This window comes from Streptomyces sp. NPDC126503, assembly GCF_040302405.1.
GTDB lineage: Bacteria > Actinomycetota > Actinomycetes > Streptomycetales > Streptomycetaceae > Streptomyces > Streptomyces gulbargensis.
The window spans coordinates 200957-257928 of the sequence record NZ_JBEORS010000005.1; the positions used below are offsets into that span (position 1 = coordinate 200957).

The 56972-nt window shown below is 73.2% G+C and carries 49 protein-coding genes and 1 riboswitch (2 of these 50 running past the window's edge); of the genes, 13 read left to right on the plus strand and 36 right to left on the minus strand.

Going from position 1 to position 56972, the window contains the following annotated elements; genetic code table 11:
* From ABTY40_RS09425 to ABTY40_RS09445, 5 genes are all read right to left on the minus strand, one after another.
* Positions 1-551 carry the beginning of an RICIN domain-containing protein gene (locus ABTY40_RS09425; RefSeq protein WP_352058973.1) on the minus strand. 2074 nt of this gene lie to the left of the window's left edge, so the window shows 551 of its 2625 coding nt (coding positions 1-551); the start codon lies at positions 549-551; its stop codon lies off the left edge, out of view.
* A gap of 39 nt (positions 552-590) precedes the next feature.
* Positions 591-2954 carry a non-reducing end alpha-L-arabinofuranosidase family hydrolase gene (locus tag ABTY40_RS09430; RefSeq protein ID WP_352058974.1) on the minus strand — a complete coding sequence of 788 codons (2364 nt, stop codon included), beginning with the start codon at positions 2952-2954 and terminating at the stop codon, positions 591-593.
* Between the two features lie 397 nt (positions 2955-3351).
* Entirely contained in the window at positions 3352-4923 is a 1572-nt protein-coding gene (locus tag ABTY40_RS09435; protein WP_352058975.1) for a sigma-70 family RNA polymerase sigma factor, read from the minus strand.
* Positions 4924-5161: 238 nt separating this feature from the next.
* Positions 5162-5554 (minus strand): type II toxin-antitoxin system death-on-curing family toxin, encoded by a 393-nt coding sequence (locus ABTY40_RS09440; RefSeq protein WP_352058976.1) that lies wholly within the window; start codon positions 5552-5554, stop codon positions 5162-5164.
* Positions 5551-5745, minus strand: a complete 195-nt coding sequence (locus ABTY40_RS09445; RefSeq protein WP_030862426.1) for a ribbon-helix-helix protein, CopG family — start codon at positions 5743-5745, stop codon at positions 5551-5553. The genes ABTY40_RS09440 and ABTY40_RS09445 overlap by 4 nt, the downstream gene beginning before the upstream one ends.
* A 396-nt stretch (positions 5746-6141) precedes the next feature.
* Between ABTY40_RS09445 and ABTY40_RS09450 the strand changes: the two genes are divergently transcribed.
* Positions 6142-6393 carry a hypothetical protein gene (locus ABTY40_RS09450; RefSeq protein ID WP_352058977.1) on the plus strand — a complete coding sequence of 84 codons (252 nt, stop codon included), beginning with the start codon at positions 6142-6144 and terminating at the stop codon, positions 6391-6393.
* A gap of 14 nt (positions 6394-6407) precedes the next feature.
* The gene (locus tag ABTY40_RS09455) at positions 6408-6659 is read left to right on the plus strand and encodes a hypothetical protein (RefSeq protein ID WP_352058978.1); all 252 of its coding nucleotides are present in this window, start codon (positions 6408-6410) and stop codon (positions 6657-6659) included.
* A 140-nt stretch (positions 6660-6799) separates the two neighbouring features.
* Here the strand turns inward: ABTY40_RS09455 and ABTY40_RS09460 are convergent, their stop codons facing one another.
* The 3 genes from ABTY40_RS09460 to ABTY40_RS09470 form a co-directional block, all read right to left on the minus strand.
* Positions 6800-7279, minus strand: coding sequence for a DUF1360 domain-containing protein (locus ABTY40_RS09460; RefSeq protein WP_352058979.1), 480 nt, complete (start codon positions 7277-7279; stop codon positions 6800-6802).
* Between the two features lie 191 nt (positions 7280-7470).
* A complete protein-coding gene (locus ABTY40_RS09465; protein ID WP_352058980.1) occupies positions 7471-8790 on the minus strand; it encodes a class I SAM-dependent RNA methyltransferase in 1320 nt (439 codons plus the stop codon).
* Positions 8791-8850: 60 nt separating this feature from the next.
* On the minus strand, positions 8851-10902 hold the full coding sequence (locus ABTY40_RS09470) for an APC family permease (RefSeq protein ID WP_352058981.1): 2052 nt from the start codon (positions 10900-10902) through the stop codon (positions 8851-8853).
* 234 nt (positions 10903-11136) lie between these two features.
* Here ABTY40_RS09470 and ABTY40_RS09475 point away from each other — a divergent pair, with 234 nt between their 5' ends.
* Both ABTY40_RS09475 and ABTY40_RS09480 read left to right on the plus strand, forming a co-directional pair.
* On the plus strand, positions 11137-11805 hold the full coding sequence (locus tag ABTY40_RS09475; protein ID WP_309054590.1) for a potassium channel family protein: 669 nt from the start codon (positions 11137-11139) through the stop codon (positions 11803-11805).
* Complete coding sequence (locus tag ABTY40_RS09480; protein WP_345284360.1) at positions 11805-12482, plus strand: potassium channel family protein; 678 nt, start codon at positions 11805-11807, stop codon at positions 12480-12482. The genes ABTY40_RS09475 and ABTY40_RS09480 overlap by 1 nt, the downstream gene beginning before the upstream one ends.
* A 248-nt stretch (positions 12483-12730) precedes the next feature.
* On the opposite strand, the gene ABTY40_RS09485 is transcribed toward ABTY40_RS09480, so the two are convergent.
* The 8 genes from ABTY40_RS09485 to ABTY40_RS09520 all read right to left on the minus strand — a co-directional run bounded on the left by ABTY40_RS09485 (position 12731) and on the right by ABTY40_RS09520 (position 20409).
* Positions 12731-13552 carry a DUF3159 domain-containing protein gene (locus tag ABTY40_RS09485; RefSeq protein ID WP_502990528.1) on the minus strand — a complete coding sequence of 274 codons (822 nt, stop codon included), beginning with the start codon at positions 13550-13552 and terminating at the stop codon, positions 12731-12733.
* Between the two features lie 3 nt (positions 13553-13555).
* Positions 13556-13954, minus strand: a complete 399-nt coding sequence (locus ABTY40_RS09490; RefSeq protein ID WP_345284358.1) for an OB-fold nucleic acid binding domain-containing protein — start codon at positions 13952-13954, stop codon at positions 13556-13558.
* 58 nt (positions 13955-14012) lie between these two features.
* A complete protein-coding gene (locus tag ABTY40_RS09495) occupies positions 14013-14699 on the minus strand; it encodes a response regulator (protein WP_345284356.1) in 687 nt (228 codons plus the stop codon).
* A 168-nt stretch (positions 14700-14867) separates the two neighbouring features.
* Entirely contained in the window at positions 14868-17453 is a 2586-nt protein-coding gene (locus tag ABTY40_RS09500) for a DUF4118 domain-containing protein (protein WP_352058982.1), read from the minus strand.
* 126 nt (positions 17454-17579) lie between these two features.
* On the minus strand, positions 17580-18311 hold the full coding sequence (locus tag ABTY40_RS09505) for an ABC transporter ATP-binding protein (RefSeq protein WP_352058983.1): 732 nt from the start codon (positions 18309-18311) through the stop codon (positions 17580-17582).
* 232 nt (positions 18312-18543) lie between these two features.
* Positions 18544-19311, minus strand: a complete 768-nt coding sequence (locus ABTY40_RS09510) for a DUF3710 domain-containing protein (protein ID WP_352058984.1) — start codon at positions 19309-19311, stop codon at positions 18544-18546.
* Between the two features lies 1 nt (position 19312).
* Positions 19313-19825 carry a dUTP diphosphatase gene (gene dut, locus ABTY40_RS09515; protein ID WP_309057207.1) on the minus strand — a complete coding sequence of 171 codons (513 nt, stop codon included), beginning with the start codon at positions 19823-19825 and terminating at the stop codon, positions 19313-19315.
* Positions 19825-20409: a PaaI family thioesterase gene (locus ABTY40_RS09520; RefSeq protein ID WP_309054681.1), complete on the minus strand. Its 585-nt coding sequence runs from the start codon at positions 20407-20409 to the stop codon at positions 19825-19827. Before ABTY40_RS09520 ends, dut begins: the two co-directional genes overlap by 1 nt.
* 58 nt (positions 20410-20467) lie before the next feature.
* Between ABTY40_RS09520 and ABTY40_RS09525 the strand changes: the two genes are divergently transcribed.
* On the plus strand, positions 20468-20986 hold the full coding sequence (locus ABTY40_RS09525; protein ID WP_352058985.1) for a DUF3093 domain-containing protein: 519 nt from the start codon (positions 20468-20470) through the stop codon (positions 20984-20986).
* An 84-nt stretch (positions 20987-21070) separates the two neighbouring features.
* On the opposite strand, the gene ABTY40_RS09530 is transcribed toward ABTY40_RS09525, so the two are convergent.
* The 4 genes from ABTY40_RS09530 to ABTY40_RS09545 form a co-directional block, all read right to left on the minus strand.
* Positions 21071-22129, minus strand: coding sequence for a hypothetical protein (locus ABTY40_RS09530; RefSeq protein ID WP_352058986.1), 1059 nt, complete (start codon positions 22127-22129; stop codon positions 21071-21073).
* A gap of 12 nt (positions 22130-22141) precedes the next feature.
* Positions 22142-22438 (minus strand): DUF4193 domain-containing protein, encoded by a 297-nt coding sequence (locus tag ABTY40_RS09535; protein WP_003955561.1) that lies wholly within the window; start codon positions 22436-22438, stop codon positions 22142-22144.
* Positions 22439-22830: 392 nt separating this feature from the next.
* Complete coding sequence (locus ABTY40_RS09540) at positions 22831-24069, minus strand: sensor histidine kinase (RefSeq protein ID WP_352058987.1); 1239 nt, start codon at positions 24067-24069, stop codon at positions 22831-22833.
* Between the two features lie 5 nt (positions 24070-24074).
* Positions 24075-24728 (minus strand): response regulator transcription factor, encoded by a 654-nt coding sequence (locus ABTY40_RS09545; RefSeq protein ID WP_345284337.1) that lies wholly within the window; start codon positions 24726-24728, stop codon positions 24075-24077.
* Between the two features lie 455 nt (positions 24729-25183).
* Between ABTY40_RS09545 and ABTY40_RS09550 the strand changes: the two genes are divergently transcribed.
* A complete protein-coding gene (locus ABTY40_RS09550; protein ID WP_309055153.1) occupies positions 25184-25354 on the plus strand; it encodes a hypothetical protein in 171 nt (56 codons plus the stop codon).
* 127 nt (positions 25355-25481) lie between these two features.
* Here ABTY40_RS09550 and ABTY40_RS09555 read toward each other — a convergent pair whose 3' ends face one another.
* Positions 25482-26282: an inositol monophosphatase family protein gene (locus ABTY40_RS09555; protein WP_352058988.1), complete on the minus strand. Its 801-nt coding sequence runs from the start codon at positions 26280-26282 to the stop codon at positions 25482-25484.
* 11 nt (positions 26283-26293) lie between these two features.
* A complete protein-coding gene (locus ABTY40_RS09560; RefSeq protein ID WP_352058989.1) occupies positions 26294-27421 on the minus strand; it encodes a ferrochelatase in 1128 nt (375 codons plus the stop codon).
* A gap of 202 nt (positions 27422-27623) precedes the next feature.
* Between ABTY40_RS09560 and ABTY40_RS09565 the strand changes: the two genes are divergently transcribed.
* Both ABTY40_RS09565 and ABTY40_RS09570 read left to right on the plus strand, forming a co-directional pair.
* Positions 27624-28904, plus strand: coding sequence for an MFS transporter (locus ABTY40_RS09565; protein ID WP_352058990.1), 1281 nt, complete (start codon positions 27624-27626; stop codon positions 28902-28904).
* Between the two features lie 28 nt (positions 28905-28932).
* Entirely contained in the window at positions 28933-30183 is a 1251-nt protein-coding gene (locus tag ABTY40_RS09570) for a D-arabinono-1,4-lactone oxidase (RefSeq protein WP_352058991.1), read from the plus strand.
* 4 nt (positions 30184-30187) lie between these two features.
* Here the strand turns inward: ABTY40_RS09570 and ABTY40_RS09575 are convergent, their stop codons facing one another.
* Positions 30188-31060, minus strand: a complete 873-nt coding sequence (locus ABTY40_RS09575; RefSeq protein WP_352058992.1) for a hypothetical protein — start codon at positions 31058-31060, stop codon at positions 30188-30190.
* Positions 31061-31701: 641 nt separating this feature from the next.
* On the opposite strand from ABTY40_RS09575, the gene sepH reads away from it, so the two are divergent.
* Positions 31702-32724 carry a septation protein SepH gene (gene sepH / locus ABTY40_RS09580; RefSeq protein ID WP_352058993.1) on the plus strand — a complete coding sequence of 341 codons (1023 nt, stop codon included), beginning with the start codon at positions 31702-31704 and terminating at the stop codon, positions 32722-32724.
* 427 nt (positions 32725-33151) lie between these two features.
* On the opposite strand, the gene ABTY40_RS09585 is transcribed toward sepH, so the two are convergent.
* The gene (locus ABTY40_RS09585) at positions 33152-33982 is read right to left on the minus strand and encodes a sulfurtransferase (RefSeq protein WP_352058994.1); all 831 of its coding nucleotides are present in this window, start codon (positions 33980-33982) and stop codon (positions 33152-33154) included.
* Between the two features lie 169 nt (positions 33983-34151).
* Here ABTY40_RS09585 and ABTY40_RS09590 point away from each other — a divergent pair, with 169 nt between their 5' ends.
* A complete protein-coding gene (locus ABTY40_RS09590; RefSeq protein ID WP_352058995.1) occupies positions 34152-34928 on the plus strand; it encodes a VOC family protein in 777 nt (258 codons plus the stop codon).
* Positions 34929-34971: 43 nt separating this feature from the next.
* Here the strand turns inward: ABTY40_RS09590 and ABTY40_RS09595 are convergent, their stop codons facing one another.
* From ABTY40_RS09595 to ABTY40_RS09625, 7 genes are all read right to left on the minus strand, one after another.
* Positions 34972-36339 (minus strand): polysialyltransferase family glycosyltransferase, encoded by a 1368-nt coding sequence (locus ABTY40_RS09595; RefSeq protein WP_352058996.1) that lies wholly within the window; start codon positions 36337-36339, stop codon positions 34972-34974.
* Between the two features lie 3 nt (positions 36340-36342).
* On the minus strand, positions 36343-37308 hold the full coding sequence (locus ABTY40_RS09600; RefSeq protein WP_352058997.1) for a glycosyltransferase family 2 protein: 966 nt from the start codon (positions 37306-37308) through the stop codon (positions 36343-36345).
* 138 nt (positions 37309-37446) lie between these two features.
* Positions 37447-40086, minus strand: coding sequence for a YfhO family protein (locus ABTY40_RS09605; protein ID WP_352058998.1), 2640 nt, complete (start codon positions 40084-40086; stop codon positions 37447-37449).
* A gap of 158 nt (positions 40087-40244) precedes the next feature.
* The gene (locus ABTY40_RS09610; RefSeq protein ID WP_345284302.1) at positions 40245-40895 is read right to left on the minus strand and encodes a thymidine kinase; all 651 of its coding nucleotides are present in this window, start codon (positions 40893-40895) and stop codon (positions 40245-40247) included.
* A 57-nt stretch (positions 40896-40952) separates the two neighbouring features.
* Complete coding sequence (locus ABTY40_RS09615) at positions 40953-42161, minus strand: alkaline phosphatase family protein (RefSeq protein WP_352058999.1); 1209 nt, start codon at positions 42159-42161, stop codon at positions 40953-40955.
* Entirely contained in the window at positions 42161-42745 is a 585-nt protein-coding gene (locus ABTY40_RS09620; RefSeq protein WP_309050901.1) for a DUF5998 family protein, read from the minus strand. The genes ABTY40_RS09615 and ABTY40_RS09620 overlap by 1 nt, the downstream gene beginning before the upstream one ends.
* Before the next feature lie 133 nt (positions 42746-42878).
* Positions 42879-45887 (minus strand): bifunctional acetate--CoA ligase family protein/GNAT family N-acetyltransferase, encoded by a 3009-nt coding sequence (locus ABTY40_RS09625; RefSeq protein ID WP_352059000.1) that lies wholly within the window; start codon positions 45885-45887, stop codon positions 42879-42881.
* Positions 45888-46060: 173 nt separating this feature from the next.
* Here ABTY40_RS09625 and ABTY40_RS09630 point away from each other — a divergent pair, with 173 nt between their 5' ends.
* The gene (locus ABTY40_RS09630) at positions 46061-46342 is read left to right on the plus strand and encodes an HPr family phosphocarrier protein (RefSeq protein WP_309050903.1); all 282 of its coding nucleotides are present in this window, start codon (positions 46061-46063) and stop codon (positions 46340-46342) included.
* Between the two features lie 210 nt (positions 46343-46552).
* Here ABTY40_RS09630 and ABTY40_RS09635 read toward each other — a convergent pair whose 3' ends face one another.
* From ABTY40_RS09635 to ABTY40_RS09650, 4 genes are all read right to left on the minus strand, one after another.
* Positions 46553-47236, minus strand: a complete 684-nt coding sequence (locus ABTY40_RS09635; protein ID WP_352059001.1) for a GntR family transcriptional regulator — start codon at positions 47234-47236, stop codon at positions 46553-46555.
* Positions 47237-47428: 192 nt separating this feature from the next.
* Positions 47429-48199, minus strand: a complete 771-nt coding sequence (locus ABTY40_RS09640) for a M23 family metallopeptidase (protein WP_352059002.1) — start codon at positions 48197-48199, stop codon at positions 47429-47431.
* Between the two features lie 10 nt (positions 48200-48209).
* Positions 48210-48374, minus strand: a riboswitch (cyclic di-AMP (ydaO/yuaA leader).
* 231 nt (positions 48375-48605) lie between these two features.
* Entirely contained in the window at positions 48606-49973 is a 1368-nt protein-coding gene (locus ABTY40_RS09645) for a M16 family metallopeptidase (RefSeq protein ID WP_352059079.1), read from the minus strand.
* Positions 49974-49999: 26 nt separating this feature from the next.
* Complete coding sequence (locus ABTY40_RS09650; RefSeq protein WP_352059003.1) at positions 50000-51346, minus strand: M16 family metallopeptidase; 1347 nt, start codon at positions 51344-51346, stop codon at positions 50000-50002.
* A 202-nt stretch (positions 51347-51548) separates the two neighbouring features.
* Between ABTY40_RS09650 and ABTY40_RS09655 the strand changes: the two genes are divergently transcribed.
* Positions 51549-54005 carry a DNA gyrase/topoisomerase IV subunit A gene (locus tag ABTY40_RS09655; RefSeq protein WP_352059004.1) on the plus strand — a complete coding sequence of 819 codons (2457 nt, stop codon included), beginning with the start codon at positions 51549-51551 and terminating at the stop codon, positions 54003-54005.
* 48 nt (positions 54006-54053) lie between these two features.
* Here ABTY40_RS09655 and ABTY40_RS09660 read toward each other — a convergent pair whose 3' ends face one another.
* The gene (locus tag ABTY40_RS09660) at positions 54054-55139 is read right to left on the minus strand and encodes a CobW family GTP-binding protein (RefSeq protein WP_352059005.1); all 1086 of its coding nucleotides are present in this window, start codon (positions 55137-55139) and stop codon (positions 54054-54056) included.
* Between the two features lie 254 nt (positions 55140-55393).
* Here ABTY40_RS09660 and ABTY40_RS09665 point away from each other — a divergent pair, with 254 nt between their 5' ends.
* On the plus strand, positions 55394-56972 hold the 5' portion of the coding sequence (locus ABTY40_RS09665) for an ATP-binding protein (protein ID WP_352059006.1). Its footprint extends 107 nt past the window's final position; only the first 1579 of its 1686 coding nucleotides appear in the window; it begins with the start codon at positions 55394-55396; its stop codon lies off the right edge, out of view.

Genomic DNA, 56972 nt, shown 5'->3' on the forward strand with positions numbered 1-56972 from the left:
CACTGCTGGTTGGTGCCGCCGTGGGCGCGGTACTGGACGACCGCCGCGCCGTCGGCCGTGGAGGCCCCGGAGACGTCCAGGACCTGGCCGGTCCGGCGGGAGGTGAACGTGACGGCGTCGGTACCGCTCACGGCGTCGATCCGCCACTCCTGGGAGGCGGAGGCGCTGTCGGTCTGCTGCTCGACGGGAGCCGACTGTGCGGTCGAATCGCCCGTTATGCCGAGCACTTTGCCGCTGTTGCGGTTCACCAGCTCGTAGTAGCCGTCGCCGGTGGGCCTCAGCCTCCACTGCTGGTTGGCGGTGTTCTGATCGGTCCACTGCTGGATGCGGGTGCCGTCGGCTGTGGAGAAGGCGTTGACGTCCAGCACCTTGCCGCTGCGAACGGAGACCAGTCGGTAGGAGGCACTGCTGTCGACCGTCGCGGCCCGCGAGTCGTCCTGCACGAACAGGAGGTACGGCACGACGGTGGCGGGCACACCGAGCAGCAGGGCGGTGGCGGTCCGGCGACGGCGGTGACGTCCGCGGCGCCCGCCGGGGGTGGGGTTGTTCATGGGGGGTGTTTCTCCTTGTGGAACCGTGGATCGAGCGGGTCAGCGCCGCAGGGTGAGGACACCCGGCCGGTACGGCAGCCGGTCGTAGGGACCGTCCGCGCCGGGTGACTTGCCCTGGTACAGGAACCGCAGGTCGCAGGGGTCGATGGTCATGGTCTGATCGGGATCGCTGCGGACCAGGTCACCGTGGCTGATGTCGTCGGTCCAGGTGGCACCGCTGTTGGCCTTGCCGGCGAAGGGGTTGCTCTCGCTGCCTGCCTGCGGGGTCCACGGACCGCTCAGGCCGGAGGCCGTGAACGAGCGGAAGTAGCGCCGCTCGTTCGCACCGCGAGCCTCGACGATCATCAGGTACTGGTTCTGGCCCTTGACCTTGTAGACCTGCGGCGCCTCGAAGAGGTTCTTCGCCGTGTCGCTCATGACCGTCGTGTAGGACGAGCCGAAGCTGCCCGGGAAGTTCCCGATCGGCATGCTCGCCCGGTAGATCTTGCCGTTGTCACCGGCGAAGAACAGGTACATGTTCTTCTCGTCGCCGATCAGCGCCTGGTCGATGGGGCCGGTCCCGGATTCCGTGCGGGGGATGCTGCCGGTGAACAGCGGCCGCGGCGCCGACCAGCCGTTGGGGTCGGTGGGGTCGCTCGACGTGCGGTAGCTGAAGGGGGACGCACCCCACTGGTAGGCGAGGACCCAGATCTTCTTGGGCGCGAAGTAGAACAGCGTGGGCGCCACCGCGTTCCCGCTCATCCGCGTCTGCCCGGCCGACGCCATGTCCGACCAGTTCGTGAAGGGGCTGAACGCCATCGAGCCGTACGAGGTCCCCGACGCGCTCGACGCGTAGACCAGGTGCTTCCCGCCGTACGTCACGTGGGTGAAGTCCTTCACCGCGGCCCACCCGTTCGCCGGCTGTGCGAGCGGACCCGTCGAGCTCCACTTGTACGTGGACGGAAGGGCGCACGTGCCGCCGCCCGCCGTGGAGGGGGCGGTCCACTTCTGGTTGCCGACGGGCGCGCAGGTGTGCAGCTGGATCCTGGTGCCGTTCGCGGTGCCGGCGCCGACGGCGTCGAGGCACAGCCCGGACTGGACGCCGGTGATCGTGCCGTCGGTGTTGACGGTCCACTGCTGGTTGGCGCCGCCGTTGCAGTGCCAGACGACCACCGGGGTGCCGTTGGTGGTGCCCTTGCCCTTGGCGTCCAGGCACATGTCGCCGTGCACCTTCAGCTGCTTCGCGGCGGTGTGGGTCCAGCGCTGGCCAGCCTGCCCGCCGCAGTCCCACAGCTGGGCCCGGGTGCCCTCGGCGGAGGCGGAGCCGGGGATGTCGAGGCAGCGGCCGGATGCCACGCCCCTGATCTCGCCGGTTCGGCCGGCCGGCTCGGCCGGGGTGCTGCCGGAGCCGGAACGGAGGGCGTTCACGACGGCGGTGTACGCGGGCTTGGGCTTGCCGCCGCCGTCGAACAGCAGGGGTTTCTCGTCGCTGCGCCAGGAGTCGCTGTCGCGGACGCCCCACACCGTGATGCCGGTGCACCGGGCCACCGACAGGCAGGCGTCGACCGCCTTCGCGTAGTGGACGGGTGCGGCCTGAGCGATGTCCAGCTCGGTGATCTGCACGTCGACGCCGAGGGCGGCGAACTGGGCGAGGGTGGTCCTGAAGCTCGCCGGCGGGCCGCCCGCGCCGAAGTGGCTCTGGAACCCGACGCAGTCGATGGGCACGCCGCGGGACCTGAAGTCCTTCACCATGCGGTGGACACCCTGGGTCTTGGCGTCCGACCAGTTCTCGATGTTGTAGTCGTTGTAGCAGAGCCGGGCCGAGGGGTCGGCGGCACGGGCGGTGCGGAACGCCTGCTCGATGAAGCCGTCCCCGAGCACCTTCTGGAAGACCGAGTCACGGAGCCCGCCGCTGCCGCCGTCGGCGAACGCCTCGTTGACCACGTCCCACGCGTAGACCTTGCCCTTGTAATGGCTCATCTGCGTGGTGATGTGATGGTTCATCACATCACGCAGCGTCTTCGCGTCACGGATGGAGCCCACCCAGGAGGGGAGCTGCGAGTGCCAGACCGTGGTGTGGCCGCGTACACGCTGGCCGCGTGCCAGGGCACGGTCGACGATCCGGTCGGCGGGACCGAAGGTGAAACGGCCGCGGGACGGCTCGATGGCGTCCCACTTCATCTCGTTCTCCGGGGTGATCATGGTGAACTCCCGGTCGGCGAGCGCCGTGTACGCCGGGTCGCCGAGCCTGCCGGCGGCCACGGCCGTACCGAAGTACCGCCCCGAGGGGGCCGCCTGGGTCCCCAGGCCCGCGGCGCCCGCCGAGCTGGGGAGCAACGTCACGACACCGGCCACCACGGCCGCGGCCGACAGCCCTGCCACCACGGTGCGGCGACGCCGGCGGAGCCGGTGCAGGCCCTTCATGATTCTCCTCGGGGGTCCTGCGCACCGGTCGCCCGGAGTTCGTGGATGTACTGCGTCATGGGAGGAACTTTCTTCAGGGGACACGTCGGTCGGGGACGTCGGCCCGCCGTGCCGGTCCGTCGGGACGGACGGCGGGAGGACACCCCTGAAGTGGAGGCTTCCGAGCGCGCGGGCTCGTAACAGAAAAAGTCGCGCCGCCCGGAGAATTCCCGGTGAGGTGTCTCGCGGGCGGAAAACGGGATGCCGGGCGCCGTGGTTCGGCCGCGCCCGCGGGGAGGGCACGACCGGGCTCATGCGCGGGGAAGCCGGTCCCGGTGTGGTCCGGGAGCCGTGCCGCAGCGCAGGAGCATCACCGGGGGGCACCGCTCATCCGGCCGGACGCCCGAGGAGCGGAGGGTCAGGCCCAGGGCCCGCGCACGACGAAGGAGGCCTGGCCGGCGAAGGCCCGGGTGCCGTCGGAGCCGTCGAGCCAGATGCCACCGTCGCGGTGACGGAGGGCCGATCCCGGATAGTTGTGCGCGTGCAGGGTCACCGACCCGGCGACCGCGCCGGGACGGGGACAGAAGGTCGCGTCCTCACGGAAGAGCGCGCTGCCGTCGTCGGTGCTGAGCCGTAGCCGCAGGTAGGAGTGGCGAAGGTACCGGCCGTCCGCCGCGCGGAAGGTGACGCACCGTGGGTCCGCCAGCCCCCCGACGACCGTGAAGGTGCCCCGCCGGCGTACCTGCTCGCCGCTGGACGCGGAGACAGGCCCGAGCGTCACGAAGTCGCCGTCGTACGTGGCGAACAGGCCGGGCCGGTCCGCGGATTCGAGCGACCGCGCGCCCAGCGGAACGGTGTCCGTGACGGCGGGCGGACTCGCCGATGATGGCCTCGTCGGGGACGGACCCGCCGGGGACGGTGCGGCCGGCGCGCTGGTGCGCGACGCGGTCGGCGTGGAACCGCCCACCGTGGGAGCGGCGACGACGCCGGGCTCCCGTGGCGCCGGTTCCGGCCAGGTCATGTACATGGCGGTCCCGGCGACGAGCACCGCGCCGGCGGCGAGGCTCACCAGCGGATGAGCGGTCACCGCGTGGAGTTTGCCGGTCAGCACGCCGCGCGGGCCGCCTCCCCCCGCCACCGCGCCGGCGGCGACGTGTGCCATGGCGGGCCCGGCGGTGCCGACGGCCGTGCCCGACAGCAGGCCCCTGGCGACCAGCGCGACGACGAGTCCGGCCGGGACGGCCAGCGCCGTGAGGCTGAGGGGCAGCAGCTCGGCCGGCACCCGCTCCGTCGTCGTCGCCGTGCAGACCGGGCAGTCACGGGTGTGCCGCGCCAACCGCTTGCGCCACACCGACGCGCGGTGACCGTCCCAGCCGGCGAGGGTCTCGTCCAACCGCGCACAGCGCGGGTCGGCCTCGAGCGCGGCGACGATCGTCCGGCACAGTTCCAGCTGCTCGCGCATGCGTTGCAGGCGCACTCCCACGTGGGCGGCCGTGAGTCCCGTCGCGGCGGCGATGTCCTCCCGGCTCAGCAGGCCGGCGCACTCCTGCCACCACAACGACAGCAGCATCCGATGGTCCGGGTCGAGCCACCGGCCGGCTTCGACGACCCGACGGCGCTCGTCCGACACGTGCAGCCGCAGGATCGTCACGTCCACGGGCTCGGCACCGGCGTCCGGTATCCGGTGCGCCTCGTCGATGACCGTGGTCCGGTCGGTGACGGCGTGCTGCCTGCGCCAGTGGGTGTTGATCTGGCGGAGTGTGATCGACACCAGCCAGGACCGGAAGCTCTCCGGGGCCCGCAGCGACGGCAGGTCGCGCACCACGCGCAGCAACGTCTCCTGGACGACGTCGTCCACGTCGGCATGTCCGCTCAGGGCTCGCCCGACGATGTTGTAGACCAACGGCAGGTACGCGGCGATCAGTTCCTCGCGCGCCCGGTCGTCACCGGCCTGCGCCGCGACGACCAGCCCCGCGTGGTCCGCATCCATGAGCCCCAATTCCCACCTTCTCCAGGGGAGCGATCCGCCGAGTACAGCGGCACACCCTAGCCCCGGTGAAGGTGTGCGACCAAAGCCCGCGGATCCAGAAGTCGGTGGCACCGCTGCCACCGTTGGCGGGCTTGGCGAAGAAGTGGGTGCACTTGACGACGGGCACTGCGCCACGTACGCGATCAGCCCGCCCGACGAGCCCGGATCACCATGTCACCTCCACAGCACGACGTCGACGTCAGGAGACGGGGAACCAGGTCGAGAGGCGCTTGGCAATGGCCGGTACGTCGATGTTGTCCTGCGCGACTTCCTCCACGAACGGACCGGCAACGGAGACGGGCGGCGGGGCGGTACCGGCGCTGACGCCGTTGAACCGCAGGAAGACACGCATGGCGAGCCAGGCGGTGCGCTTGTTGCCGTCGATCAGCGCGTGGTTGCGGGCGACGGAGTGCAGCAGCGCCGCGGCCTCCTCGTGCAGCGCGGGATACAACTCGGCTCCGAACACGTTGGTCCGGGGCCGCTCGATCGCCGACACCAGAAGGCCCATGTCACGCACGCTCTGGTCGGTACCGTTGACCGTGCGGGCGATGGCCAGGATCTCGTCGATCTTGACGTAGCGAACGTCCGTCACTTCAGGTAGTCCAGGATCTCCGCATCGCTGTCCATCAGCTCGGCCAGGACGTCATCCACCTTCAGCTCGGCCCGGTCCTGGGCCTCACGAATGGCCTCGATGGCAAGTTCCTGCTTGCTGCGACCCTCCCGACGAGCCCGCTCGGTGAGCTTCGCGTCAAGGTCATCGGGGAGTCGAAGTGTCATCGCCATGGAGAGATGATACCAGTCTGGTATCAAACTGGCGCGGTCGGGCCGCGCTCTCGGTTCCGTGGAGCGTGGGACCAGGCGGCCGTGCGCATCGCTGCCGCGGAGACCCAGGAGAGACTTCCTTTTCGAGCGCCACATCTTCGCAGGAGGCACGTGCAGGAGTGCTTCCGCGCAGGTCACTCCAGCGCTGACGGCCGCCGCGATCCTCGCTGCGACCGGTCGGTTGCCGGCCGCCTCGTCGGGCAGAGCGCGGTCGAGGTCACCGGAGAGTTCTCGGCGTCACCGCTCCTGCCCTCCTGGCCGCAGGGTGCGCCAGGCCGGGAAGCGGCCCCCGCGGCTGTTTCGCCTGCCCTTCCGCGGGCAGTCCCCCAGAGGGGATCAAGACAGAAGGACAGCGAGATGACCGAGCACACACCGGATGCGGCGCGGCAGAGCGAGTACGAGCGCGCACGGAACAGCGAGGAGCCAGGAGCCCACTCCGGCTCCGAGAGTCAGGCGCGGGAGCGCGTCGTGCCGGGCACGGCGAGTGCCCGTGAGGGTTACCACCGGGCCGGCACAGGTAGCGGGAAGCCCCTGGACGGCGTCGAGGCCGTATCCGAGGAGGAAGACGAGAACCCCTCGGGCGACGGCTCCGGCTCCGGGAGCCGGTGAGAGAGGACGGAACCGTGGCAGTCACCCGCGCACAGGTCCGCGCCCTCCTCGCTCCATCCGGCGAAAACCGCTCTCTCGTGCTGTTGGAGGGTCGTACGGAGGTCGTCCCCTCGGAGCGGTTGGCATCGGAGCCGTACTGCGGCGCCATGGAGATCACCTCCGGCCGTGAGCTGGCCGCGACGCTGCCATCCGGTACACCGACCGAGCAGGACATCGACGCCGTTGCGTCGCGGCTGAACAGCGCGATCACGCACCTCGGCGCATGAGCACCGCAGCCCTCGGGTGATGCGGCCCGACGCGTCACTGCGCAGATTCACCGGGCGGCGCAGGACGGCCACCGACCACAAGCAGGTCCCCGTGCCCCAGGCGGCCGGACCCCCCTCCGCCTGGGGCGATGGTGCTCGCCCTACTCCTGGTCACCTTCCGCCGCCCGAACCAGGCGGGCGTACAGCAGGTGCAAGGCATCGGCAGTGGCGACCGCGGCGAGGGCGTGCTCGACGGTTTCCACTTCACGCGGCCAGATCCGCCGCGCCCCGGTAAGGGTGGTGGCAACCCACACACCCAGGCAGAACGGACAGCTGAGAAGCGACCCGAGCACGGGGTGGGAGGACTTCGGGGTCTCGTTCAGTTCGGCCGGGGCACCCGCTTCCTCTACCTCGGTGAACGGGGCGCGCAACGGGCGGGTGATCTGGGCCTTGCTGAGCAGCCGGCTGAGCCGGAAGGTGGCCGCCCCGGTCAACAGCACTCCGGACATCGCGCCGGATGTGGCCGACCCCGCACGCCCCCTCCCCGCCCGCAGCCAGGCTCCTGCGTAGACGCCGAATGCCGCCAGGACGGCGAGGTGGGTGTGTCCCTCATTGTTGGAGCCGCTTGTGGGTTCGGTCATGGACCGCGCCTGCCCACTCCGCCCGCCGTGATGCCTTTCGTACACTCACGCGTTGATCGTCCGGTGCCACGTGATCGGGCTGCTCGGCGCCCGACGCCGCGCGCGTCACGAGCGTCGTCTCAGCGTCAAAATGTGCCCGTCATGCTTGCGCGGCACCTACCGAGCACCCGAAAAACCTCAGGTCAGAACCTCTACTTCACCGGCTCCAGGATCGCGACGCACTCCACGTGGTGCGTCATCGGGAACAGGTCGAACGCCCGCAGCGTGCGGACGCGGTAACCGTTGTCCGCGAAGTAGGCGAGGTCGCGGGCGAGGGCGGCGGGGTCGCAGGCGACGTAGGCGATGCGGCGGGCGCCGAGGGTGGCGAGGTGGTGGACGGTGGACTTGCCGGCGCCGGCGCGCGGGGGGTCCAGGACGATGAGGTCGACGTCGGTGATGCCCGTGCGCGGGAGGACCGAGTCGACCTTGCCCTGTTCGATGCGGACGCGGGGGTAGTCGGCCAGGTTGTGGCGGGCGTCCTCGACGGCGCGCTTGCCGGACTCGATGCCGAGGACCGCGCCCTTGTCGCCGACACGGTCGGCGAGGGCGCCCGCGAAGAGACCGACGCCGCAGTAGAGGTCGAGGGCGGTCTCGCCCTTGCGGGGCATGAGGCCCTGCATGACGGCGAGGACGAGGGTCTGGGCGGCCTTCGGGTGGACCTGCCAGAAGCCGCCGTCGCCGACGCGGTAGGTGCGGTCGTCGGCGCGCTCGCGGACGAAGGCGCGGCCGTGGACGCGGTGGACGGCCTTGTCCCGTTCGCCGACGCGCATCACCGACACCGGCTTGTCGAGTTCGACGAGGGGGAGGCGGGCGCCGGGGCGCGGGGTGAGGATCACCTGGCGGTCGCCCGAGCCGGAGGCGGCGATGGCCTCGATCGAGGCCATGCCCTCCCAGGTGCGGGCCTCGATGCCGAGTTCCGAGACGCCCTCGGCGGCGATCATGCAGTGGTCGATGACCTGGACGTCGTGCGAGCGGTGCTTGCGCAGTCCGGCGTGGCCCTCGGCGTCCACGGCGTACTGGACGCGGGTGCGCCACTGCGGGACCTCGCCCGGGGGCAGCTTGTCGCCCTCGGCCGGCATGACGGTGCCGTCCCAGCCGGCCTCCTCGGGGGTCAGGCCGGCGAGCCGCTCGAGCTGCTCGGCGATGACCTCGCCCTTGAGGCGGCGCTGGGCGCCCGGCTTGGCGTGCTGCCAGTCGCAGCCGCCGCACTTGCCGGGGCCCGCGAACGGGCAGGGCGCCTCGACGCGGTCCTTCGAGGCCTCCAGGATCTCGACGGCGTCGGCGCGCAGGAAACGCGACGTCTCGTCGCCCTCGGTGACGCGGACGCGGACCTTCTCGCCGGGGAGGGTGTGGCGGACGAAGAGGACGCGGCCCTCCTCGGTGCGGGCGATGCAGTGGCCGCCGTGGGCCACCGGGCCGACCTCGACCTCGTACTCCTGGCCGATCAGCGACGGGACGGGGGCGTTCTGCATGACCGGGGACTCCAGGGGGAAGAAGAAGGTGGGCTGCCGTACGGACGGCAGCCCACCAGTCTAGTTGCTCTTTCCCGCCGGATCCTTCGCCCGTTTTTCGACCGGTCCGCGGCGGACGGAGCCGGGCGCGTTCCACTCCTGGCGCTTGCGGGCCCGGCGCTTCGCGGCCTCGGAGGAGCGGAGCTGGTACGGGACCGAGGTCACCATCACCCCCGGCGTGAACAGCAGCCGGCCCTTGAGGCGCAGGGCGCTCTGGTTGTGCAGCACGTGCTCGTACCAGTGGCCGACGACATACTCCGGGATGTACACGGAGACGGCGTCCCGCGGGCTCTCGTGCCTCAGGTTCTTCACGTACTCGATGACGGGTCGGGTGATCTCGCGGTACGGGGAGTCGAGAATCTTCAGCGGCACGTTGATGCCGCGCCGCTCCCACTCCTCCTTGAGCGCCTTGGTCTCGGCCGGGTCCACGTTCACGGTCAGCGCCTCCAGCTCACCGGCGTGCATGAGCTTGGCGTAGGCGAGGGCGCGCAGGGTGGGCTTGTGGAGCTTGGAGACGAGGACGATCGAGCGGACCCGGGAGGGGCGCACGTACTCGTCGGGGCGTTCCTCGGCGGCGGCGATCTCGGCGGCCACGGAGTCGTAGTGCCGGCGGATCGCGGTCATCGTCACGTAGAAGATCACCATGCCGAGCAGCGCGACCCAGGCGCCGTGGGTGAACTTGGTGGCGAGGACGACCACGAGGACGAGGCCGGTGAAGAAGGCGCCGAAGGCGTTGATCGCGCGCGAGCGGATCATGTGGCGGCGCTTGGCCGGGTCCCGCTCGGCCCGCAGGTGCCGGTTCCAGTGCCGGACCATGCCGATCTGGCTGAGGGTGAAGGAGACGAAGACGCCGACGATGTAGAGCTGGATCAGCCGTGTCGAGTCGGCGCTGTAGATCCAGACGAGGAGCGCGGCGGCGCCGGCGAGGAGCACGATGCCGTTGGAGAAGGCGAGCCGGTCGCCGCGGGTGTGCAGCTGGCGCGGCAGGTAGCGGTCCTGGGCGAGGATCGACCCGAGGAGCGGGAAGCCGTTGTAAGCCGTGTTGGCGGCCAGGAACAGCACGAGTGCGGTCGCGGCGGCGAGGACGACGAAGAGGAAGGTCCCGTCGCCGAAGACGGCGGCGGCGACCTGCGAGATCACCGGGTCCTGGACGTACTCGGGGCCGACGGGGACCCCGTCGCGCAGCAGGTCCTGGGCGGGTTTCTCCGCCATCCGGACGTCGGTGGCCATGGCCAGGAAGATGATGCCGCAGAACATGGTGACGGCGAGGCCGCCCATGAGGGCGAGGGTGGTGGCGGCGTTCCGCGACTTCGGCTTGCGGAAGGCCGGGACGCCGTTGGAGATGGCCTCGACGCCGGTGAGGGCCGCGCAGCCGGAGGAGAAGGCGCGCAGCAGCAGGAAGACCAGCGCGAAACCGGCCAGGCCCTGGTGCTCGGGCTTGATCTCGAAGCCGGCGGTGGGGGCCTTCATGTCGTCGCCGAGGACGATGCCCCGGTACGCGCCCCAGGCGATCATGAGGAAGACGCCGGCGACGAAGACGTACGTCGGGATGGCGAAGAGGGTTCCCGACTCCTTGACGCCGCGCAGGTTCATGAGCGTCAGGAGCACGATCACGGCGACGGCCGAGGCCACCTTGTGCTCGACGACGAAGGGGACGGCGGAGCCGAGGTTCTCGATGCCCGAGGAGATCGAGACGGCGACGGTGAGGACGTAGTCGACGAGCAGCGCGCTCGCGACGGTCAGACCGGCCTTGGGCCCCAGGTTGGTGTTGGCGACCTCGTAGTCGCCGCCGCCGCTCGGGTACGCGTGCACGTTCTGCCGGTACGAGGCGACGACCGTGAACATCAGGACGACGACCGCCAGCGCGATCCAGGGGCTGAAGTGGTACGCCGACAGGCCCGCGATGGAGAGGACCAGCAGCACCTCGCCCGGTGCGTACGCCACCGAGGACAGCGGGTCGGAGGCGAAGACGGGGAGGGCGACGCGCTTGGGGAGAAGGGTTTCTCCCAGCCTGTCGCTGCGCAGGGCCCGCCCGATCAGGATGCGTTTGGGCACGTCGGTCAGTTTGGACACGGAGAGGATCGTAAGCGTTCGAAAAGGGCCATGTGCATCGGCACCCCCGATGCGCACCGAATCTCCCTGACTACCACCTCGGATGCGGTCCCGGCCAGCGTTGCCGCTTAAGCTCGGACCGGGCAACCCGGCAAGGGCGTTGCCCGCCGTGGCCCGGGCGATCGGGCGAGGAAAGTTGTGAGCAGGGTGTTTTCGCAGGTCAGCAGGGCGATCAGGAGTGCGGGGTAAGGGGACGTGCACATCGTCATCATGGGCTGCGGGCGAGTGGGAGCCGCTCTCGCGCAGACGCTCGAACAGCAGGGCCACACCGTCGCGGTGGTGGACCAGGACCCGACGGCTTTCCGCCGTCTGGGCTCGGGCTTCGGCGGCCGGCGCGTCACCGGTGTCGGCTTCGACCAGGACACCCTGCGTGAGGCGGGCATCGAGGAGGCCGGCGCCTTCGCCGCGGTGAGCAGCGGCGACAACTCCAACATCATCGCCGCCCGGGTGGCACGCGAGATGTTCGGCGTCGAGAACGTCGCCGCCCGCATCTACGACCCGCGTCGCGCCGAGGTCTACCAGCGTCTGGGCATCCCGACCGTGGCCACGGTCCGCTGGACCGCCGACCAGATGCTGCGCCGGCTGCTGCCCTCGGGCGCGGAGCCGCTGTGGCGGGACCCGAGCGGCGGTGTCCAGCTCGCCGAGGTGCACACCTCCCCCGCCTGGATCGGCCACAAGATCAGCACGCTGCAGGAGGAGACCGGCGTACGTGTCGCGTTCCTCACCCGGCTGGGCGAGGCGGTCCTGCCGACCTCCCAGACGGTGCTCCAGGAGGGCGATCTGGTGCACGTGATGATGCGTACGGAGGACATCGCGAAGGTCGAGGCGGTCTTCGCCGAGGGTCCCGAGGAGGGCGGTCACTGATGCGTGTCGCAATTGCGGGCGCGGGCGCGGTGGGCCGTTCCATCGCCGGCGAGCTGCTCGAGAACGGGCACGAGGTGCTGCTGATCGACAAGGCGCCGACCGCCATCTCGGTGGAGCGGGTGCCGCAGGCCGAGTGGCTGCTCGCCGACGCCTGCGAGATCACCTCGCTCGACGAGGCGGCGTTGCAGCGCTGCAACGTGGTCATCGCGGCGACCGGCGACGACAAGGTGAACCTGGTCGTGTCGCTGCTCGCCAAGACGGAGTACGGCGTGCCGCGGGTGGTCGCCCGCGTCAACAACCCGAAGAACGAGTGGCTGTTCAACGAGGCCTGGGGTGTGGACGTCGCGGTGTCGACGCCGCGCCTGATGTCGGCCCTGGTGGAGGAGGCGGTGAGCGTCGGCGACCTGGTCCGGCTGCTCCGTTTCAGCCACGGCGACGCCAACCTGGTGGAGCTGACGCTGCCGCCGGAGTCGGCCATCGCGGGGACGGCGGTCGGCGACGTGGCCTGGCCCCAGGACACCTCCCTCGTGACCATCATCCGCGGCTCGCGGGTCCTCACCCCGACCGCGGAGGAGACGCTGGAGGCGGGCGACGAGCTGCTGTTCGTGGCCGCGCAGGCGCGCGAGGAGCAGCTGGAGGACCTGCTGTCGGTCCGCCGCGAGCTCACCGAGGACTGAGGCGGGGGGCGGACGCGCCGCGCGGAGGTGCGGAGACGGGCGACCGCGCCCTGCCGCCCCCTCCCCCGCGCCGGACGTCCGCCCACCACGCCGGGTCGGCGGCCGGAGCCGTACGACCACCGGTCCCCGCGGCCCGGCACCGTACCGCCGAGGTCCCCCCGGAACTCACGGAGAGGGCCCGGACCCCGTCGTCACCGACCGGGGTCCGGGCCCTCCTCGCGTGTGCGGGTACGGCGGGGTGGTCGCCGTCAGGCCTCCGGCCCGCCCCCGGTGCCGGGGCGCGGCGTGGCCGCGGCGGCCTTGCGCTCCTTCTCGGCGCGCTCCTCCGCCTCCATCTCGGCGAAGACGTCGATCGGCGGCGGCGCCTTCGCCAGGAAGACCCAGGTCAGGTAGACGGCGAGCAGGAACGGCGGGATCTTCAGGGCGACGGACACCCAGCCGAACTTGGTGGGGTCGGCCCACCAGTACAGCGGGAAGAGGATCGCGCACTTGCCGAGGAGGATCAGTCCCCACGCCCAGCTGGCCTTCGCGTAGGCCTTCTTGCGTCCGGGGTTACGGGTGCGCCAGGAGAGGTTCTCCTTGAAGACCGGGCCCAGGATGAGGCCGATCAGCGGGACGCCGGCGAGGGTGGTGAGGATGTACGCCAGGGCGAGGCCCAGGGTGTACAGCATGCCCGGCAGGTAGAAGTCCTTGGCGTTGCCCGTCATCATCGCGAAGACGACACCGAAGGCGACGCCGAAGACGCCGCTGAAGGCGTGCTTGACGGTGTCGCGGCGGATCAGCCGGACGGCGACGAGGACCAGCGAGACGGCCAGGGCGGCGACGGCCGAGACGTGCAGGTTCTTGTTGACCGTGAAGATCGTGACGAACAGCAGGCCGGGCAGCACCGTCTCGATCATGCCCCGCAGGCCGCCGAAGGCCTCGAACAGCGCGGCCTCGGTGACCGCCTTGTCGGCCCGCGCGGACTGGTCCACCGATCCGGCGGGGCCCGTCGGTCCCGTGCGGCCCGTGGGGTCCGTCGGGCCGAGCGGGCCCGTCTGGTCGGCCGTCGGCTTGTCGAGAGACGTCACCGGCTACTCCTGTCCGAGCGGTCGGAGCTCGTATTTGGGGTTGAAGAGGACGCGCCGGCCGTGGCTCAGGGAGATCCGGCCGGAGGCGATGAGCCTGCGGCCCGGCTCGATGCCCACGATGGACCGCCGGCCCAGCCACACGACATCCAGCGGCGCCGTGCCGTCGAACAGCTCGGCCTCCAGCGCGGGCACACCGGCCCGGGGGCGCAGCGTCACCGTGCGCAAGGTACCAGTCACCTTGACTATCTGGCGGTCGGAGCACTTGGCGATCGGTGTGCACCCCGACGCCTGGGCGTCCTCCTGGAGCTCCTCCGACTCCAGGTCCTCCGGGGAGGAGGACAGCCGGTCGAGCATCCGGCGGAACCGCCCGGCCGGCTTCTCTGTACGCGGTGCAGCACTCATACAGAAAGCGTACCGGCCGCCACTGTCACGGGAACCGGCCCGTGGAGCCCCGTTCGCTTCAGCGTTCGAAGCGGTATCCCATGCCCGGTTCGGTGACGAAGTGGCGCGGGTGCGAGGGGTCGCTCTCCAGCTTCCGCCGCAGCTGCGCCATGTACACGCGCAGGTAGTTGGTCTCGGTGCCGTACGAGGGTCCCCAGACCTCCTGCAGGAGCTGCTTCTGGCTGACGAGCCGGCCGCTGTTGCGGACGAGGACCTCCAGGAGGTGCCATTCCGTGGGCGTCAGCCGGACGTCCCGGCCGTCCCGGTGGACCTTCTTGGCGGCGAGGTCCACGGTGAAGCCCTCGGTCTCCACCACGACGAGCCCGTCGTCGGCGCCGCCGACCGGTTCGGCGCGCCGTACGGCGGCCCGCAGCCGGGCGAGGAGTTCGTCCATCCCGAAGGGCTTGGTGACGTAGTCGTCGGCTCCCGCGTCCAGCGCCTCCACCTTCTCGTCGGAGGTCTGGCGCGCGGAGAGGACGAGGATCGGGACGCGGGTCCAGCCGCGCAGGCCCCGGATGACCTCGACCCCGTCCATGTCGGGCAGGCCGAGGTCGAGGACGACCACGTCGGGGTGGCGTTCGGCGGCGAGCCGGAGCGCGGTGGCGCCGTCGGGCGCCGCGTCGACCTCGTACTTCCGCGCCCGGAGGTTGATCACCAGGGCGCGGACGATCTGCGGCTCGTCGTCGACCACGAGGACCCGGGTCATGGCGGGGGCCTTCCTTCTGCTGTCTTTCGTGCCGTGGGCTTCTGCGCCGCGGCGGGGCGGGTGTGCGGGTGCGGGGCGGGCGTAGCGGTACGGCAGGGGGCGATGGCGGTACGGCGTCGGCGGTACGGGAGCGGGCGCGGCGCCGGGTCCCGGCCCTCGCCTCCCGGCTCAGGTCACCGTGTCTCGGCGCCCGGCCCGGCCTTCCGGCTCAGTCACCGCACGCTCCGGGAGGTCGGTGACCGGCGGCGGGGCCCCGCGCGGCGCGGCCCTGAGGGTGAGGACCATGGTGAGGCCGCCGCCCGGGGTGTCCTCGGCGCCGAGCGTGCCGCCCATGGCCTCCACGAAGCCCCGTGCCACGGCGAGGCCGAGGCCGACCCCGGCTCCGCGCGGGGCGTCGCCGAAGCGCTGGAAGGGCTCGAAGATGCCGTCCTTGTCCGCGTCGGGCACGCCGGGGCCGCGGTCGACGACCCGCAGTTCGACCCGCCGGCCGATCGTGCTGGCGGCGACGGCCACCGGCACGCCGTCGGGGCTGTACTTCACGGCGTTCTCGACGATGTTGGCGACGGCGCGCTCCAGGAGGCCCTTGTCGACCTCGACCATGGGGAGCGATTCGGGGATGTCCAGCTCGGCGCTGCCGTCGGGAACGCCCCCGAGGGCCATGGGGACCACTTCGTCCAGGTCCACGGCCCGGATGAGAGGCCTGACGGTGCCGGTCTGGAGCCGGGACATGTCGAGCAGGTTCCCGACGAGGTGGTCCAGACGGTCGGCGCCGGCCTCGATGCCGGCGAGGAGTTCGGCCCGGTCCTCGTCGGACCACTCGACGTCGTCGGAGCGCAGGGAGGTGACGGAGGCCTTGATGCTCGCGAGCGGGGTGCGCAGGTCGTGGCTGACGGCGGCCAGGAGCGAGGTGCGGATCTTGTTGCCCTCCGCGAGTTTGCGGGCCTCCTCCGCCTCGCCGACGAGCCGCTGCCGGTCGAGCACGACGGCCGCCTGGGCGGCGAAGGCGCCGAGCACCCGCCGGTCCTCGGCCGGCAGCACCCGGCCGCTCAGGGCCAGGGCGAGGCGGTCGCCCACCGGCATGTCGACGTCCGCGTCCTCGGGCCGTACCGCCGGATGGAGACCGACGCTGGCGGCGCAGGTCCAGGGGCCGGTGCCCTCGGCGCGCTCCAGGAGGGCCGCCGACTCCATGGAGAAGGTCTCGCGGACCCGTTCCAGGAGGGCCTCCAGGCTGGTCTCGCCGCGCAGCACGCTGCCGGCGAGGTAGGAGAGGACCTCGGACTCGGCGCGCAGCCGGGCCGCCTGGTGGGTGCGGCGGGCGGCCAGGTCGACCACGGAGGCGACCGCCATCGCGACGCCGAAGAAGACGGCGATGGCGACGATGTTCTTGGGGTCGGCGATGGTCAGCCGGTGGACGGGCGGGGTGAAGAACCAGTTGAGGAGGAGCGAGCCGACGGCGGCCGAGGCGAGGGCCGGGGGGAGTCCGCCGAGCAGGGCGGAGGCCACGGTGAGGGCCAGGAAGAGGAGCATGTCGTTGGCGAGCCCGAGGTCCGCGTCGACATGGGTGAGGAGGAGGGCGAGCCCGACCGGTCCGGCGACGCCGGCGAGCCAGCCCCCGAGGATGCGGGAGCGGCCGAGGCGGGCGCCGTGGGCGACGGGCAGCCCGCGCCCCTTGGCGACCTCGCTGTGCGTCACGATGTGGACGTCCAGGTCGGGGCCCGACTCGCGGGCCACGGTCTGTCCGACGCCGGGACCGAGGACGTACTGCCAAGTGCGGCGTCTGCTGGAGCCGAGGACGATCTGGGTGGCGTTGACGCCGCGCGCGAACTCCAGGAGCGCGGAGGGTATGTCGTCCCCGATGACGTGGTGGAACGTTCCGCCGAGATCCTCGACGAGGGTGCGCTGGACGGCCAGCTCCTTGGGCGAGGCCGCGGTGAGGCCGTCGCTGCGGGCGATGTAGACGGCCAGGACCTCCCCGCCGGCGCCCTTCTCCGCCAGGCGGGTGGCGCGGCGTATCAGGGTGCGGCCCTCGGGGCCTCCGGTGAGGCCGACGACGATGCGCTCGCGGGCCTGCCAGGTCGAGCGGATGTTGTGCTCGCCCCGGTAGCGCTGGAGGTACTCGTCGACCCGGTCGGCCGTCCACAGCAGGGCCAGTTCGCGCAGGGCGGTGAGGTTGCCGGGGCGGAAGTAGTTGGAGAGGGCGGCGTCGACCTTGTCGGGGGTGTAGACGTTGCCGTGGGCCATGCGGCGGCGCAGGGCCTCGGGCGACATGTCGACCAGCTCGATCTGGTCGGCGCGGCGGACGATCTCGTCGGGGACGGTCTCCCGCTGCCGTACGCCGGTGATCGACTCGACCACGTCGCCGAGGGACTCCAGGTGCTGGATGTTGACGGTGGAGACGACGTCGATGCCGGCCGCGAGCAGTTCGGCCACGTCCTGCCAGCGCTTGGGGTTGCGGGAGCCGGGGACGTTGGTGTGGGCGAGTTCGTCCACCAGGGCGACGGCGGGCCGGCGGGCGAGGACGGCGTCGACGTCCATCTCGGGGAAGGTGGTCCCCCGGTACTCGATCTCGCGGCGCGGCAGCTGCTCCAGGCCGTGGAGCAGCACCTCCGTACGCGGACGCCCGTGGTGCTCCACGAACGCCACCACGCAGTCGGTGCCGCGCTCCACCCGGCGGTGGCCCTCGGAGAGCATCGCGTACGTCTTGCCGACGCCCGGTGCGGCGCCGAGGTAGATCCGAAGCTTGCCGCGTGCCATGCCCCGACCATACGTCCAGCCAATCGGACATTCCGCACCCGGGGAGAGCCCCCGTCACGTCTTGACGTGATCCTGATGCGGGGCGCCCGGTGTCCGGCAGGCCCCCTGGCGCCGCCGGATCGCCGCTCAGCGCTCGGTGATCTCGCCGTCGCTCAGTTCGAGCACCCGGTCCGCGAGGCCGAGCAGCTGGGTGTCGTGGGTGGCGACGAGGGCGGTGCAGCCCTCGCTGCGGACCACGGCGCGGAGCAGTTCCATGACGCCGAGGCCGGTCTCGGCGTCGAGCTGGCCGGTCGGTTCGTCGGCGATGAGGAGGGCGGGGCGGTTGGCGAGGGCGCGGGCGATGGCGACGCGCTGCTGCTGGCCGCCGGAGAGTTCGCCGGGGCGCTGGCCTGCGTGGCCGGCGAGGCCGACCAGCGCGAGGAGGAGGGCGACGCGCTCGTCCCGTTCCCTGGGCGCGGCGCGGCGCAGGCGCAGCGGTACGCCGACGTTCTCGGCCGCGGAGAGGATCGGCAGGAGGCCGAAGGACTGGAAGACGAAGCCGATCCGGTCCCGGCGCAGTTCCAGGAGGGCGTCCTCACGGAGGCCGGCCAGGTCGGTGCCGTCGATGAGGACGCGGCCGCCGTCGGCGGTGTCGAGACCGCCGACCAGGTTGAGGAGGGTGGTCTTGCCGGAGCCGGAGCGGCCCTTGAGCGCCACGAGCTCGCCGCGGGCGATGTCGAAGGAGACGCCGCGCAGGGCGTGGACGGCGGCGTCGCCCGTGCCGTAGGAGCGGCGCAGGTTCTCGACGCGGACCATGGGCGGCGGCCCGGCCGGCTCCCCCGCGACGGCCGTCGCGGACCGCGTGCTGCTCTCACTCACCGGCTGCTCCCCCTCCTCGGACACTGCGGCCGCCAGTATGGTGCGGCGGCGCCGGGCAGGGCCAGAGCGGGGCCCGCGCGGCCCCTTCTCCAGCACGGGGCGCCACGGGTCGCGCGGCGGTACGGGACGCGGGGCGGGCCCGGGAACAGCCGTGGGCCGCCTCCCCCGCGGCGTGTGCGCGTCGGGAAGCGGCCCGGCGATGATGTGGGCCCGGTCGAGCCGGGCCCGTGCGTCAGCGGACCTCGGAGATCTCCGGGCCGCGCTGGAGCTGGCCCATGCCGCCGGAGAAGCGGGACCCCTCCTGCTCCTCCTGCTGCACGGCGTCCGGCACCATCTGGGCGTCGTTGGGCAGCTTCAGGACGATCGGGTCGCGGGGCGCCATCGGGCCGTCGCCGCGGACGACCACGGTGTCGCGGACGATCTGCTCCAGGAGACCGGCGGCCTCCGGCTGCACCGCGCCCTGGCCGGAGATCACTCCGCGCAGGAACCAGCGGGGGCCGTCGACACCGACGAAGCGGACGAGCTGCACTCCTCGGTTGCCGTCGGGCAGCTGGACGGGGACCTGCGCGCGCAGCTCCCAGCCGAGCGGACCCTCGACCTCCTCGATCGCACCGCCCTGCTGGACGATGCCGTTGGCGATCTCCTCACGGACCTCGCCCCAGATGCCTTCCTTCTTCGGGGCGGCGAAGGCCTGCAGCTGTACGGCGCTGTCGCGCAGCACGACCGTGGCCGCGACGATCGCGTCGCCCGCGACCTCCACCCGCAGCTCCATGCCCTCGACACCGGGCACGAAGATTCCGCCGAGGTCCACGCGGCCCTCCTCGGGCCTGGCGACCTCGGAGATGTCCCAGGGACCGTCGGGCCGGGGCGCCGGCGGCAGGTTCACCCTGCGGGGCGCCTCGGCGCCCGCCGTGTCCTCGCCGTCCACCGCGTCGACGACCTGCTCGGCCTCGCCCGCCGCGTCGGCAGCGGCACCGCTTTTCTTGCGACGTCCGAACACGTCACTGTCCTTCCCGGTCGGATACGACCGAAGCGTATCGATTCCCACCCGTTGTGCCGTCCACGGCGGCATGACCGCCGGTGGACCCGAAGCCCCCCTCGGCCCGCGCGGAGCCGGGCAGTTCCGCCACCTCGTGGAAGCGGACCCGCTCGACCTGCTGGACGACCAGCTGGGCGATCCGGTCGAACCGCTCGAACCGGACGCTCTCGCGCGGGTCCAGGTTGACCACGATCACCTTGATCTCTCCACGGTACCCGGCATCCACCGTCCCCGGGGCATTCACGAGCGCGACGCCGCAGCGGGCGGCGAGTCCGGAGCGGGGGTGCACGAAGGCGGCGTACCCGTCCGGCAGTGCGAGGGAAACCCCGGTGGGCAGGACGGCGCGTTCGCCGGGGGCGAGGACGGCGGCCTCGGTCGTCACGAGGTCGGCGCCGGCGTCGCCGGGGTGGCCGTAGGCGGGGATCGGGACGTCCGGGTCCACACGGCGGATGAGGACGTCGACAGGGTTGCGCATCAGGGGTTCACCTCGAAGGCGCGGGCGCGCCGGACCTGGTCGGGGTCGGACATGGCGGCCCGGATCTCCTCCGGGCGGCCGTTGTCGATGAAGTGGTCGACCTTGACCTCGATGAAGAGGGCGTCGGCGCGGACGGCGACGGGGCCGTCGGGCCCGCCGATCCGGCCGGTGGCGGTCGAGTAGATCTTGCGGCCGTGGACGGCGGTGACCTCGGCGTCCAGGTGGAGCACGGTGCCGACGGGTACGGGCCGGACGAAGTCGGTCTCCAGGCGGCCGGTCACCGCGATGACCCGCAGCAGCCAGTTCAGGGAGCCGAGGGTCTCGTCGAGCGCGGTGGCGAGGACGCCGCCGTGCGCGAGGCCGGGGGCGCCCTGGTGGTCGGCGGTCACGGTGAACTCGGCGGTGACGGTCACGCCCTCCCCTGCCCGGGCGTCCAGGTGCAGGCCGTGGGGCTGTCCGCCGCCGCACCCGAAGCAGTGCGCGTAGTGCGAGCCGAGCGGCTCGCCGGGGGCCGGCGCGTCGGCGTGGCGTACCGGCGCCACGGCGTCGGCCGGTGGGGTGAGGGCGGCAGATGTTGCGGTCACAGGCGCAGACCTTACCCGCGCCGCCGGGCGGGGGGCGCGCCGTGCCAAGCTTGGAGGCATGCAGCAGCCTTCCGTGCCGTCCCCGGCGTCCTCCTCCCCGTCCCCCGCGGCGCCGGTGCCGCCCGCCGCGCCGCGTTTCGACGAGCGGCTGACCGCGCCCCGCTCGTGGTGGGTGATCGCGGGCCTGCTGGGCCTCTCCGGGGGTCTGGTGATGTTCCCGCTGGGTACGGTGCCGACGCTGGGCGGTGTGATCGCCGCGGCGGTGCTGGCCGGTGTGGCGGTCTCCTCGTACGGCTCCGCTCGGATCCGGGTGGTGGCCGGTTCGCTGGTGGCGGGCGACGCCCGGATCCCGGTCTCCGCACTGGGGGCGGCCGAGGTACTGGACGTGGAGGAGGCGCGCGCCTGGCGCACGCACAAGGCCGACCCGCGCGCCTTCATGCTGATGCGCAGCTACGTGCCCCGGGCGGTGCGGGTCGAGGTGACGGACCCGGCGGATCCGACGCCGTACCTCTACCTGTCGAGCCGTGAGCCGGAGGCGCTGGCCGCCGCCCTGGACGCGGTGCGCGCCGAAGGCTGAGCCGCCGCGCGCCGCCGCACGGGTCCCGGTACGGCTCCGGTGGCGCGGGCCGGGTCCCGAAAGGCCGTCACCGGGAGGCGTGGCTCAGAAGCCGAGCTCCTTGGGGTTCTCGGGCTGGTCGAGCGCGGGCAGTTCTGGAAGGTCCTCCCAGGGCACCTGGCGGGCCCGCAGGTCCTTGCGGACGTGGGCGGCGAGCTTCTTGGTGTCGCGCCGGTTCATGACCGCTCCGACGGCCGCGCCCACCATGAACGGGGCGAGGTTGGGCAGATTGCGCACCATGCGCTTCATGATCTGCTGGCGCAGTTCGCGCTTGAGCTGTCCGCCGAGCGCGGCGTTGACGGTGGTGGGCTTGGTGGGATCGATGCCCCGCTCCTCCGCCCAGGCGGTCAGATAGGCGACCGAGCGCTGGGTGAGGCGGCCGGGGGGCCGCAGTCCGTACACCTCGTGCAGCTCGGCGATGAGTTTGAGTTCCACGGCGGCGACGCCGGTGATCTCGGCGGCGAGCTCGGCCGGCATGGCCGGGGGCACGGGCAGCATGGCGGCGGCGCCGACGCCCGCGCCGACGGTGGAGCTCGCGTTGGCGGCGCCCGCGACGAGCTTGTCGGCGATCTCCTCGGGGCCGAGCCCCGGGAACTGCCGGCGCAGGGTCGTGAGGTCGCGGACGGGAATTCGCGGGGCGAGGTCGATCAGCCGGTCGGCCAGGAGGCCGACGCCGGCCTTCGCGCTCTCGCCGCCTCGTTTCACGCCGTGCCTCACGCTCTCGGTGACACCGCGCCGGACGGCGCCGATCCGCGACGATTCGATCCTGAGCCTGTCGAGGCGCGTGCGCGCCGGGTCGGCCGGGTGTCCGGCCTCGGCGTCCGGTCGTCCGTCGCGCGCGACGGCGGCCGGTGCGCCCGGGGTCCGGGTGTCCCGCTCCGCCGGCAGCGGTGCGGTGTCCGGCCCCGGCGCCTCGGCGACCGCTTCAGGCGAGGCCGAGGGGCCTCGCCCGTCGTCGGGTGCGCCGGGGGAGGGCAGGGGGGCGGCACGCTCGGCTTCGGAGGCCTCGTGGGCTTCCTCCGCCGGGCCCGGGCCGCCCTTGTACGTCTTCGGCCTGCCGGGGAGCCGTAGACGCCGCTTCCTGGACGGTGTGTCGCCTGCCACGGTCGAGCGTTCTCAGTCGCAGTCGCGGCAGATGGGCTGACCGTTCTTCTCCCGCGCCAGCTGGCTGCGGTGGTGCACGAGGAAGCAGCTCATGCAGGTGAACTCGTCGGCCTGCTTGGGCAGGACCCGGACGGCCAGCTCCTCGTTCGAGAGGTCGGCGCCCGGCAGCTCCAGGCCCTCGGCGGCCTCGAACTCGTCGACGTCGACGGTCGAGGTCGACTTGTCGTTCCGGCGGGCCTTCAGTTCTTCAAGGCTGTCCGAGTCGACGTCGTCGTCGGTCTTGCGTGGGGTGTCGTAATCCGTTGCCATGTCGCTCTCCCCCTCTGGGTGGTTGCGGTGTCTCCAGCGCACGTAACGCGTGAGAGGTCGGACTTGTGCCCGACCTGAGGCGGAGATTTTGCCTCACATCAAGGTCTGTTACTCAATCGACACCCATCCCGCCCTCTCACGAGTGAGGGGCTTGGGGTGGCGAACCGGACCGTACACGGTCCCCGGGGTGCCGCTCGCACGCGCCACCCCGTGTACTTCCCGTCATCCGAAGCCCGGGAAACCCGGATTTTTCCCGGTTTTCCGGTGGAATCGGCGATCACGGAGCGTGTGACTCCCGGGACCCTGTCCTGTGATCGATCACACATGCGCGTCTCAGGATCAGGGCTCCGGAATTCCGCGCAAAGCGAACGGAACCGGTCGCGCGCACTGTGTCACATCGGGAGGGTGACGCGCATCACGAGGCCGCCGCCCTCACGGGGCTCCGCGATGATACGGCCGCCGTGGGCGCGGGCCACGGACCGCGCGATCGACAGGCCGAGACCGACGCCCTTGTCGCTGCCGGTGCGCTCCTGACGGAGCCGCCGGAAGGGTTCGAAGAGGTTGTCGATCTCATAGGCGGGGACCACGGGGCCCGTGTTCGAGACGACGAGGACCGCCTGACCGTGGGCCGTCTCGGTGGTGACCTCGACCCAGCCGCCCTCCGGCACGTTGTACCGCACGGCGTTCTGGAGCAGGTTCAGGGCGATCCGCTCGAGCAGGACGCCGTTGCCCTGGACGACGGCCGGGGCGCGTTCGCCGCGGATCTCGACCCCCTTCGCGACGGCCTCGGCGTGCGTCTGGTCGATCGCGCGGGAGGCGACCTCGGCGAGGTCGACGGCCTTGCGGTCGATGATCTGGTTGTCGCTCCGGGCGAGCAGCAGCAGGCCCTCCACGAGCTGCTCGCTGCGCTCGTTGGTGGCGAGGAGGGTCTTGCCGAGCTGCTGGAGGGCCAGGGGGGCCTCCGGGTCGGAGACGTGGATCTCCAGGAGCGTGCGGTTGATGGCGAGCGGCGTACGGAGTTCGTGCGAGGCGTTGGCGACGAACCGCTGCTGGGCGGTGAAGGCCCGCTCCAGGCGCTCCAGCATCTCGTCGAAGGTGTCGGCCAGCTCCTTCAGCTCGTCGTCGGGGCCGTCCAGCTCGATCCGCCGGGCCAGGTCGGAACCGGCCACCTGGCGGGCGGTCCGGGTGATCCGGCCGAGCGGGGAGAGGACCCGCCCGGCCATGGCGTACCCGAAGGCGAAGGCGATGATGCTCAGGCCGAGGAGGGCGAAGAGGGAGCGGCGCAGCAGGTCGTCCAGGGCCAGGTCGGTCTGGTGGCGCAGGCAGATGGAGACGGCGTCGTTGAACTGGTCGCCGGTGCCCTTGTCGGGCAGCACGCACCAGGAGGTGGTGGGCTGCACCTCGCCCTTGACGATTTTGAAGGGGAGCTGGGCCGCGCTGTCGCTCAGCGCCTGGGCGGTGAAGAGGTAGATGATCGACAGCAGGAGGATGCCGGCGATCAGGAACATGCCGCCGTAGAGCAGCGTGAGCCGTATGCGGATGGTCGGGCGCAGCAGGGGGCGGACGGGGTCCCGGGGGTCCCAGGTCGGCTTGGGCGGCGCCTGGGGGTGGGGCGCGGGGGTGGTTCCCATGGGGGTCAGATCCGGTAGCCGGAGCCGGGGACGGTGACGATCACGGGAGGCTCGCCCAGCTTGCGGCGCAGGGTCATGACCGTGACCCGGACGACGTTGGTGAACGGGTCGGTGTTCTCGTCCCAGGCCTTCTCCAGGAGCTGCTCGGCGGAGACCACGGCGCCCTCGCTGCGCATGAGGACCTCCAGGACGGCGAACTCCTTGGGCGCCAGCTGGACCTCACGGCCGTCGCGGAAGACCTCGCGGCGGTTGGGGTCGAGCTTGATGCCGGCGCGCTCCAGGACGGGCGGGAGCGGCACGGTGGTGCGCCGGCCGAGGGCGCGGACGCGGGCGGTCAGCTCGGTGAAGGCGAAGGGCTTGGGAAGGTAGTCGTCGGCGCCCAGCTCCAGGCCTTCGACGCGGTCGCTGACGTCGCCGGAGGCGGTGAGCATCAGCACGCGGGTCGGCATGCCGAGCTCGACGATCTTGCGGCAGACGTCGTCGCCGTGGACGAGGGGCAGGTCGCGGTCGAGGACGACGACGTCGTAGTCGTTGACGCCGATGCGCTCCAGGGCGGCCGCGCCGTCGTACACGACGTCGACGGCCATGGCCTCCCGGCGCAGTCCGGTGGCCACCGCATCGGCGAGCAGCTGCTCGTCCTCGACGACGAGTACGCGCACGTCGTGATCCTTCCTTCGGGTCCTGGTCCGAGGCGGGGACCAGGGGGTGGTTCAGAACGGTCCCCCGCGGGGGCCCGGGCACTGACTGTGCGTGTCCATCCTGCCCCGTTCGCGCGTAAACCGGCTGTAAGGCGGGGTGCGGGGACGGGGAGGGGGCCGGGGCGGCGGGACCCCCGGGTGCGGGCCGGCCGGGCGGCGGCGGCCGCAGGGCGGGGATCCGGTGAACGGGCGGTGGCGGTCCGGGGGGCGCCCGGTGGCCGCGAAGAATTCGCCTGATTCGCGGGCCAGTTGAGGTTTCCCTGAGGAAAGGGCTGGGGAGGAGGTGTGCACACCCCGCGATCACAGCTGAAGGTGGCACGTCGTCCGCCACTCTCTGTCCCCCAGAGCTCACAGCGTGTGATCCGACCCCACCGGCACACCCCCGTGCCACCGGACCCATGACGAGGGGGCGCACGATGGACGCTTTCACCGCAGGACTGCTGCACCGGATCAGGACCACGCAGTCGGACCTCACGCGAGCCCGTGAGACGGGCGACGACTTCCTCGCGGACGTCGAGCAGGCGGAGCTGGACGACCTGCACCGCCTGGCCGCCGAGCACGGCGTGGAGGTCGCCCCGGGCGTCTGACGCCCACGGACCCGAGCGAGGGCCCCGGAAGCCGCCACCGGCTCCGGGGCCCTCGTGCGTCCGCCTCCGAGCCCCGAAAGGCGGACACACGGCTCCGCGCCTTCCGCGCGGACGGCTCCCGGCCCGCTCAGTCGTGCCAGGCTCCGTGCTCCTCCAGCAGCTCCTGGAGAGGGCCGAAGAGGCCCGGAGGGGCCGCCACGACCAGGTCTCCGGACTCGGGCTCGCCCGGCCGGCCGCCGGTCAGGGCGCCGGCCTCGCGGGCGATCAGGGCGCCCGCCGCGAGGTCCCAGGGGTTCAGCCCGCGCTCGTAGTACGCGTCGACGCGGCCGGCGGCGACGTCGCAGAGGTCGATCGCCGCCGAGCCGCCGCGCCGGATGTCGCGGACGCGCGGGATCACGTGCCGGACGACCTCGGCCTGGCGGGCGCGGCGCTCCGGGAGGTACCCGAAGCCGGTGGCGACGAGGGCCTGGCCGAGTTCGGGCGCGGGGCGGACGGCGAGGGGCCGCTCGCCGCAGCGGGCGCCGCCGCCCAGTACCGCGTGGTACGTCTCCCCGCGCATCGGCGCCTCGACGACGCCGACGACGGTCTCGCCGTCCCGCTCGGCGGCGATGGAGACGCACCAGGAGGGCAGTCCGTAGAGGTAGTTCACGGTGCCGTCGAGCGGGTCGATCACCCAGCGGACGCCGCTGGTGCCGGCGTTGGTGGCGCCCTCCTCGCCGAGGAGGCCGTCCTGCGGCCGGTGCTCGGCGAGGAAGGCGGTGATCAGCTTCTCGGCGGCGATGTCCATCTCGGTGACGACATCGACGGAGCTGGTCTTGGTCCGGGCGACGGCCAGATCGGCCGGCCGGCCGTCGCGCAGCAGCGCGCCGGCCCTGCGCGCGGCCTCCAGGGCCAGCTCGTGCAGTTCGGTGAGCAGGGGGTCGGTCACGTGCTGGCTCCTCAGGCGTAGGGACTGTCGGCGCCGGCCGCGGCCGGCCGCTCCGCCCGGGCCGGGCAGCAGCCGACGGGGCACAGGTCGTGGGAGGCGCCGAGGGCGCCGAGGGCGCAGCGCTCCACGCGGAGGCCGCGCTCGGTCGCGGCGCGCTCCAGGAGGAGGTCGCGGACGGCGGCGGCGAAGCGGGGGTCGGCTCCGACGGTGGCCGAGCGGCGGACCGGCAGGCCGAGCTCCTTCGCCTTGGCGGTGGCCTCGGTGTCGAGGTCGTACAGGACCTCCATGTGGTCGGAGACGAAGCCGATCGGGACCATGACGGCGGCGGGCGCCCCGGCGGCGTGCAGCTCCTCCAGGTGGTCGCAGATGTCGGGTTCCAGCCACGGGATGTGGGGGGCGCCGCTGCGGGACTGGTAGACGAGCCGCCAGGGGTGCGAGACGCCGGTCTCCGCGCGGACGGCGTCGACGACGAGGCGGGCGACGTCGAGGTGCTGCTTCACATAGGCCCCGCCGTCGCCGTGCTCGGTGACCGGGCCGGAGGTGTCGGCGGCGGAGTCGGGGATGGAGTGGGTGGTGAAGGCGAGGTGGGCCCCGGCCCGTACGGACCCGTCCAGCTCGGCGAGGGAGGCGAGGACGCCTTCGACCACGGGGCGGACGAAGCCGGGGTGGTTGAAGTAGTGCCGCAGCTTGTCGACCCGGGGCAGCGGAAGCCCCTCCGCCTCCAGGGTGGCCAGCGCGTCGGCGAGGTTCTCGCGGTACTGGCGGCAGCCGGAGTAGGAGGCGTACGCGCTGGTGGTGAGGACGGCGATGCGGCGGTGGCCGTCGATGACCATCTCGCGGAGGGTGTCGGTGAGGTACGGCGCCCAGTTGCGGTTCCCCCAGTGGACCGGCAGGTCGAGCCCGGCCTGCGCGAAGTCCGCCCGCAGCGCGTCGAGCAGCGCTCGGTTCTGGTCGTTGATCGGGCTGACGCCGCCGAAGAGGAAGTAGTGCTGCCCCACCTCCTTGAGCCGTTCCTTGGGGATGCCGCGGCCGCGGGTCACGTTCTCCAGGAACGGGACCACGTCGTCCGGGCCCTCGGGGCCGCCGAACGAGAGCAGGAGCAGGGCGTCGTACGGGGCGGGATCGTGCTGATCGGACATGGCACCGATCCTCCCACCCGCCACCGACACCCGGTGGTGCGGCCCGCCCCGACCGGTCGCGCGCCGCCCCCCGGCCCCGCGGGCCCGGCCGGGGGGAACGGGGATGCCGCATCGAGTTCAACACCGTAGGCTTTAGCTGTTAATTACACGTGTCGACCCGTCGCGCCGCCCCGCGCCGGAGCACGAGGATCCGGAGCCCCCTTTGCCCAGTCCCTACCGCGCCATCTTCTCGGCGCCCGGCACCGCGTCGTTCTCGGTGGCCGGTTTCTTCGGCCGGATGCCGCTGTCCATGATGGGCATCGGCATCGTGACCATGATTTCCCAGGTCACGGGCCGGTACGGGCTCGCGGGCGCCCTGTCGGCGACCCTCGCGATGTCCGCGGCCGTCCTCGGCCCCCAGGTGTCCCGGCTGGTCGACCGGTACGGCCAGCGCCGGGTGCTGCGGCCCGTCACGCTGATCTCGCTCGCCGCCGCCACCGGCCTCCTCCTCTGCGTCCAGCAGCAGGCCCCCGACTGGACCCTCTTCGCCTTCACCGCCGTCATCGGCTGCGTGCCCAGCGTCGGGGCGATGACGCGGGCCCGGTGGGCGGAGATCTACCGCGGTGACGGGCGCAGCCTCCACACGGCGTACTCCTGGGAGTCGATCGCCGACGAGGTCTGCTTCATCTTCGGGCCGATCGTCTCCATCGGTCTGTCCACCGCCTGGTTCCCCGAGGCGGGACCTCTCTTCGCCGCCGTCTTCCTCGCGGTGGGCGTCTTCTGGCTGACCGCGCAGCGCGCCACCGAGCCGAGCCCGCACCCCCACCGGGACGACCGGGGCGGTTCGGCGCTCCGCTCCCCCGGGCTCCAGGTCCTGGCCCTGGCCTTCGTCGCGACCGGCGCCATCTTCGGCTCGGTCGACGTGGTGACCGTCGCCTTCGCCGAGGAGCAGGGCCACAAGGCCGCCGCCAGCCTGGTGCTCGCCGTCTACGCGCTGGGCTCCTGCCTGGCCGGCGCCGTCTTCGGACTGCTCCACCTCAAGGGCGAGCCGTCCCGCCGGTGGCTGCTGGGCATCTGCGCGATGGCCGTGAGTATGATCCCCCTCCTACTGGCCGGGAACCTGCCGTTGCTGGCCGTGGCGCTCTTTGTCGCGGGCCTGTCCATCGCACCGACGATGGTGACCACGATGGCCCTCGTCGAAGCGCACGTACCGCGCACCAAGCTGACCGAGGGCATGACCTGGACGGGTACCGGGCTCGCGATCGGCGTGGCGCTCGGCTCCTCGGCCGCCGGCTGGGTGGTCGACGCGTCGGGGGCGGAGGCGGGGTACGTGGTGCCCGTCGTCTCGGGCGCGCTCGCGGTCGTGGTGGGTCTCCTCGGACACCGCCGGCTCAGCAGGCCGGCGCCGAACCGGGAGGGGCAGCGTGAGCGGGACGACGACAGCGGGACGGACGGGGCCGACGGGGGCGCGGAGGCCCGGGACGGCGAACGCCCCGTGGCGTAACTGGGCGGGGAACGTCTCCGCCCGCCCGGTGCGGGAGGAGAGCCCGGCCACGGCCGAGGAGCTGGCCGAGGTGGTGCGCCGGGCCGCCGAGGACGGGCTGCGGGTGAAGACGGTCGGCACCGGCCACTCCTTCACCGCCATCGCGGCCACCGACGGGGTCCTGGTCCGGCCCGACCTGCTCACCGGCATCCGGCGCGTCGACCGCGAGTCGATGACCGTGACGGTCGAGTCCGGCACCCCGCTCAAGCGGCTCAACGTGGCCCTGGCCCGCGAGGGCCTGTCGCTCACGAACATGGGCGACATCATGGAGCAGACCGTCGCCGGCGCCGTCTCCACCGGCACCCACGGCACGGGCCGCGACTCCGCCTCGATCGCCGCGCAGATCCGCGGGCTCGAGCTCGTCACGGCCGACGGCCGGCTGCTCACGTGCTCGGAGAAGGAGAATCCCGAGATCTTCGCCGCCGCCCGGATCGGGCTCGGCGCGCTCGGCGTGATCACCGCGATCACCTTCGCCGTGGAGCCGGTCTTCCTGCTCACCGCGCGCGAGGAACCGATGAGCTTCGACCGGGTCACCGCGGAGTTCGACGCCCTGTACGCGGAGAACGAGCACTTCGAGTTCTACTGGTTCCCCCATACCGACAACTGCAACACCAAGCGCAACAACCGCAGCGCCGGTCCCGCGGCTCCGCTCGGCAGGGTCGGCGGCTGGATCGAGGACGAGCTGCTCTCCAACGGGGTCTTCCAGCTCGCCTGCTCCCTCGGCAGGGCGGTGCCGCCGGTGATCCCCGCGCTCGCCAGGGTCTCCAGCCGGGCGCTGTCGGCCCGGACGTACACCGACATCCCGTACAAGGTCTTCACCTCGCCGCGCCGGGTGCGCTTCCTGGAGATGGAGTACGCGCTCCCGCGCGAGGCGGCCGTCCCGGCGCTGCGCGAGCTGAAGTCGATGATCGAGCGGTCGCCGCTCAAGGTGAGCTTCCCCGTCGAGGTGCGCACGGCTCCGGCGGACGACATCGCCCTCTCGACGGCCTCGGGCCGCGAGACCGTCTACATCGCGGTGCACCTGTACAAGGGAACGCCCCACCGCGGGTACTTCACCGCGGTGGAGCGCCTCATGACGGCCCACGGGGGGCGCCCCCACTGGGGCAAGATCCACACCTGTGACGCCGCCTATCTGTCCGGGGTGTACCCGCGCTTCGCCGAGTTCACGGCGCTGCGCGACCGGCTCGACCCGGACCGCCGCTTCGGCAACGACCACCTGCGCCGGGTGCTCGGCGACTGAACCGTCACCCGGTCGCCCCGGGCGCGGTCCGCGGCGGGAGCGTCCGCCCCGGCGCCTCGGGGACGGGGGCCTCGGTCGGGGCCGCCGGCGCGGTCGGCTCCGCGGGGCCTGTCGGGGCCGTGGTCGGCGCCGGGCCGGTCGGCTCGGGGTCAGGGGCCGGGTCCGTACCGGTGGAACCGGTCGGGCCGGTGGTGCCGCCCGGGGTCGGTTCCGGCGCGGGTGACGCCGGCCCCGTGCCCGTCCCGGGGGTGGAGGTGCCCCGGCCGTCCGGGGCGGAGGGGGCGCCCCCGGACGGGGTGGCGCCGCCGTCCGGCCGGCCGTCGCCGTCACCGTCCCGGGCCGGTTCCGAGGAGGTGGGGGCCGGGGTCCCGTCGCGGTCGGAGGTGCCCGGGCCGGTGTCCCCGCCGCCCCGGACGACGGAACCGAAGGTGGTCCGTCCCTTCGTCCCGCCGAAGTCCTCGCCGGAGACGAGTTCGTACGCCGTGATGCCGCCCATCGTGACGCCGAAGACCAGGGCCGCGGCGAGGGCCGGACGCTTCCAGCCCCGCATCCGGGTGCCGTGGGTGGTCGCCCGGCCGAACGTGCCGTCGGCGGGCAGGCCGCCGGGCGCGACGGCGCCGGGCACCAGGGCGCGCGCGTCGGCCCGTTCCGGCTCCGCCGGGCGCCGACCGAGCTGACGGGGCTTCGGCTTCACGGCGGCCGTCGCGTCGCGCACCTGTTCGCCCGTGCGTTTGAGCAGGTGCTGGAAGACCGGTCCACCGCAGGTGGCGATGACGCTGATCACGCCGGCCCCGACGATCGTGCCGTACACCCCGAGGGTGGAGGCGAGTTTGGCCGCGATGACGGCGGCGAGGGCGCTGCCCGACACCTGAGCCACACTCAGGTCGATCCTGGCCCGGCCACCCCGCTCACCGTCCTGTCCGGTTCCCCACGCCTCCCGGCCTCCGCCCCGCTCGTCCGGCTCCCCCGTTCCGCCCCTCTCGTCGGTCTCCTCCGGCTCTCCCACCGCGGCCCTCGGCCTGTGATCCATCTCCGACCTCTGCTTGCTCATCTGTTCCACCATGCACCCAGAAGGGACAAATGGGCGAAGCGATTAGTTCCGTTTCTGGTGGTTCTGTGAACAGGGACACGCGGTCCGGGACATCACGGACACTCAACTCGCGCGGGACCCGAGAAGTTGGGCGGCGCGCCGGTCCACCCAGGTGGCCCGAATGGAGTACATTGACGATCCCTGGGTACGGACGCTCTCACGGGTGCCCGGAATCACGGGGAGGGGGCCGAACCCGGCACTCGAAACCGGCGGCGCCGCGGCACCGCACGGAAGCCCGCTGCACAGCGTGACCGCCAGTCACTCCGCGTAGCGATCCGGTAACCGTGCCATAACGGCGTTCCAGGGTCCACGCCCGACACGCCGGGCAACTCGGCAAGGTAGTGGCAGGCTGCACCCGGGCAGGCCACACTCGACTAGCGGAAGCAGCGACGCACGTGACGTCGGCAGGCACCACCCGGGAGGTCCCCATGCCCGAACTGCGTGTCGTGGCCGTCTCCAACGACGGCACACGACTGGTGCTGAAGGCTGCTGACAGCACGGAGTACACGCTTCCGATCGATGAGCGGCTGCGTGCCGCCGTACGCAACGACCGCGCGCGCCTGGGCCAGATCGAGATCGAGGTGGAGAGCCACCTCCGCCCCCGCGACATCCAGGCGCGGATACGTGCCGGTGCCTCCGCGGAGGAGGTCGCCCAGCTCGCGGGCATCCCCGTCGACCGCGTTCGCCGCTTCGAGGGACCCGTGCTCGCGGAGCGCGCCTTCATGGCCGAGCGGGCCCGCAAGACCCCCGTCCGCAGGCCGGGCGAGAACAGCGGTCCGCAACTCGGCGAGGCCGTGCAGGAGCGGCTGCTGCTGCGCGGTGCCGAGAAGGACACCGTGCAGTGGGACTCGTGGCGCCGGGACGACGGCACCTGGGAGGTGCTGCTCGTCTACCGGGTCGCCGGTGAGGTCCACACCGCCAGCTGGACCTACGACCCGCCGCGCCGGCTCGTCCAGGCCGTGGACGACGAGGCGCGCGCGCTGATCGGCGAGACCGACGACACCCTCGCCGCCGCGCCGGAGCCGAGCTTCCCCTTCGTGCCCCGCATCGCCCGGCTGCCCCGGGACAGGCCGCTGGATCGCGCCCTGGACCGGCAGATGGAGCGGCCGGTGCCGGTCGCCGCCGAGCCGGAGGAGGAGCGGGACTCTCTCACGAGCCTCCTCGAGGCCGTACCGAGCTTCCGGGGCGACATGGTCGTGCCCGAACCGCCGGAGACGGAGCCCTCCGAGGAGGTGGAGGCGGAGGAGCCCCCGGCCCCCGCGGCCTCGGCCGGGGCGGGGTCGGCGTACGCCGACGTCCTCATGCCGCGGGCCGTCTCGGGTCACCGCGACCGGCTGCACGGCGCCACCGACCGCCAGGCCGAGGCGGACGGCGTCCGTCCGGGCCGCCGCGCGGCGGTCCCCAGCTGGGACGAGATCGTCTTCGGCACCCGCCGCAAGAAACAGGACTGACCGTCCCCGGGGGCCCGTGCCGAGACCCGGCACGGGCCCCCGGTGCTGCCCGGTCCCGAGTGAACGAGTGCGTCGGCGCCCGTCCGGGCCGGCCCGAGGGACCTCGCGGGCGTCGGTTCCGGCCCTCGGCCACGCCGTACGCCCGCTCCCGCTCCCGTGCCGAGGCGCCACCGCGGGTGACATGCCCGGAGCGGGCGCCGTACGCACGGCCGCCGGCCGTACGACAGCGGCGGCCCTGGCGACCGGGCGCCGCATGGCTACCGCGGCCGATCCTCTGCCCCGGACCGTCCGCTTCCCGCCCGCGAGGGCCTCGCCACGGGCGGCGGGCCGGGTCGGCGTCGTACGCCCGAGGACCTGGCCTCATGGCCACCGGACGCCGCACGGTCACAGAGCGGGTGTCTCGCCCCGGGCGGCGGGCCGGGTCGTCCTACTGCGGGTCCGGGCCCGTGGCCACCGGGCGGTCCGGGTCGGAGGACCATTCCGACCAGGAGCCCGCGTAGAGCGCCGCCGGGATGCCCGCGATCTCCAGGGCGAGGACCTCGTGGGCGCCGGAGACGCCGGAGCCGCAGTAGACGCCGACGGGGGTGCTCCGCCCCGCCGCGCCCAGGGCGGTGAACCGGGCCCGCAGGGCGTCCGGGGGCAGGAAGCGGCCGTCCCCGGACACGTTCTCGGTCGTCGGGGCGGACACCGCGCCGGGGATGTGGCCGCCGACCCGGTCGATCGGCTCCACGTCGCCGCGGTACCGCTCCGCCGCCCGGGCGTCCAGGAGCAGCCCCGAGCGGGCCAGCGCCGCCGCCTCGTCCGCGTCGAGCAGGCCGAGCGCGCCCGGCTTCGGCCGGAAGTCGCCCGGCTCCGGGGCCGGGGTCTCGCGGGACAGCTCACCCGTCCAGGCGGCGAGCCCGCCGTCCAGGACGCGCACGTCCGGGTGACCCGCCCAGCGGAGCAGCCACCAGGCGCGGGCCGCGCCCCAGCCGAGCCCGCCGTCGTAGACGACGACGGGCCGCCCCGCCGACACGCCCGCGCGCCGCATCGCGACTCCGAAGGCCTCCACGTCGGGCAGCGGGTGGCGGCCGCCGGTGCCGGGCGGGCCCGCGAGGTCGGCGTCCAGGTCGACGTAGACCGCGCCGGGGAGGTGACCGGCCTCGTACTCCGGCCGTCCGGGCGGGCCGCCGAGCGTCCACCGGACGTCGAGCAGCACCGGGGGACGCGCGCCGGCCGACTCGCTGAGGAGTTCGCTTGCGGAGATGATGGGTGTCATGGGTGCCATCCTCGCGCAGCGGGGCCGCTGCGGAGGAGGAACCCGGCGTCCTTCCCACCGGACCTGCCGCCGGTTCGCGCCGGCGGCGCGGGCGGGGCGCGCCGCGCGCCGTCCGGTGCGGCCACCGGCACGGAGTACGGCCACGACCAGGTCCGAGGAGAGAGTGACGATGACCGAGGCCACGCGGCGCCCACCCGGTACACCCTGTTGGGTGAGCCTGATGGTGCACGGGCTTGACTCCACGCTCGAGTTCTACCGCGCGCTGTTCGCATGGGAGTTCGTCCCCGGGCCGCAACAGCTCGGTCCGTACGTCCGTGCCCTCCTCGACGGCAAGGAGGTGGCCGGCGTCGGGCAGCTGCCCCCCGACCGGCACCTGCCGATCGCCTGGACCACCTATCTGGCCACCGACGACGCCGACGACACGGCCGAGGCCATCCGCGCCTGCGGCGGCACGGTCGCCGTGGGGCCGCTGGACGCGGCCGAGGCGGGCCGGCTCGTCATCTGCTCGGACCCGGCCGGCGCCGTCTTCGGCGTGTGGCAGGCGGAGGCGCACCACGGCACGGCGGCGGCCGGCCCGCCGGGGACCCCCGTCTGGAACGAGCTGCTCACCTACGAGACCTCCTCGGTCGGCAAGTTCTACCGGTCGGTCTTCGGGTACGAGGTCGAGCCGGCCGGCGCCGCCGACTTCGACTACGCGACGCTCCACCTGGCCGGCCGGCCGGTCGCCTCCCTGCACGGCGTCGGCAACGCGCTGCCCCGCGACCGGGGCGCGCACTGGATGACGTACTTCGAGGTGGCCGACACCGACGAGGCCGCGCGGCTGGTCACGGAGCTGGGCGGGCACGTGCTCCGGCCGCCGCGGGACGGCACGGCGGGCCGGCTCACCCTGGTGACCGACCCCGAGGGCGCGGTCTTCACCCTCGTGAAGTCGGCCGGCGGGAACTGAGACACCGGGTCCGCCTGCCGCCGGGCGGACGCCCGCTCCCCCGTCAGCCGCGCCGGGAGCGGACGAGGCCGCGCCGCCGGGACGGCTCCGGGGCCTGTTGTGCGGCCGTCGGGGCCGGGCTCCCGCCGGGCAGGCCGAGCTGCGTCAGCCGTACGGCGTCGAAGTGGGGGGCGATGCCGGGGTCGGCGTGGTGCTCGGCCAGGTACCGCTCGGCCTCGGCCCGCAGTCCCGGATGGCTCTTGGGCCGCATGCAGTAGCCGACGGCGCGGACGAGCGGCGCCAGGGAGTCCGGCGCGCGGCCGGGCACAGCGGGCTCCTGCGGCCCCTCCAGGTCGGCGAGGAGCCGGTCGACGAGGGTGAGCGGGACGCGGTTGCTGTTCTCGTACGGGGTGAGGCGCTGGAGCAGCTCGGCGGTGCCCACCCGGGCGACGGGGATCCCGTGGTACACGGCGGCGGTGAGCAGCGCGGTGGAGAAGCAGCCCACGACGAGCCGGGGCCGGCAGCGCGCGAAGAAGGTTTCGGCGAGCAGCGGCCCGCCGAGCACGGTGAGCCGGATCCCGGCCTCCTCGGCCGCCTCGTGGAGGACCTGGGAGTAGCGGACGGGTGCGCTCGGGTGGGGTTTGAAGACCACCGAGCGGTGGCCCGCCGCGGCGGCGCCCCGCAGCATCCGGACGTGGAGGGCCTCTTCCTCCTCCACGGTGAGGAGGGACAGCGCGGCGAGGTACTGGCCGAGCAGCAGGGCGGTGGGCGCGGCGGCCGCGGCGCGCTCGATCTCCGGGTCGCCGTCCGCCTCGCGCGCGATCTCGGCGAGGACGGCTCGGAAGGCCTCGTCCGGGACCAGTTCCGAGCCGACGCCGTACTCGGTGAGGAGCAGCGGGCGCAGGCCCGGGACCAGGTCGAGGTGGAGGACCCGCCGGACGCGGCAGGCGACGGACTGGGCGAGGTCGTTGCGGGTCGGGCCGTAGCTCATCAGTCCGTCGGCGTAGACGTGGACGGAGCTCTCGGGGAAGGTTCCGGCGAGCGCCTTGGCCGGGTTGACCTGGATGGACTCGACGATCAGTTCGACCGGCGCGCTGCCGAGGTCCCAGGCGGTGCGCAGGACGCGCTGCCAGAGCGGTGCCTCCTCGGGCCGGGGGGCCCAGGTGGCGGGGTGGTACGGGTGGATGGTCTCGTTCCAGTCGAGGGTGCCGTCGAAGCGGGCGGCGATCCGCTCGTACCCGGTCATGTCCTCCAGGCGCAGCGCGGTCTCGGGGATCTCGGCGTTGCGGGAGATCAGCAGGAGGCGGCGGGCGTCCTCGCGCGGGCCGAACTGTCCGGCGTCGAGGGCGGCCGCGACGGTGGCCGCCCCGTACAGGGTGGACACCTGGAAGATCTGGACCCGGCGCGGGTCCGCGGTGGGGTCGGGGGCCATGGGTCAGGAGGTCCTTCCGGTGTCGCGCAGGCTCCGGAGGAGGGTGCTGCGCGGGGTGTCCATGGTGGCGAGGGTCTCGTCGAGGACCTGCTGGGGCATGCGGTGCAGGGCGTCCGCGACGTCGGCGCGCAGCCGCCGGGCGACCTCGGGTTCGTACCGGCCGGCCTTGTTCACGTGGAAGGCGATCATGGCGCAGTAGGTGCGGACGGCTTTCGGCAGGAAGCGGTCGGCGTCCCGGTCCCGGGAGACCTCGTCGAGCAGGAGGTCGTAGGAGGGGATGAAGTCCAGCTGGCGGTTGTCGGTGATCTGGGTGAGGGAGGTGGTGACGCCGCGCCGGTAGAAGACGCCGTGCAGGGAAAGCGCCGCGAACGTGCGGGCGGTGAGGTGGAGCCGCCAGATCCAGAGGCGGTCCTCGGCCGTGCGCAGGGAGGTCTCGAAACGTGAGGCGCCGTCCCGGAAGAGTGATCCCCGGTAGATCCCGAAGGGGACGAAGGGATAATCCACCATCGTCACCATGCTGGCCGGGGAAATGCCGTCCCGGGGGTCCATGACGGTGTCGCGGACTTTGGCCGGAGCATATTTCACGTGCCTTTTGCGGCCTTCCGCGAGGACGTGGTCGGTCCGGGCGAAATCGCAGCCGAGCCGGTCCATCCCGGCCACGGCGGCGGCGAGGTGGCCGGGGGCGTACCAGTCGTCGCCGTCGAGGAAGGTGAGGTATTCGCCGCGCGCCGCGTCGATTCCGGTGTTGCGGGCCTGGGCGACGCCGAGGTTCGTCTCGTGCCGGATGACCGTGGCGTTCGGGAGGCGGTCGCGCCAGCGGTCGAGGATTTCCGGGGTCTCGTCCGTCGAGCAGTCGTCGACCAGCAGGAACTCGAATTCCGGGTCCGCGTTGCGGGCGAGACCGCGCAGGGTGTCGGGGGCGTAGGCCCCGACATTGTGGAAGGGGACGACGACGGACAGTTTTGGCACGCGGATTCCCCACACTGAAATCGAACAATCAAACGCCGGTACGGCGGGCAGAGTAATCGGGCCGTTTTCCCGGGGAGCGATCCCCGCGTGCACTGCGGGTGAACTCTTGTCGTCCCCGGCGGAAACCGGACCCCGGGGTCACCTCCGCCGGGCCCGGGCGTGCAGGACGGCGGTCACCGCGAGGGCGAGCAGGGCCGCCGCGCCGACCGCTGCGCCGAGGCGGAGGCCCGGGGGCCGGAAGGAACAGGTGACCGTGGTCGCCCGGCCGTCGAGCGGGACGGCGACGAGGCCGCGGTAGCCGCGGGCGGGTGCGGGCGCGGCGTCACCGGTGGCGCAGTGCCAGCCGGAGACGCGGGGGGCGGCGAGCACGGCGATGCCGGTACTGCCCGGCTTGAGCTCGGCGGTGACGGTGTGTCCGGTCGCGCGCACCTGCGTGGCGCCGGTGGCGGTCAGCTGCCGTACGGCGGCGTCCAGACGCTCCCGGACCAGGCAGCCGACCGCCTGCGCGGGCAGCCGCACCCTCTCGCCCGTCCTCGTGTCGGCCCTGGCCTTCGGGTCGGGGCGCAGGGTGATCCGTACGGCGCCGGAGGCCGGGACCGTGCCGAGGGCCCGCATCGGGGCGCGGACGGCGGGCGGCCGGCCGTCGAAGTCCACGGCCCCCCGCCCGGGGGCGAGGGTGGCCGTGCCGTGGAACTCGGGGGCCCAGAACCAGACGTCGGAGCCGGCCGGGCAGCGGGCCGTGAGGGTGCCACCGGTGCGCCGGACCGCCGGCAGCTCGTACACCCGGGCCCCGAGGAGCAGTTCCTGGTTGCGGAAGGCGGAATCGCCGGGGTCCGCGGTGGACGGGTGGGGCGCGGGGCGGACCGTGACCAGCGGGGGCACCGGGGTCGTGGTCGCGGTGATCGTGGCCGTGGGCGGCCGGTCCTGCCGGAGCGGGCCGGCGGGTCGTGAACGCATCCGGGTGCCGATGGAGAAGAGGGCGTCGGTCACCGGGTTGTCGAGCGTGACCGGGTGCCGGCCCTTCGCGTAGAAACCGAAGCCCAGGCCGGAGAGGGTGGAGGAGGTGGTGGCGGCGGTGAGGCTGCTGTAGACGTCGGCGCCCTGCCCGCCGACGAGGAGGGTGTCGTTGCCGCCGGGCACCTCGCCCGGGTCGGTGCGGTACCGGGGCCAGACGTCCGCTCGGGCCACCTCGGCGGCCATCTCCCGGTGCCACGGGCCGAGCGGCGGGGCCCAGGAGACCTCGCTCCGCTGCTGCTCCTCGATCCGTTTGCCGGTCGCGGCGGTCTCGCCGGCCTGGGCGGCGAGGAGCAGCAGCACGGCCAGGGCGGGCAGCAGGCGGGCGGCGCCGGACGGGGTGCGCGGTACGGCCTCGGGCCGGGCTCCCGCTCCGGCCCGGGTCTCGCGCCGCCGGCCGGCGAGGAGGGCGAGGAGCGTGGCGCCGAGTGTCAGGAGCAGGGTCGCGGCGAGGACGGGGAAGGTCCACCGGTCGATGTCGGCACTCCCCCGGCCCGCCCACGCCAGGGCGCCGAACAGCGCGCCGCCCGCGAGGAGCGCCACCGGACGGGGCACGCCCCCGGCCACGGACAGCCAGGCCGCGATGACCAGCAGGCCGCAGAGGACGAAGGTCTGGCGGTACGGGATGCCGTTGGGCGAGGCCCCCGCGTGCCAGAGCAGATGGGTGGGCTCCCACTGGAGGGAGAGGGTGACGAGGAGGACGGCCGCCGTCCATCCGGCGCGGACGCGCGGGGCGACGGCCCGCTGGAAGGGCAGGGTCAGGGCGAGGAGGAGGGTCGGCGTGCCGACGAACAGGGCGGGGGTCGCCACGCTCGCGGTGGCCGGCAGGAACCGGGCGAACAGGTCGGTCCAGGCGGCGGGCGCGAAGGTGGTCGCCGGGGTGGGGTCGGCGCCCTTCGTCGCGAGGAAGACGACCGTGACCAGGGGCGCGGCCAGCCCGATGCCGATCAGGACGCTCCGGGCCGCCCGCAGCGGTCCGGCGAGCCGCTCCCGGACGGCGGGACCGTCCGGGTCGGTGGTGAGGAGACGGGCGGCGAGGACGACGGCGGCGCCGACGGTGGCCATGTAGGCGGTGTAGAAGTTGGCGATCCACGCGAGGGCGACGACGAGCGGACCGAGGACGGGCCGGCGCCCGGTCCTGGCCCACTCCCCCACGAGGCAGAGCAGCGGGAAGGCGATGAGGCCGTCGAGCCACATCGGCACCGAGGCGCCGTAGTTGAAGGTCCAGCCGGAGAGGGCGTAGGCGGTGCCGAGCAGGGCGGCGACCGGCCAGGGGCCCGGGCGCAGGCGCGGGAGCAGCGCGGCGGCCGCGGCGCCGGCGGCCATGATCTTGAGGGCGGTGACGACGTAGAGAGCGGTCTCGATCCGGTCCGCCGGGAAGAGGACGACGAGCAGGTCGAAAGGGCTGCTCAGGTAGGTGCCGATGTCGCCGAGGAAGTTGGAGCCGAAGCCGGAGTTCCAGTTGAGGAAGGCGTCGCCGTGGCTCTCCCCGAGGAGCACCTTCCGCCAGTAGGCGTGGTACGGCAGGTACTGCTGGCCCAGGTCGACGATGTTCCTGGTGACCGGCCCGAACGGGGCGGTGCGGGAGAGGGCGGTGGCGAGGCAGAACAGCACACCGCTCAGCAGGGCGGCGGCCACGGGGCCCCGCAGCGGGCCGCTCGTCCGGCCCGGGGCCGTCACCGCGCCGCGCGCCGCGTCCTCCCGCACCCCGCCCGGCTCACCGTCGTCGTCCTCGTCGGGCACGGTCGGGGCGGCGGAACGCACACGTCCTCCAGGGGTCGCACGGCGCGGATGACGCCCGGAGGCGGATCGTCACGGGCCGACGGCCATTACCGCCGAGGCGGGCGACCCGCAACCGAGCGACGGGCCGTCTTCCGGTGACCCCCGGGTGAACTCCCGGTGCGGGTGCGGGCCTCGGGCCGTCAGGAGGGGGTGACGGGGAGGACGTCCGGGGAGAGGGCTCCCGCGCGGGCCGAGGCGCTGGTCATGCGGCGGCGGTGGTGGCGGCGGCAGAGCACCTCGTAACCGACCTCCTCGGCCGGGCGGTTGACGTCGCCGACGACGACCTGTTCGCCCTCCACGACCATCTCGCCACCGACGGTGCGGGCGTTGTGGGTGGCACGGGCGCCGCACCAGCACAGGGCCTCGACCTGGAGCTGCTCGATGCGGTCCGCCAGCTCGATCAGCCGCTGCGAACCGGGGAACAGCTTGGTCCGGAAGTCGGTGGTGATGCCGAAGGCGAAGACGTCGAGCCCGAGGTCGTCCACGATCCGGGCGAGCTGGTCGATCTGCTCGGGGGCGAGGAACTGCGCCTCGTCCACGATCACGTAGTCGGCCTTGCCGCCCTTGGAGAGTTCACCGACCAGGTAGGCGTAGAGGTCCATGCCCCGGCCCGCCTCGACGGCCTCCGTCACCAGGCCGAGCCGCGAGGACAGCTTGCCCTCGCCGGCCCGGTCGTCCCGGGTGAAGATCACACCCTGCAGTCCGCGGGCCGACCGGTTGTGGCCGATCTGGAGAGCCAGTGTGCTCTTTCCGCAGTCCATCGTTCCGGAGAAGAACACCAGCTCGGGCATGACGGGTCGGGACCTTTCAGGTCGTGGGGGTCGGGTGGGGGTACGGGACGGAAGTGCTCAGGAACGGACTTCGAGGAGCGGGACGAACTGCTCGGCGGGGGTCATCGAACCGTGCATGCCGACCATCGCCGACTCGTGGGGCTCGCTGACCGAGGCGGTGATCGCCACGTCGTCCCGCGCCGCGGCGGCGACCACGTCACCGATGCGGCCGCGGACGCGCTCGTCGACCTCGTCACCGAACCAGCCGAGGGCGATCGCCTCGTCCCGGCTCGCCACCCAGAACTGCTCGCCGAGGACCTCACGCCAGCAGGTGAGGACGTCCGCCTCGGCGCCGGGCACGGCGTAGACGTGGCGGGCGCGGCCCTCGCCCCCGAGGAGGGCGACACCGGCGCTGAGCTCCCAGTCCTCGTCGAAGTCGACGCGGTGGTCGTCCCCCTCGGGGATGTCCACCATGCCGTGGTCGGCGGTGACGTAGAGGGCGGAGCGCGGCGGCAGCTGCTCGGCCAGCCGCTGGACCAGCCGGTCCACGAACATCAGCTGGCCGCGCCAGGCGTCGGAGTCGATGCCGAAGCGGTGTCCGGCGCCGTCGAGCTCGCTGTAGTAGGTGTACACGAGGGAGCGGTCGCCGCCCGCCAGCTGCTCGGCAGCGCGGTCCATGCGGTCCTCGCCCGAGAGCTGCCCGTGAAACGTTCCGCCGCTCAGCGCGATCTTGGTGAGCGGGGTGTCGGAGAAGATGGGCGAGGAGACCTGGGCGGTGTGCACGCCCGCCTCGTGGGCGAGCCGGAAGATCGTGGGGTACGGCTGCCAGACGTGCGGCGCGGTCCACGGCTTCCAGCGGAGCTGGTTCATCAGCTCGCCGCTCTCGGGGTTGCGGACGGTGTAGCCGGCCAGCCCGTGCGTGCCGGGGTAGCGGCCGGTGCCGACGGAGGCCAGCGAGGCCGCGGTGGTGGCGGGGAACCCGGCGGTGACCGGGCGGCCGGTGCCGCCGCGCGAGGAGCCGAGGAGCGAGGTGAGGTACGGGGCCTCGTCCGGGTGGGCCCTGAGCTGCTCCCAGCCGAGCCCGTCGATCAGGAAGACACAGTTCCGGTCGGCCGGGGACAGCTCCTGGATGCGGTGCGTGAAACCGGACACGCCCTGGCCGGCGACGAGCGTGGGCAGCAGGTCGCCGAGGGACCCGGAGGTGTACTCCGGTACGGGCGCGGTCTCCGGCGCGAGCGGGACCGGGTCGTCGGGCCAGCCGTGGGACGGGGCCGTGGGCTGCACCATCAGCGGGCGGCCACGGTGGCTTCGGACAGCGCCTGGGCGAAGGCGAGCGTCTGCCGGACGGTGTCCGGGCCGTCGCCGGCGTCGCTCACCCGCAGGCTGAGGTCGTCGGCGGTGGAGTTGCCGGTGTAGCCGTGGTCGGCGTCGCAGTTGGGGTCGCCGCAGGCGGCGGGCTCCAGGTCGATGCGGGAGACGGCTCCCCAGCCGATGGTGAGGACCACCTCGCGGGGCAGGGTGCCGGGGGTGTACGACTCCGGGTTGGCGACGACCCGGCTGACCACGACCGACGAGATCCGGTCGAGCTTCACGGACTCGGTGGAGGTCGTGGCGTAGGGGGTCGGGGAGCTGTTGTCGGCGGCCTGCTCGTCGGTGTGGCTGACGATGAAGCGGCTCGGCGTCAGGACGAGGACGGTGACGTGCCGCCGGACCTCGTTGGAGTCGAAGGTGGTCTCCTGGTGGACCACGTACGACGCGACGGCCTCGCCGCCGACGGCGGCCTCCACCGCCTCGGCCACGAGGGCCGGGTAATAGCCGCTGCGCTCGATCGCCGCGCGCAGCCCCTGAGTCGTCGTACCGGTCTTCGCCATGGACTCCATCCTAATCCGTGGGCAGGGGCCTCTCGCCCGGTTGCGGGGGCGGTGGGGCCGTTCGCGCGGGCGGAGGCTGTGACATCCGACTCCCCTCGCGGCGCGGTGGCCCGGGGGCGGGTGCGGGCGGTGCTCAGTAGCTCGGCAGGCTGCGGGGGCCGAGGTCCGTACGGGGCGGGGGCGGGGCGAGGCGGACGGTGGCACCGAGGACGGAGAGCCCGCGGGGGGCCACCACGACGGGCTCCAGGGAGACCGCGACCACCTCGGGGTGGTCGTCGACCAGCCGCGACACCCGCAGGAGCAGCTCCTCCAGGGCCGGGGTGTCGACGGGGGCGGAGCCGCGCCAGCCGAAGAGGAGCGGGGCGGTGCGGATGGACCGGACCAGCTCGGCGGCGTCCCGGTCGGTGGCCGGAACCAGCCGGTGGGCCGTGTCGCCGAGGAGTTCGGAGGCCGCGCCCGAGAGCCCGAAGGAGAGGACCGCGCCGACGGCCGGGTCGATGGCCGAGCGGACGACGGTGTCGACGCCCCTCGGCACCATGGCCTGGACGACGGGCTGCAGCTCCTCCGGCTTGCCGAGGACCTCGGTCAGCTCGGCGTAGGCGGTGCGGAGCTGTTCCTCGGTGGCCAGGTCGAGCCGGACTCCACCGAGGTCGGGGCGGTGGCGCAGGTGCGGGGCGGTCGTCTTGAGGGCCACCGGGTAGCCGAGGCGGGCCGCCGCGGCGACGGCGGCGTCGGGGCCGGGGGCGGGCAGGGCGGTCAGGACCGTGATCCCGTACCGGTCGAGGAGTTCCGCTGCCTGTCCGGCGCCGAGGGTGATGCCCCGGCCGTCCTCGGTCGCCTCCGCGAGGCCCCGCTCGATGAGCGCGGCGGCCCCCGCCTCGTCGATGTCCTCATACTCGGGCACCCGTCCCGGCTCGGCCGCCTGCCGTCGCCACTGCCCGTACCGTACGGCCTCGGCGAGCGCCCGCACGGCCCGCTCGGCGGCGGGGTAGGCGGGGATCGTGCGGCACTCGGTCCCGCCGGTTCCACCGTCGGTTCCGCCGTCGGCGCCACCGGTCCCGCCCCCGCGGGCGTCGCCCGTACGGGCCGCGCCGGCCGCGTCCGTACGCGAGTCGGGTGCCGCGCCGGGGGCGGAGGCGGTGCCCGTGCCCGTACGGGTGGCCCTGCCCGCGTCCGTACGGGATCCGGTTGCGGTCCCTCCGCCGTCGGGACGGCCCGGGGCGGGCGGACGGGTGCTCGTGGCGGCGGCGAGGGCGTCCGCGAGGGCGCCCATCTCGACGTGGACGACGACCACCGGCTTGGCCGCGCCCGGGACGGAGGCGACGGCCGCGCGGAGGGCGGCGGCCAGGGTCTCGCCGTCGCCCGACTCGGTGGCGCCGTTCTCCCCCACCCAGGGGATCGCGGTGACGACGACCGCGTCGCTGGTCTCGTCGGCCAGCGCCGCCGCCAGCGCGTCCCGGAAGTCGGCCGGGCCGGCCGCGGTCGTCAGGTCGAGGGGCCGCAGCGGGCGCAGCCCCTCCGTCAGGCAGGCGTCGTAGGTGAGGAGGCCGAGCGACTCCGAGTTGCCGAGGATCGCCACCCGGGGCCCGGAGGGCAGCGGCTGGGCAGCGAGGAGGAGGCCCGCGTCGACGAGTTCGGTGACGGTGTCGACGCGGATCACCCCGGCCTGGCGCAGCAGCGCCGAGACGGTGGCGTGCGGGACGCGGGTGACGGGCACGCGGTGGCCGGGCGGGGCGCTGCCGCTGTGCCGGGCGCCCTTGACGACGACCACCGGCTTGACGGCGGCCGTGCGGCGGGCCAGCCGGGTGAACTTGCGGGGGTTGCCGATGGACTCCAGGTAGAGCAGGACGACGTCGGTGCCGGGATCGTCGTACCAGTGCTGGAGGAAGTCGTTCCCTGAGACGTCGGCGCGGTTGCCGGCGGAGATGAAGGAGGACAGGCCCGCGCCGCGCCGGTGGAGTCCGGCGAGGAGGGCGATCCCGATGGCGCCCGACTGGGCGAAGAGGCCGATCCGCCCGGTGGCCGGCATCTGGGGGGCGAGCGAGGCGTTGAGCCGGACGTCCTCGGCGGTGTTGATGATGCCGAAGGCGTTGGGGCCGATGATCCGCATCCCGTAGGAGCGGGCCTGGCGTACGAGGGCGCGCTGGCGCTCCCGGCCGGCCGGGCCGCTCTCCGCGTATCCGGCGGAGAGCACGACCAGGCCCCGGACGCCGTGCTCGCCGCAGTCGGCGACGGCCTCGGGGACCCGCTCGGCGGGGACGGCGACGATCGCGAGGTCGACCGGTTCGCCGATGGCGGCGACGGAGGGATGGGCGGGGACGCCGTCGAGCCGTCCCGGCCCGTCGGTGAGGGCGGCGTTCACCGCGTACACCTGTCCGGTGAAACCGCTGTCGAGCAGATTGCGCAGGACGGTCCGGCCGACACCGCCGGGTGTGCGTCCGGCGCCGACGACGGCGACGGAACGGGGGGCGAGGAGCCGCTGCACCGAACGCGCCTCGGCGCGCTGCTCGCGGGCGCGCTGGACGGCGAGGGAGCGGTCGGTGGGTTCGAGGTCGAGGTGGAGGCGGACGGAGCCGTCCTCGAAGCTGCGCTTCTGGGTGTAGCCCGCGTCCGTGAAAACCTTGATCATCTTGGTGTTGGCGGGCAGGACCTCGGCGGCGAAGCGCCGGATGCCGCGCTCGCGCGCGACGGCCGCGATGTGTTCGAGGAGGGCGGAGGCGACGCCCCGGCCCTGGTGCGCGTCCTGGACCAGGAAGGCGACCTCGGCCTCGTCGGCGGGGGCGGAGGCGGGCAGCCCCTGGGCGTTGATGCGGTCGTAGCGCACGGTGGCGATGAACTCCCCGCCCACGGTCGCGGCGAGTCCCACGCGGTCCACGAAGTCGTGGTGGGTGAAGCGGCGGACGTCCTTGGCGGAGAGCCGGGGGTAGGGCGCGAAGAAGCGGTAGTACTTCGACTCGTCCGAGACCTGCTCGTAGAAGCTGACCAGCCGGTCGGCGTCGTCGGTGGTGATGGGCCTGATGCGCGCGGTCCCGCCGTCACGGAGGACGACGTCCGCCTCCCAGTGGTCCGGGTAGACGTGCTCCGGTGCTGCCGTTGATGCCTGTCGTGCCGCCGCTTCCGACTCTTCCGACGCGCTCTGCATGGGGCAAGCGTACGGCCGGGGTACGACGGTGGCACCGGTCGCGCGGCGGGGGTGTGCCGTGCAAGGTGGGGAGGGCCGGGCGGCGGCCCGCGCGGGGCCGGTCCTGCGCGAGCACCGCGCATCCCGTGAGACACTGGTCTAGACAACCCGCTTGAGACTTGAAGGGCAACACCATGGCTGAGCGCCGCGTCAACGTCGGCTGGGCCGAGGGCCTGCACGCCCGCCCCGCCTCCATCTTCGTCCGTGCCGCCATGGCCTCCGGCGTTCCGGTGACGATCGCCAAGGCCGACGGCAACCCGGTGAACGCCGCGTCCATGCTCGCGGTGCTCGGCCTGGGGGCGCAGGGCGGCGAGGAGATCGTGCTCGCTTCGGACGCGGAGGGCGCCGAGGCCGCTCTGGACCGTCTCGCGAAGCTGGTGGCTGAGGGTCTCGAGGAGCTTCCCGAGACCGTCTGAGCCCGGCGCGGGTCCGCCCGCCGCTCGGCACGTGGCCGCGAAGGGCCGGGGTCCGCTCGTGGGCGCCCCGGCCCTTTCGCGTATGTGCGCCCGCCTCATAATTTCTTTCGCCGTGGGGGCGGACCGACCGAATTCACTTCGCGCTCCTGGCGATATTCGAGCAGCACGAAATACCCCCGCTTTTCCTTCTCCCTTTGTAGGGCACGCGTGTTAATTCCGCGCACTCGCCGTGTTGACGACATGTTGCGTAACCCTCACACGCCCGCGCGCCGGCCTTTTCAGCCGGTGCAGCGGCAGCGAGTGCTCCGCGTGCATCGCCGTCAGCGCGCGGGCGCGCTCGGCGTCCCCGCGCGCCACCGCGTCGACGATCGCACCGTGCTCGGCCCAGGCCTCCACGGGCCGCTCGGGCTGCTCCACCACGTACATCCAGGCGATCTTGTGTCGCAGCTGGGTGAGCAGGGCGGCGAGGGCGGGTGAGCCGGAGGCCTGTGCGAGCGTCTCGTGGAACCAGCCGCCGAGCGGGCGCAGATCCTCCCCCTGTCCTCGCCGGGCCCGCTCCTGTCCCAGCCTGACCAGGCCGCGCAGCACCTTCAGATGGGCCTCGGTGCGCCGCTGCGCCGCGCGGGCCGCGCCCAGCGGTTCGAGCAGCGCCCGGACGTCGAGCAGATCGGCCGCCTCCTGCTCGGTGGGCTCGGCGACATGGGCGCCGGCGTGCCGGCGGCTGACGACGAAGCCCTCGGACTCCAGGGTCCGCAGGGCCTCGCGGACCGGGACGCGCGAGACGCCGTACCGGCCGGCGAGCTGTTCCTCCGTCAGCCGGCTGCCGGGCTCCAGAACCCCCGAGACGATGTCGTCCCGGATCGCCGTGCACACCGATTGCGCGGGAATGCGCATGTCCGACCTCCGCTTTGTTCCGCGCAGCGCTCGGCACCCCTCGGTGCCTTTTCCGCGATTTCATTGCACGCGACTCTAGGGCAGTGGGCGGGAAATTCCGATGGGCCGGTCCCTTTCAGGGCTTTCTTTTGGCCGAAGAAAAACCCCGGCTCGCGGGGAGCCGGGGCGGGGTGGAGCTGACGGTCGGGCGCCTCAGACGGCGACACCACGGGCGCGCAGGTACGCGACCGGGTTGATGTCCGAGCCGTACTCGGCGCTGGTGCGGGCCTCGAAGTGGAGGTGCGGTCCGGTGGAGTTGCCGGTCGAGCCGGAGACGCCGATCTGCTCCCCGGGCTCGACGGTCTGACCGACGTACACCTCGATGGAGGCGAGGTGACCGTACTGGGTGTACGTGCCGTCGTTCATCCGGATGACGATGTTGTTGCCGTACGCGCCGCCCCAGCCGGCCTCGACGACGGTGCCGGCCCCGACGGAGACGACCCGGCTGCCGTAGGCGGCGTGGAAGTCGACACCCGAGTGGCTGCCGGAGGACCAGAGGGAGCCGCCGGTCTTGTACCCCGTGGAGACGTACGAGCCGGCGACCGGGAGCTGGAAGGAGGCGAGGCGGCGGCGCTCGGCCTCACGGGCGGCGCGCTCGCGGGCCTCGCGGATCTCCTGGGCGCGGGCCTCGGCCTTGCGCTTCGCCTCGGCGCGGGCCTTTTCCTTGGCGGCGGTCTCGAAGGCTTCCTGCTCCTGGGCGGCGACCTGGGCGTTGACGCGGTCGGCGAGCGAGTCCTCGGTGATGACGCGGGTGAGGCCGGTGTCCTCGGGGGAGCGGTCCTCCGTGTCGGCGGCGAGCGCCGGCGAGGCGAGGGTTCCGATGACGCCGGAGGTCGCGAGGGTGGCCGCGCCGGCGATGCCCACGCCGCGGCGCGCCATCCGGCTCGGAGCACGATGCTTCCCGGTGGCACGGGTGAACGCCAAGAGGACGGTCCTTTCCTTCCTTCTCGCCTACCGGGTTAGCTGACGGGTTCGGAGCAGGAAGGTCTCCTACGGGCCCCTCCGCGCGCGGCGAAGGCGTCCGATTCACCCCAGGGACTACGTGCGGGTCCCCGGCTCCCCAGGCTCGCGCCTGACGGGGACTCGGCGATCGCTGTCCGATGCCGCGGGTGCGGCGCGTGCAACGGGCGGACAGCGCCCATGACGCTATGCGTACGGTCTTTCAATCGGCAAACAAACCAGGCTGTTTGTAAGACATACCACAGGGCAGACGCGCACCCTTGCCCCCAATACGGACAAAGCGGAGGACCCTGACGTCCTGTGACATCAGGGTCCTCGCGTCCGGCGCCGGCCGAGTCCCGGTGAAAGGGACCGGCCGGCCGGTCGACCGTCAGCCGGTCACGACGGTCACCTCGCCGATGCCGAGGGCGCGCACGGGCTCCTCGATCTGCGCGGCGTCGCCCACCAGGACGGTCACGAGCCGGTCCACGGGGAAGGCGTTGACGACCGCGGCCGTGGCCTCGACCGTGCCGGTCTCGGCGAGCCGCGCGTACAACTGCGCCTGGTAGTCGTCCGGCAGGTGCTGCTCGACCTGGTCGGCGAGCGTGCCGGCGACGGAGGCTGCCGTCTCGTACTTGAGCGGCGCCACGCCCACCAGGTTCTGCACGGCCGTCTCGCGCTCCGCGTCCGTGAGCCCCTCCGCGGCGAGGGTCCGCAGCACCTTCCACAGGTCCTCAAGTGCCGGGCCGGTGTTGGGGGTGTCGACGGAGCCGCTGATGGCGAGCATCGACGCGCCGTTGCCCCCGGCGTCGGAGCGCAGCACCTGCGCGAAGGCCCGCACCCCGTAGGTGTAGCCCTTCTCCTCGCGCAGGACGCGGTCCAGGCGGGAGGTGAGCGTGCCGCCGAGGCAGTACGTGCCGAGGACCTGGGCCGGCCACACGCTGTCGTGGCGGTCGGGGCCGACCCGGCCGATGAGCAGCTGCGTCTGAACGGCGCCGGGACGGTTCACGATGACGACCCGTCCGGTGTCGTCGGCGGTGATCGGCGGCATCGGGCGCGGCTCGGCCTGCTCACCGGTCCAGGCGCCCAGGGTCTCGGCGAGCACCTTGTCGAGGTCGACGTCGGTCAGGTCCCCGACGACCACGGCGGTGGCCGTGGAGGGCCGGACGTGCGCCTCGAAGAAGGCGCGGACGGCGGCGGCGTCGATCGCGGCGACGGTCTCCTCCGTACCCTGGCGCGGCCGGGAGATGCGGGAGTCGGCCGGGAAGAGTTCCCTGGAGAGCTGCTTGGCCGCCCGGCGGGACGGGTTGGCGGTCTCGTGCGGGATCTCGTCGAGGCGGTTGCGCACCAGGCGCTCGATCTCGGACTCCAGGAACGCCGGGGCGATCAGGGCCTCGGCGAGCAGGCCGAGGGCCTTGGTCAGCCGGGAGACCGGGACCTCCAGGGAGACCCGTACGCCCGGGTGGTCCGCGTGCGCGTCGAGGGTGGCGCCGCACCGCTCCAGCTCCGCCGCGAACTCCTCGGCGGTGTGCTCGGCGGTGCCCTCGGACAGGGCGCGGGCCATGATGGTCGCCACGCCGTCGAGCCCGGCGGGCTCCGCGTCCAGCGGGGCCGCCAGGAAGATCTCCACGGCGACGACCTGCTGGCCGGGGCGGTGGCAGCGCAGGACGGTCAGGCCGTTGGAGAGCGTGCCCCGCTCCGGTGCCGGGAAGGCCCACGGCTTCGCCGTGCCGGCCGTCGGCCGCGGGTGGAACTCCATGCTGGTCAAAGACACGGCAGCGTCGCTCACTGGTCGGCTCCCTCTTCCTCGTCGCCGTCGTTCTCCTCGGTGCTCAGCGGCTCGTAGACGAGCACCGCGCGGTTGTCGGGGCGCAGCCGCGCCGCGGCGGCCTCCCGCACCTCCTCGGCGGTGACCGACAGCACCCGGTCCACCGCGGTGAGGGCGAGCTGCGGGTCGCCGAACAGAACGGCGTACCGGCACAGTTCGTCGGCGCGGCCGGCGACCGTGCCGAGCCGGTCGAGCCACTCGCGCTCCAGCTGGGCCTGGGCGCGCTCCATCTCCTCGGGCGTCGGGCCCTCGGCGGCGAAGCGGGCGAGCTCCTCGTCGACGGCGGCCTCGACGCGCGGCACCTCGACGCCGCCGGAGATCTTGACGTCCAGCCAGCCGAGCGAGGGCGCCCCGGCGAGCCGCAGCAGGCCGAAGCCGGCGGCGACGGCCGTACGGTCGCGGCGGACCAGCCGGTTGTGCAGGCGGGAGGACTCGCCGCCGCCGAGGACGGTCAGGGCGAGGTCGGCCGCGTCGCACGCGCGCGTGCCGTCGTGCGGCAGCCGGTAGGCGGCCATCATCGCGCGCGCGGGGACCTCCTCCACGACGACTTCCCGAAGCTGCTCACCGATGATGTCGGGCAGCGAGCCGTCGCGCGGCGGCCGCTTCCCGTCGTGGGACGGGATGGAACCGAAGTACTTCTCGATCCAGGCGAGCGTCCGCTCCGGGTCGATGTCGCCGACCACCGACAGCACCGCGTTGTTCGGCGCGTAGTACGTGCGGAAGAAGTTCCGCGCGTCCTCCAGCGTGGCCGCGTCCAGGTCGGCCATCGAGCCGATCGGGGTGTGGTGGTACGGGTGGCCCTCCGGGTAGGCCAGCGCCGTCAGCTTCTCGAAGGCGGTGCCGTAGGGCACGTTGTCGTACCGCTGGCGGCGCTCGTTCTTCACGACGTCCCGCTGGTTCTCCATCGACTCCTCGTCGAGGGCCGCGAGCAGCGAGCCCATGCGGTCGGCCTCCAGCCAGAGCGCCAGCTCCAGCTGGTGCGCGGGCATGGTCTCGAAGTAGTTGGTGCGCTCGAAGCTGGTCGTGCCGTTGAGCGAACCGCCCGCCCCCTGCACCAGCTCGAAGTGGCCGTTGCCGTGCACCTGCTTCGACCCCTGGAACATCAGGTGCTCGAAGAGGTGGGCGAGGCCCGTGCGGCCCGGCACCTCGTGGCGCGAACCGACGTCGTACCAGAGGCAGACCGCGGCGACCGGGGTCAGGTGGTCCTCGGAGAGCACCACGCGCAGGCCGTTCGCCAGCCGGTGCTCGGTCGCTGTCAGGCCGCCGGAGCCGGCCTCGGCCGTGGCCGTGTGACCCATGGGCATGTACGTCCCTTCGATCGCGATGTGGAAAAGTCCTGCCACTGTATGCAAGCGCGCCGACACCTGGCGAAGTTCCCGGCCTCCCGCCATGTCCCTCGTCCGGGTCGCGGTCCGCGTTGTCGGTGGCACGGTCCACAATGGTCCGCGTCAGAACAACCTTGTTGGTGAAGCAATCCACCTTGTTGGTGAAGGAGCCGCAGCCGCGATGGCCCGCCGCAGCACGAAGACACCGCCGCCGGACGACGCGTACGAGGAGAGAATCCTCGACATCGACGTCGTCGACGAGATGCAGGGCTCCTTCCTCGAGTACGCGTACTCGGTGATCTACTCGCGCGCGCTGCCCGACGCCCGCGACGGCATGAAGCCCGTCCAGCGGCGCATCGTCTACCAGATGAACGAGATGGGGCTCCGTCCCGACCGCGGCTTCGTCAAGTGCGCGCGCGTCGTCGGCGAGGTCATGGGCAAGCTGCACCCGCACGGCGACGCCTCGATCTACGACGCGATGGTCCGCATGGCACAGCCCTTCTCCATGCGCCTCCCCCTCGTCGACGGCCACGGCAACTTCGGTTCCCTGGGCAACGACGACCCGCCGGCCGCGATGCGGTACACGGAGTCGCGGATGGCTCCGGCCGCGCTCCTGATGACCGACTCGATCGACGAGGACACGGTCGACTTCGCGCCGAACTACGACGGTCAGGAGCGGGAGCCGGTCGCGCTCCCCGCCGCCTACCCCAACCTGCTGGTCAACGGCGCCTCCGGCATCGCCGTCGGCATGGCCACGAACATGCCGCCGCACAACCTCGGCGAGGTCGTCGCGGCCGCCCGCCATCTGATCCGCCACCCCAACGCGGACCTCGAGACCCTGATGCGGTACGTGCCCGGCCCGGACCTGCCGACCGGCGGCCGGATCGTCGGCCTGGCGGGCATCAAGGACGCGTACGAGTCGGGCCGCGGCACCTTCAAGATCCGCGCCACGGCGACGGTGGAGAACGTCACGGCGCGCCGCAAGGGCATCGTCGTGACCGAGCTGCCGTTCTCGGTCGGCCCCGAGAAGGTCATCGCCAAGATCAAGGACCTGGTCGGGTCGAAGAAGCTCCAGGGCATCGCCGACGTCAAGGACCTCACCGACCGGGCCCACGGCCTGCGCCTCGTCATCGAGATCAAGAACGGCTTCGTGCCCGAGGCCGTCCTGGAGCAGCTCTACAAGCTGACGCCGATGGAGGAGTCCTTCGGCATCAACAACGTGGCGCTGGTCGACGGGCAGCCGCTGACGCTCGGCCTCAAGGAGCTCCTGGAGGTCTACCTCGACCACCGCTTCGAGGTGGTGCGGCGCCGCTCCGAGTTCCGCCGCGGCAAGAAGCGCGACCGGCTCCACCTGGTCGAGGGCCTGCTCGTCGCGCTCCTCGACATCGACGAGGTCATCCGCCTGATCCGGCAGAGCGAGAACTCCGCGCAGGCGAAGGAGCGCCTCATCGAGCGCTTCTCGCTGAGCGAGGTCCAGACCCAGTACATCCTGGACACCCCGCTGCGCCGGCTCACCAAGTTCGACCGCCTGGAGCTGGAGTCCGAGCGCGACCGGCTCACCGGCGAGATCGACGAGCTGACCGGGATCCTGGAGTCCGACGCCGAGCTGCGCAAGCTGGTCTCCTCGGAACTGGCGTCCGTCGCCAAGAAGTTCGCCACCGACCGCCGCACGGTCCTGCTGGAGTCGGCGGGCGCGCCGGCCGCGACGGTCTCCCTGGAGGTCGCGGACGACCCGTGCCGGGTGCTGCTCTCGTCGACGGGCCTGCTGGCCCGCACGGTGACCGAGGAGCTGCCGCCGACGGTGGAGGGCAGGCGCGCCAAGCACGACGTGATCGTCTCGGCGGTCGCGGCGACCCAGCGCGGCGACGTCGGCGTGGTCACCTCGGCCGGGCGGCTGCTGCGGCTCGCGGTGATCGACCTGCCGCAGCTGCCCGACACGGCCGCCGCGCCGAGCCTGGCGGGCGGTGCGCCGCTGGCCGAATTCGTCTCCCTGGAGCCCGGGGAGACGGTGGTCTGTCTGACGACGCTCGAAGAGGCCTCGCCGGGCCTGGCGATCGGCACCCTCCAGGGCGTGGTCAAGCGGGTGGTGCCGGACTACCCGGCGAACAAGGACGAGCTGGAGGTCATCACCCTCAAGGAGGGCGACCGGATCGTCGGCGCGACCGAGCTGCGGACGGGCGAGGAGGACCTGGTCTTCATCACCTCCGACGCCCAGCTGCTGCGCTACCCGGCCTCCCAGGTGCGGCCGCAGGGCCGGCCGGCCGGCGGCATGACGGGCATCAAGCTGGCGGCGGGCGCCGAGGTGATCTCCTTCACCGCGGTGGACCCGGCGGCCGACGCCGTGGTCTTCACGGTCGCGGGCGCCACCGGCACCCTGGAGCCCGCCTCCGGTACGTCGGCGAAGGTGACGCCCTTCGACCAGTACCCGCGCAAGGGCCGGGCGACCGGCGGCGTGCGCTGCCAGCGGTTCCTGAAGGGCGAGGACGTCCTGGTCCTGGCCTGGGCGGGCGCCACCCCGGCCCGCGCGGCCCAGCGCAACGGCACCCCGGTGGAACTGCCCGAGCCGGACCCGCGCCGCGACGGCTCGGGCACGCCGCTCGCCAAGCCGGTCGAGGTCGTCGCGAGCCCGGTGTCCTGACCGCGTCCGGAGCCGGGGCCCCCGGCCTCGGTTCCGGACCCCCGGGGTTCACGCCTCGGCCGCGTCGCCGCCTTCGTCGGCCTCGTCGGCCTCTTCGGGCTCGTCGCGGTGGGGGACGAACCGCAGGACGCCCCACATGCTGTGCTCGTCGGGGACGTCCTGCGGCCCGTGCTGCTCGCAGGCGGCGAGTTCCTTGCGGAGGGCCGCCGCGTCGATGCCGGAGCCGATGAGGACGAGCTGGGTGAGGCGCTCCTCGCCCTCCGGCCACGGTTCGGGGTAGAAGCGCAGGAAGCGGCCGACGGCGTGGACGGCGTACCGGTGGGCCGGGTCGGCGGCCCCGAGGTCGATGAAGCCCTTGATCCGGTAGAGGCCCTCGGGACGGGAGTCCAGGAAGGCCATCAGCCGCCGCGGGTGCAGCGGGACGGCCGTGGCGAGGGAGAGCGTCTCGTAGGTCGCGTGCGGGTGCGCGTGCTCCTCGTCCCCGGAGCCGTACAGGATGTCCTCGATCGACATCTGGCCCTCGATCTCACCCTCGGCCACCACCCGGTCGAAGAGGAGCTCCGGGTCCACCCGCCCGTGCGAGGCCTCGACGACGGCGGCCCGCCCGGCGAGGCCGGCCACGGTCTCCCGGACGGCCCGCAGCGCGTCCCCGGCGACCCGGTCGGCCTTGTTGACGACCACGAGGTCGGCGATGGCGAGGTGCCGGTCGGTCTCCGGGTGCCGGCGCCGGGTGGAGTCGAACTCGGCGGCGTCCACGACCTCCACCAGGCCGCCGTACACGATCCGCTCGTTCTCGCTGGCGAGGATCATGCGGACCAGCTCCTGCGGCTCGGCGAGGCCGCTCGCCTCGATCACGATCACGTCGAGCCGGGCCTCGGGGCGGGTCAGGACCTCCAGGTAGGTGTCCAGCTCGCTCGCGTCCACGGCGCAGCACAGGCAGCCGTTGCCGAGGGAGACGGTGGAGCCGACCTGTCCGGCGACGGTCATGGCGTCGATGCCGATGTCGCCGAAGTCGTTGACCATGACCCCGATCCGGGTGCCCCGTGCGCTCCGCAGGAGGTGGTTGAGGAGCGTGGTCTTGCCGGCCCCGAGAAACCCGGCGAGGACGACGACGGGGATCTGGTGGGTGGTCAAGGTGAGGTGCCTTTCGTGTGCTCGGTCCTGTCCCGCGGCCCGCGCGCCGCGGAAAGGTTCAGGATAGGCGGGCGGACGCGGCGGCCGAATTCCGGCGGGCAGCCGTACGGGGCCGGAGACCGGCGCGGTACGGCCCCGCCGCGCACGGAGCGGAAGCCGGGGCGCACCGGATCCCGGCGCCGTGGGCCGGGCCCGTACCCGCCCCGAGAGCCGGTACTTCCGGTCGTGGGCCGTCGCCCCTTACCGTTTCCGGCATGAGCCCCGCACCGACCGGCCCCGCGCGGCCCCCCGTACGCCGTCTGCGGTTCGGATGGCCGCGGCGGGTGTTCTCGCAGGTCCTGCTGATGCAGCTGGCCGTCGCGACGGGCGTCACCGTTCTCGCCACCGGCCTGTTCCTGGCCCCGCTGAGCGCCCAGCTCGACGACCAGGCCATGCGGCGGGCCCTCGCCATCGCCGAGAGCACCGCCTCGCCCCGGCTCGCGGCGGAGCTGACCGCCACGCCGCCGTCGGCGGGCGGCCCGGTCCAGGCCGAGGCCGAGCGGGTCAGGCTCTCCACGGGCGCCGAGTACGTCGTGGTCCTGGACGGGCGCGGCGTGCGCTGGTCGCACCCCGACCCGGCGCAGATCGGCCGGCGGGTCTCCACCGATCCGAGCACCGCGCTGGCCGGTCACGAGGTGATGGAGATCGACAGCGGCACCCTCGGCCGCTCGGCGCGCGGCAAGGCACCGCTGCGGGACGCCGGCGGGCGGATCGTCGGCGCGGTCTCGGTCGGCATCGAGTACGACAGCGTGCGGGCCCGGCTCCTGGCCGCCATCCCCGGGCTGCTCGCCTACGCCGGCGGAGCCCTCGCGGTGGGCGCCCTCGCGGCGTACCTGATCTCCCGGCGGCTCCAGCGCCGCACGCACGACCTCGCGTTCTCCGACATCTCCGCGCTGCTCGCCGAGCGGGAGGCCATGCTGCACGGCATCCGGGAGGGCGTGGTCGCCCTGGACCGGGCCGGGGCGGTACGGCTCGTGAACGACGAGGCCCAGCGTCTGCTCGGGCTCGGTCCCGAGGCGGCGGGGCGCCCGCTGGAGGAGCTGCTCGGCCCGGGCCGTACCGCCGACGTCCTCGCCGGGCGGGTGACGGGTGAGGACCTGGTGGCCGTCCAGGGGCACCGGGTGCTCGTCGCGAACCGGATGCCCACGCACGACGGGGGCGCCGTCGTGACGCTGCGCGACCGCACCGAGCTGGAGCGGCTCGGGCGCGAGCTGGACTCCACCCGGGGTCTGATCGACGCCCTGCGGGCCCAGGACCACGAGCACGCCAACCGCCTGCACACCCTCCTTGGACTGCTCGAGCTGGAGATGCACGAGGAGGCCGTCGCGTTCGTCACCGAGGTCGTGGGCGTCCACCGGGCCACCGCCGAGCAGGTCACGGAGAAGGTGCGCGACCCGCTGCTGGCGGCGCTGCTCGTGGGCAAGGCGACCGTGGCCGCCGAGCGCGGCGTCTCTCTGCGGATCGCGCCGGAGTCCCTGCTTCCGGACCGGCTGGTCGACCCGCGCGAGCTGGTCACCGTCGTCGGGAACCTGGTGGACAACGCCCTGGACGCCGTCGCCGGTGCCCCCGGCGCCCGGGTGGAGGTGGCGCTCGCCACCCGTGGCCGTACCGTCGTGCTGACCGTCGCGGACACCGGCCCGGGCGTCCCGGAGGAGAGCCGGGAGCTGATCTTCACCGAGGGATGGTCCACGAAGGAACCGCCGTCCCACGGCAAGCGGGGGCTCGGTCTCGCGCTCGTGCGCCGGCTCGCCGAGCGCCGCGGCGGCACCGCCCTGGTCGCCTCCGGCCCGGACG

Excerpts from the sequence above, each read along its gene's own strand:
- ABTY40_RS09430 (WP_352058974.1), bottom strand. The coding sequence starts at position 2,954 with ATGAAGGGCCTGCACCGGCTCCGCCGGCGTCGCCGCACCGTGGTGGCA.
- ABTY40_RS09495 (WP_345284356.1), bottom strand. The coding sequence starts at position 14,699 with ATGACCCGGGTCCTCGTGGTCGACGACGAGCCGCAGATCGTCCGCGCC.
- ABTY40_RS09450 (WP_352058977.1), top strand. The coding sequence starts at position 6,142 with ATGACCGAGCACACACCGGATGCGGCGCGGCAGAGCGAGTACGAGCGC.
- ABTY40_RS09650 (WP_352059003.1), bottom strand. The coding sequence starts at position 51,346 with ATGCCCATGGGTCACACGGCCACGGCCGAGGCCGGCTCCGGCGGCCTG.
- ABTY40_RS09595 (WP_352058996.1), bottom strand. The coding sequence starts at position 36,339 with ATGGCCCCCGACCCCACCGCGGACCCGCGCCGGGTCCAGATCTTCCAG.
- ABTY40_RS09610 (WP_345284302.1), bottom strand. The coding sequence starts at position 40,895 with ATGCCCGAGCTGGTGTTCTTCTCCGGAACGATGGACTGCGGAAAGAGC.
- ABTY40_RS09525 (WP_352058985.1), top strand. The coding sequence starts at position 20,468 with ATGCAGCAGCCTTCCGTGCCGTCCCCGGCGTCCTCCTCCCCGTCCCCC.
- ABTY40_RS09480 (WP_345284360.1), top strand. The coding sequence starts at position 11,805 with ATGCGTGTCGCAATTGCGGGCGCGGGCGCGGTGGGCCGTTCCATCGCC.
- ABTY40_RS09625 (WP_352059000.1), bottom strand. The coding sequence starts at position 45,887 with ATGCAGAGCGCGTCGGAAGAGTCGGAAGCGGCGGCACGACAGGCATCA.
- ABTY40_RS09540 (WP_352058987.1), bottom strand. The coding sequence starts at position 24,069 with ATGGGAACCACCCCCGCGCCCCACCCCCAGGCGCCGCCCAAGCCGACC.
- ABTY40_RS09550 (WP_309055153.1), top strand. The coding sequence starts at position 25,184 with ATGGACGCTTTCACCGCAGGACTGCTGCACCGGATCAGGACCACGCAG.
- ABTY40_RS09460 (WP_352058979.1), bottom strand. The coding sequence starts at position 7,279 with ATGACCGAACCCACAAGCGGCTCCAACAATGAGGGACACACCCACCTC.
- ABTY40_RS09560 (WP_352058989.1), bottom strand. The coding sequence starts at position 27,421 with ATGTCCGATCAGCACGATCCCGCCCCGTACGACGCCCTGCTCCTGCTC.
- ABTY40_RS09500 (WP_352058982.1), bottom strand. The coding sequence starts at position 17,453 with ATGGCACGCGGCAAGCTTCGGATCTACCTCGGCGCCGCACCGGGCGTC.
- ABTY40_RS09590 (WP_352058995.1), top strand. The coding sequence starts at position 34,152 with ATGACCGAGGCCACGCGGCGCCCACCCGGTACACCCTGTTGGGTGAGC.
- ABTY40_RS09615 (WP_352058999.1), bottom strand. The coding sequence starts at position 42,161 with ATGGTGCAGCCCACGGCCCCGTCCCACGGCTGGCCCGACGACCCGGTC.
- ABTY40_RS09630 (WP_309050903.1), top strand. The coding sequence starts at position 46,061 with ATGGCTGAGCGCCGCGTCAACGTCGGCTGGGCCGAGGGCCTGCACGCC.
- ABTY40_RS09465 (WP_352058980.1), bottom strand. The coding sequence starts at position 8,790 with ATGCAGAACGCCCCCGTCCCGTCGCTGATCGGCCAGGAGTACGAGGTC.
- sepH (WP_352058993.1), top strand. The coding sequence starts at position 31,702 with ATGCCCGAACTGCGTGTCGTGGCCGTCTCCAACGACGGCACACGACTG.
- ABTY40_RS09585 (WP_352058994.1), bottom strand. The coding sequence starts at position 33,982 with ATGACACCCATCATCTCCGCAAGCGAACTCCTCAGCGAGTCGGCCGGC.
- ABTY40_RS09645 (WP_352059079.1), bottom strand. The coding sequence starts at position 49,973 with ATGGAGTTCCACCCGCGGCCGACGGCCGGCACGGCGAAGCCGTGGGCC.
- ABTY40_RS09435 (WP_352058975.1), bottom strand. The coding sequence starts at position 4,923 with ATGGATGCGGACCACGCGGGGCTGGTCGTCGCGGCGCAGGCCGGTGAC.
- ABTY40_RS09490 (WP_345284358.1), bottom strand. The coding sequence starts at position 13,954 with ATGAGTGCTGCACCGCGTACAGAGAAGCCGGCCGGGCGGTTCCGCCGG.
- ABTY40_RS09620 (WP_309050901.1), bottom strand. The coding sequence starts at position 42,745 with ATGGCGAAGACCGGTACGACGACTCAGGGGCTGCGCGCGGCGATCGAG.
- ABTY40_RS09535 (WP_003955561.1), bottom strand. The coding sequence starts at position 22,438 with ATGGCAACGGATTACGACACCCCACGCAAGACCGACGACGACGTCGAC.
- dut (WP_309057207.1), bottom strand. The coding sequence starts at position 19,825 with ATGCGCAACCCTGTCGACGTCCTCATCCGCCGTGTGGACCCGGACGTC.
- ABTY40_RS09655 (WP_352059004.1), top strand. The coding sequence starts at position 51,549 with ATGGCCCGCCGCAGCACGAAGACACCGCCGCCGGACGACGCGTACGAG.
- ABTY40_RS09445 (WP_030862426.1), bottom strand. The coding sequence starts at position 5,745 with ATGGCGATGACACTTCGACTCCCCGATGACCTTGACGCGAAGCTCACC.
- ABTY40_RS09635 (WP_352059001.1), bottom strand. The coding sequence starts at position 47,236 with ATGCGCATTCCCGCGCAATCGGTGTGCACGGCGATCCGGGACGACATC.